This is a genomic window from Pseudomonas sp. S2_F03 (assembly GCF_054668335.1).
The window spans coordinates 6,024,688-6,082,358 of record NZ_CP162759.1 but is presented as its reverse complement, the minus strand read 5'-3'; the positions used below and the strand labels follow the sequence as shown (position 1 = coordinate 6,082,358).

The 57,671-nt window shown below is 59.2% G+C and carries 30 protein-coding genes and 22 pseudogenes (1 of these 52 running past the window's edge); 37 read left to right on the top strand and 15 right to left on the bottom strand.

Features of this window, described 5'->3' with window-relative positions:
- Positions 1–94: 94 nt before the first annotated feature.
- From AB4N76_RS28650 to ppk2, 4 genes and pseudogenes are all read left to right on the top strand, one after another.
- Positions 95–490 (top strand): DUF3302 domain-containing protein, encoded by a 396-nt coding sequence (locus AB4N76_RS28650; RefSeq protein WP_460163866.1) that lies wholly within the window; start codon positions 95–97, stop codon positions 488–490.
- Positions 469–1,428, top strand: coding sequence for an HlyD family secretion protein (locus AB4N76_RS28645; RefSeq protein WP_460163865.1), 960 nt, complete (start codon positions 469–471; stop codon positions 1,426–1,428). The genes AB4N76_RS28650 and AB4N76_RS28645 overlap by 22 nt, the downstream gene beginning before the upstream one ends.
- 237 nt (positions 1,429–1,665) lie before the next feature.
- Positions 1,666–3,306 (top strand): SulP family inorganic anion transporter, encoded by a 1,641-nt coding sequence (locus AB4N76_RS28640; RefSeq protein WP_460163864.1) that lies wholly within the window; start codon positions 1,666–1,668, stop codon positions 3,304–3,306.
- Positions 3,307–3,454: 148 nt separating this feature from the next.
- A pseudogene (gene ppk2 / locus AB4N76_RS28635) lies at positions 3,455–4,274 on the top strand (polyphosphate kinase 2).
- A gap of 22 nt (positions 4,275–4,296) precedes the next feature.
- On the opposite strand, the gene AB4N76_RS28630 reads toward ppk2, so the two are convergent.
- The gene (locus AB4N76_RS28630) at positions 4,297–4,650 is read right to left on the bottom strand and encodes a potassium channel family protein (protein ID WP_046027279.1); all 354 of its coding nucleotides are present in this window, start codon (positions 4,648–4,650) and stop codon (positions 4,297–4,299) included.
- A gap of 112 nt (positions 4,651–4,762) precedes the next feature.
- Here AB4N76_RS28630 and potE point away from each other — a divergent pair.
- The 3 genes and pseudogenes from potE (at position 4,763) to AB4N76_RS28615 (ending at position 7,289) form a co-directional block, all read left to right on the top strand.
- A pseudogene (gene potE, locus AB4N76_RS28625) lies at positions 4,763–6,104 on the top strand (putrescine-ornithine antiporter).
- A 48-nt stretch (positions 6,105–6,152) separates the two neighbouring features.
- Positions 6,153–7,058, top strand: coding sequence for an amino acid ABC transporter substrate-binding protein (locus tag AB4N76_RS28620; RefSeq protein WP_223525322.1), 906 nt, complete (start codon positions 6,153–6,155; stop codon positions 7,056–7,058).
- A 42-nt stretch (positions 7,059–7,100) separates the two neighbouring features.
- On the top strand, positions 7,101–7,289 hold the full coding sequence (locus AB4N76_RS28615) for a hypothetical protein (RefSeq protein WP_046027282.1): 189 nt from the start codon (positions 7,101–7,103) through the stop codon (positions 7,287–7,289).
- A 21-nt stretch (positions 7,290–7,310) separates the two neighbouring features.
- Here the strand turns inward: AB4N76_RS28615 and AB4N76_RS28610 are convergent, their stop codons facing one another.
- From AB4N76_RS28610 to AB4N76_RS28595, 4 genes and pseudogenes are all read right to left on the bottom strand, one after another.
- On the bottom strand, positions 7,311–7,469 hold the full coding sequence (locus AB4N76_RS28610; protein ID WP_460163863.1) for a hypothetical protein: 159 nt from the start codon (positions 7,467–7,469) through the stop codon (positions 7,311–7,313).
- A 31-nt stretch (positions 7,470–7,500) separates the two neighbouring features.
- A pseudogene (locus AB4N76_RS28605) lies at positions 7,501–9,121 on the bottom strand (mechanosensitive ion channel family protein).
- Between the two features lie 267 nt (positions 9,122–9,388).
- Entirely contained in the window at positions 9,389–9,589 is a 201-nt protein-coding gene (locus AB4N76_RS28600; RefSeq protein ID WP_460163862.1) for a YbdD/YjiX family protein, read from the bottom strand.
- Positions 9,579–11,639, bottom strand: a complete 2,061-nt coding sequence (locus tag AB4N76_RS28595; RefSeq protein WP_046027285.1) for a carbon starvation CstA family protein — start codon at positions 11,637–11,639, stop codon at positions 9,579–9,581. The genes AB4N76_RS28600 and AB4N76_RS28595 overlap by 11 nt, the downstream gene beginning before the upstream one ends.
- Positions 11,640–12,039: 400 nt before the next feature.
- Between AB4N76_RS28595 and AB4N76_RS28590 the strand changes: the two are divergent.
- The 5 pseudogenes from AB4N76_RS28590 to AB4N76_RS28570 all read left to right on the top strand — a co-directional run bounded on the left by AB4N76_RS28590 (position 12,040) and on the right by AB4N76_RS28570 (position 17,848).
- Positions 12,040–13,408: pseudogene (locus tag AB4N76_RS28590) on the top strand (cache domain-containing protein).
- A gap of 33 nt (positions 13,409–13,441) precedes the next feature.
- A pseudogene (locus AB4N76_RS28585) lies at positions 13,442–14,072 on the top strand (response regulator); the annotation flags it as partial.
- 79 nt (positions 14,073–14,151) lie between these two features.
- Positions 14,152–15,708 (top strand): annotated as a pseudogene (locus tag AB4N76_RS28580) (efflux transporter outer membrane subunit).
- A pseudogene (locus AB4N76_RS28575) lies at positions 15,701–16,825 on the top strand (HlyD family secretion protein). Before AB4N76_RS28580 ends, AB4N76_RS28575 begins: the two co-directional pseudogenes overlap by 8 nt.
- Positions 16,815–17,848: pseudogene (locus AB4N76_RS28570) on the top strand (DUF2955 domain-containing protein). The pseudogenes AB4N76_RS28575 and AB4N76_RS28570 overlap by 11 nt, the downstream one beginning before the upstream one ends.
- On the opposite strand, the pseudogene AB4N76_RS28565 reads toward AB4N76_RS28570, so the two are convergent.
- Positions 17,833–18,287, bottom strand: a pseudogene (locus AB4N76_RS28565) (hypothetical protein). The pseudogenes AB4N76_RS28570 and AB4N76_RS28565 overlap by 16 nt on opposite strands.
- 206 nt (positions 18,288–18,493) lie before the next feature.
- On the opposite strand from AB4N76_RS28565, the pseudogene AB4N76_RS28560 reads away from it, so the two are divergent.
- Positions 18,494–20,891 (top strand): annotated as a pseudogene (locus tag AB4N76_RS28560) (DUF3772 domain-containing protein).
- On the opposite strand, the pseudogene AB4N76_RS28555 reads toward AB4N76_RS28560, so the two are convergent.
- A pseudogene (locus AB4N76_RS28555) lies at positions 20,892–21,798 on the bottom strand (helix-turn-helix domain-containing protein). It abuts the pseudogene before it with no gap.
- Between the two features lie 166 nt (positions 21,799–21,964).
- Between AB4N76_RS28555 and AB4N76_RS28550 the strand changes: the two are divergent.
- The 5 genes and pseudogenes from AB4N76_RS28550 (at position 21,965) to AB4N76_RS28530 (ending at position 27,690) form a co-directional block, all read left to right on the top strand.
- A pseudogene (locus AB4N76_RS28550) lies at positions 21,965–23,322 on the top strand (glutamine synthetase family protein).
- A 154-nt stretch (positions 23,323–23,476) separates the two neighbouring features.
- A pseudogene (locus AB4N76_RS28545) lies at positions 23,477–24,563 on the top strand (polyamine ABC transporter substrate-binding protein).
- Positions 24,560–25,860 (top strand): annotated as a pseudogene (locus tag AB4N76_RS28540) (NAD(P)/FAD-dependent oxidoreductase). Before AB4N76_RS28545 ends, AB4N76_RS28540 begins: the two co-directional pseudogenes overlap by 4 nt.
- 46 nt (positions 25,861–25,906) lie before the next feature.
- A complete protein-coding gene (locus AB4N76_RS28535) occupies positions 25,907–26,860 on the top strand; it encodes an alkene reductase (RefSeq protein WP_460163861.1) in 954 nt (317 codons plus the stop codon).
- A gap of 468 nt (positions 26,861–27,328) precedes the next feature.
- A pseudogene (locus AB4N76_RS28530) lies at positions 27,329–27,690 on the top strand (DUF6124 family protein).
- Positions 27,691–27,820: 130 nt separating this feature from the next.
- Here the strand turns inward: AB4N76_RS28530 and AB4N76_RS28525 are convergent.
- The 6 genes from AB4N76_RS28525 to AB4N76_RS28500 all read right to left on the bottom strand — a co-directional run bounded on the left by AB4N76_RS28525 (position 27,821) and on the right by AB4N76_RS28500 (position 33,407).
- Positions 27,821–28,447, bottom strand: coding sequence for a dihydrofolate reductase family protein (locus AB4N76_RS28525; RefSeq protein ID WP_077430181.1), 627 nt, complete (start codon positions 28,445–28,447; stop codon positions 27,821–27,823).
- Between the two features lie 159 nt (positions 28,448–28,606).
- Positions 28,607–29,938, bottom strand: a complete 1,332-nt coding sequence (locus tag AB4N76_RS28520) for an efflux transporter outer membrane subunit (protein WP_460163860.1) — start codon at positions 29,936–29,938, stop codon at positions 28,607–28,609.
- A gap of 120 nt (positions 29,939–30,058) precedes the next feature.
- A complete protein-coding gene (locus tag AB4N76_RS28515; RefSeq protein ID WP_460163859.1) occupies positions 30,059–32,074 on the bottom strand; it encodes an FUSC family protein in 2,016 nt (671 codons plus the stop codon).
- 28 nt (positions 32,075–32,102) lie between these two features.
- Entirely contained in the window at positions 32,103–32,966 is an 864-nt protein-coding gene (locus AB4N76_RS28510) for an HlyD family efflux transporter periplasmic adaptor subunit (RefSeq protein WP_460163858.1), read from the bottom strand.
- Between the two features lie 23 nt (positions 32,967–32,989).
- Complete coding sequence (locus tag AB4N76_RS28505; protein WP_460163857.1) at positions 32,990–33,154, bottom strand: hypothetical protein; 165 nt, start codon at positions 33,152–33,154, stop codon at positions 32,990–32,992.
- Between the two features lie 16 nt (positions 33,155–33,170).
- A complete protein-coding gene (locus tag AB4N76_RS28500) occupies positions 33,171–33,407 on the bottom strand; it encodes a YtcA family lipoprotein (RefSeq protein ID WP_223525314.1) in 237 nt (78 codons plus the stop codon).
- 270 nt (positions 33,408–33,677) lie between these two features.
- Here AB4N76_RS28500 and AB4N76_RS28495 point away from each other — a divergent pair, with 270 nt between their 5' ends.
- The 4 genes and pseudogenes from AB4N76_RS28495 to AB4N76_RS28480 all read left to right on the top strand — a co-directional run bounded on the left by AB4N76_RS28495 (position 33,678) and on the right by AB4N76_RS28480 (position 37,161).
- The gene (locus AB4N76_RS28495) at positions 33,678–34,274 is read left to right on the top strand and encodes a paraquat-inducible protein A (RefSeq protein ID WP_046027302.1); all 597 of its coding nucleotides are present in this window, start codon (positions 33,678–33,680) and stop codon (positions 34,272–34,274) included.
- Positions 34,271–34,928: pseudogene (locus tag AB4N76_RS28490) on the top strand (paraquat-inducible protein A). Before AB4N76_RS28495 ends, AB4N76_RS28490 begins: the two are co-directional and overlap by 4 nt.
- Positions 34,909–36,571, top strand: a pseudogene (locus AB4N76_RS28485) (PqiB family protein). Before AB4N76_RS28490 ends, AB4N76_RS28485 begins: the two co-directional pseudogenes overlap by 20 nt.
- A 29-nt stretch (positions 36,572–36,600) precedes the next feature.
- On the top strand, positions 36,601–37,161 hold the full coding sequence (locus tag AB4N76_RS28480) for a PqiC family protein (RefSeq protein ID WP_077430185.1): 561 nt from the start codon (positions 36,601–36,603) through the stop codon (positions 37,159–37,161).
- A 6-nt stretch (positions 37,162–37,167) separates the two neighbouring features.
- On the opposite strand, the pseudogene AB4N76_RS28475 reads toward AB4N76_RS28480, so the two are convergent.
- Positions 37,168–37,347, bottom strand: a pseudogene (locus AB4N76_RS28475) (two-component sensor histidine kinase); the annotation flags it as partial.
- A gap of 299 nt (positions 37,348–37,646) precedes the next feature.
- On the opposite strand from AB4N76_RS28475, the gene pmrG reads away from it, so the two are divergent.
- The 6 genes and pseudogenes from pmrG to AB4N76_RS28445 all read left to right on the top strand — a co-directional run bounded on the left by pmrG (position 37,647) and on the right by AB4N76_RS28445 (position 45,989).
- Positions 37,647–38,321 carry a lipopolysaccharide core heptose(II)-phosphate phosphatase PmrG gene (pmrG, locus tag AB4N76_RS28470; RefSeq protein WP_046027306.1) on the top strand — a complete coding sequence of 225 codons (675 nt, stop codon included), beginning with the start codon at positions 37,647–37,649 and terminating at the stop codon, positions 38,319–38,321.
- 309 nt (positions 38,322–38,630) lie between these two features.
- Positions 38,631–40,394, top strand: a complete 1,764-nt coding sequence (gene arnT / locus AB4N76_RS28465; RefSeq protein ID WP_460163856.1) for a lipid IV(A) 4-amino-4-deoxy-L-arabinosyltransferase — start codon at positions 38,631–38,633, stop codon at positions 40,392–40,394.
- Positions 40,391–41,947, top strand: a complete 1,557-nt coding sequence (locus AB4N76_RS28460) for an ArnT family glycosyltransferase (protein WP_460163855.1) — start codon at positions 40,391–40,393, stop codon at positions 41,945–41,947. The genes arnT (AB4N76_RS28465) and AB4N76_RS28460 overlap by 4 nt, the downstream gene beginning before the upstream one ends.
- 358 nt (positions 41,948–42,305) lie before the next feature.
- The gene (locus tag AB4N76_RS28455; RefSeq protein WP_046027309.1) at positions 42,306–43,319 is read left to right on the top strand and encodes an iron ABC transporter substrate-binding protein; all 1,014 of its coding nucleotides are present in this window, start codon (positions 42,306–42,308) and stop codon (positions 43,317–43,319) included.
- A gap of 3 nt (positions 43,320–43,322) precedes the next feature.
- Positions 43,323–44,922: pseudogene (locus AB4N76_RS28450) on the top strand (ABC transporter permease).
- Complete coding sequence (locus AB4N76_RS28445; protein WP_223525310.1) at positions 44,919–45,989, top strand: ABC transporter ATP-binding protein; 1,071 nt, start codon at positions 44,919–44,921, stop codon at positions 45,987–45,989. Before AB4N76_RS28450 ends, AB4N76_RS28445 begins: the two are co-directional and overlap by 4 nt.
- 10 nt (positions 45,990–45,999) lie before the next feature.
- Here the strand turns inward: AB4N76_RS28445 and AB4N76_RS28440 are convergent, their stop codons facing one another.
- Positions 46,000–46,938, bottom strand: coding sequence for a site-specific integrase (locus tag AB4N76_RS28440; protein ID WP_046027858.1), 939 nt, complete (start codon positions 46,936–46,938; stop codon positions 46,000–46,002).
- Between the two features lie 383 nt (positions 46,939–47,321).
- Here AB4N76_RS28440 and arnB point away from each other — a divergent pair.
- From arnB to AB4N76_RS28395, 9 genes and pseudogenes are all read left to right on the top strand, one after another.
- Positions 47,322–48,469 (top strand): annotated as a pseudogene (arnB, locus tag AB4N76_RS28435) (UDP-4-amino-4-deoxy-L-arabinose aminotransferase).
- Positions 48,466–49,485 (top strand): undecaprenyl-phosphate 4-deoxy-4-formamido-L-arabinose transferase, encoded by a 1,020-nt coding sequence (arnC, locus tag AB4N76_RS28430; RefSeq protein ID WP_046027313.1) that lies wholly within the window; start codon positions 48,466–48,468, stop codon positions 49,483–49,485. The pseudogene arnB and the gene arnC overlap by 4 nt, the downstream one beginning before the upstream one ends.
- Positions 49,482–51,473, top strand: a complete 1,992-nt coding sequence (gene arnA, locus AB4N76_RS28425) for a bifunctional UDP-4-amino-4-deoxy-L-arabinose formyltransferase/UDP-glucuronic acid oxidase ArnA (protein ID WP_460163854.1) — start codon at positions 49,482–49,484, stop codon at positions 51,471–51,473. Before arnC ends, arnA begins: the two co-directional genes overlap by 4 nt.
- Positions 51,473–52,356 (top strand): annotated as a pseudogene (gene arnD, locus AB4N76_RS28420) (4-deoxy-4-formamido-L-arabinose-phosphoundecaprenol deformylase). Before arnA ends, arnD begins: the two are co-directional and overlap by 1 nt.
- Positions 52,353–53,999, top strand: a complete 1,647-nt coding sequence (arnT, locus tag AB4N76_RS28415) for a lipid IV(A) 4-amino-4-deoxy-L-arabinosyltransferase (protein WP_046027316.1) — start codon at positions 52,353–52,355, stop codon at positions 53,997–53,999. The pseudogene arnD and the gene arnT (AB4N76_RS28415) overlap by 4 nt, the downstream one beginning before the upstream one ends.
- A complete protein-coding gene (gene arnE / locus AB4N76_RS28410; RefSeq protein ID WP_046027317.1) occupies positions 53,996–54,340 on the top strand; it encodes a 4-amino-4-deoxy-L-arabinose-phosphoundecaprenol flippase subunit ArnE in 345 nt (114 codons plus the stop codon). The genes arnT (AB4N76_RS28415) and arnE overlap by 4 nt, the downstream gene beginning before the upstream one ends.
- Positions 54,337–54,738 carry a 4-amino-4-deoxy-L-arabinose-phosphoundecaprenol flippase subunit ArnF gene (arnF, locus tag AB4N76_RS28405; RefSeq protein WP_077430189.1) on the top strand — a complete coding sequence of 134 codons (402 nt, stop codon included), beginning with the start codon at positions 54,337–54,339 and terminating at the stop codon, positions 54,736–54,738. Before arnE ends, arnF begins: the two co-directional genes overlap by 4 nt.
- Entirely contained in the window at positions 54,735–56,114 is a 1,380-nt protein-coding gene (locus AB4N76_RS28400) for a UDP-glucose dehydrogenase family protein (protein WP_077430190.1), read from the top strand. Before arnF ends, AB4N76_RS28400 begins: the two co-directional genes overlap by 4 nt.
- Positions 56,111–57,671: pseudogene (locus AB4N76_RS28395) on the top strand (ArnT family glycosyltransferase) (its annotated part continues 6 nt past the right edge of the window); the annotation flags it as partial. The gene AB4N76_RS28400 and the pseudogene AB4N76_RS28395, both read left to right, overlap by 4 nt.

Genomic DNA, 57,671 nt, shown 5'->3' with positions numbered 1-57,671 from the left:
CTTTATGTACTTTCAGTTTTCAGGACTGCCCGCACTCATAAAATCCGTGACTACACTGAGCCCAATACATTGCTCGTGCCCGGAGGCGTCCGTCATGCTTGATTATTTCGCATTAGGCCTGTTGTTTTTTGTCGGGTTTGTCTTGTTTTACGGGGTCATCGCACTGCACGACATTCCTTACGAAATCGCCGTGCACCGAAATCACCCGCACCAGGATGCGATCCATGCAACCGGTTGGGTCAGCCTGTTCACCCTGCATGCCCTTTGGCCATTTCTGTGGATCTGGGCGATGGCGTACCGGGAGGATCGGGGCTGGGGATTTGGTGATGGCAAGTCGACGCAGGTTCATGTCGTTCGTCTGGAGGAACAGGTTGCTGCCCTGAACAATCGGATTGAGCAACTGGAAGCGGCGACACGTACTGCGGGCACATCCCGGCGTCGGACAATCGCGGTGAGGGAATCTAAGCCATGGATCTATTGCTCGTTTTGACCTATGCGGCCATCTGCGTGGCCATTTTCAAGATTTTCCGCATACCGCTGAACAAATGGACGGTCCCTACCGCAGTACTTGGCGGGATCCTGCTGGTTGGCGCATTGATTTTCACGATGAACTACAACCACCCCTACTCCGAGGTGGCGCGCTCGTACTTCGTTTCGGTTCCAGTGATTCCGGTAGTCACTGGCCAGGTGATCGAGGTACCCGTCAAAGGTAATGAACCTCTGGAAAAAGGTGATGTGCTGTTTCGAATCGACCTCGCCCCGTTCGAATACCGGGTCAAGTCCATCAAAGCACAGTTGCTCGCGGCAAAAGCTGATCGTGCTCGAATCACTGAGTTGATCAAGCGTAACTTCGCCACTCAACGTGAACTGGACATCGTTGTTGCTCGCTCCGACGATTTAGACGCACAACTGTCTATTGCGCAGTATGAACTGGACAACACTGTCGTTCGGGCCCCCAGCAAAGGCTTCGTGACCCATGTTTCCTTGCGCACGGGCATGATGGCCACCAAGTTCCCCTTGCGCCCTTCAATGATATTCATCCCCGAAGAAGGGCATTACTTTTCAGCATGGATGCGTCAGAACAGCCTGTTGCGCTTGTCAGTCGGCGATGAAGCGGAAGTAGCCTTCGACGGCATTCCCGGCAAAGTGTTCGAGGGGCGGGTTCAGAGCGTTATCTCCGTCATTGCAGAAGGACAAGTACAACCCTCTGGAACGCTGGTCAGCTTTACCGGCTCACCGCCAGCAGGTCGGGTACCGGTCATTATCGAAATAACCGACCCCGACTATGCTCAATACAGCAAACAAGTACCTGGCGGTGCCTATGGGCAGGCGGCGCTTTACAGCACGCACTTTCACCATGTCGCGGTGATGCGCAAAATTCTGCTGCGCATGGCTGCCTGGATGAACTACATCTTCCCATTCCATTGAGGAATTGGTGACGCCCTCTTTCAACAGGCGGCGTCACCCTCCTCCGTCTACCCCCGCACCGACAAGCTTTTTAGTTTCAGTGACTGCACGCCACTGTTTGGCCGGCGCGTGGGCGACTGAATCCGGATTTACCACTGCTTGAATTGAATGACCGTTGGAGCACTTCATGATTCAGCAACGTAGCGATCAGGATGATCGGCTTTCAGGATCCCCTTTCGGCGGGCCGCGAGCGCCCTGTTGCCGGAATGGGTTGGCAACTATCGGCCGGCCTGGTTCAAGGGTGATGTCATCGCCGGGCTGACCGCCGCGGCCGTGGTTATTCCCAAGGCCCTGGCGTACGCCACCATTGCAGGCCTGCCCGTGCAGGTCGGCCTCTATACCGTGCTGGTACCGATGGCGATCTATGCCGTACTCGGCAGTTCTCGGCCACTCAGCGTCAGTACCACCACAACCCTTGCCATCTTGGTCGCCTCCGCACTAGGGCATATCAGCCCTTCCGGCGATACCGCCACGCTGGTGGTTGCCTCCGCCACCCTGGCCCTGATGGTCGGCGCCATATTGGTCCTGGCGGGGATGTTGCGCCTGGGTTTTGTAGCCAATTTCATTTCCGACCCGGTGCTGGTGGGTTTCAAGGCGGGCATCGGGATTGTCATCGTGCTCGACCAGTTGCCCAAGCTGCTGGGCATCCACATCGAAAAAGCCGGCTTTTTGCGCAACGTACTCGCCACCTTTCAGGGGCTGGGGCACGCCTCTTTGCCGACAGCGGCAGTCGGTGTGTTCATGGTGCTGATCCTGATAGGCATGAAGCACTTTACCCCACGCTTGCCGGCGCCCCTGATTGCGGTCGCGCTCGGAATCGCCGGCATGAGCCTGCTGAACCTGGAGCATTTTGGTGTGTCGGCAGTCGGTGTGGTGCCGATCGGGTTACCGGCATTGACACTGCCCGATTGGTCGATGGTGTCCGACCTCTGGCCTTCGGCGATGGGGATTGCACTCATGAGCTTTACCGAGACCATCGCGGCAGGCCGCGCATTTGCGCGCAGTGACGAGCCCGCCTTGCAACCCAATCGAGAACTGGTAGCGACAGGTTTTGCCAACGTCGGTGGCGCGTTTCTCGGAGCGATGGCCGCCGGCGGAGGAACCACCCAAACAGCCGTCAACCGCCTCGCCGGTGCGCAATCACAACTGGCGGGCCTGATCACTGCCGGGCTGGCATTGGGGACGTGCCTGCTGCTCGCACCCTTCATTGGTTTGATGCCCAATGCCACGCTCGCCGCCGTTGTGATTGTGTATTCGATAGGCCTGATCCAGCCTTCGGAATTTCGCGACATTCTTTCGATACGCCGCACAGAATTCATCTGGGCGATTGTGGCAATGGTCGGGGTCATGTTACTCGGCACGCTGCAGGGTATCGTCGTGGCGATCATCGTTTCGTTGCTGGCGCTGGCCTATCAGCTCTCGGACCCGCCCGTACACATACTGGGGCGTAAACCCGGCACCAACATCTATCGCCCGTCATCCGCCGAGACCGAAGACGATGAACATTTTGAGGGGTTGCTGCTGCTGCGGCCTGAAGGTCGCCTCTTCTTTGCCAACGCCGAACGTCTCGGTTCGAAAATTCGCTCGTTGATCGCAGAGGCAGCGCCCAGCGTCGTGATTCTCGATCTGCGCAGCGTTTTCGACCTGGAATACACCGCCTTGAAAATGCTCACGTCAGCCGAACAGCGCTTGCGAGAAAGAGGCATCTCGTTGTGGCTGGTGGGCATGAGCCCAAGCGTATCCACGATGGTTGTCCATGCTCCGCTGGGCCAGGCATTGGGCGACTCACGGGTGTTCCTGAATCTGGAGCAGGCCGTTGCGCATTATCAGAAACAGTAATTGCACGCCTGCCCGCAGGCGTGCCTTGCATCAACGGTGTCCTTGAGAAATTGAACTACCCTTTACTCCCAAACCGTACCGGTTTAGCCGTGTATTGGCCGCCGGTGCCTAGCCGTATTCATGTGCATAAAGAGGTTGAAGTATTGCGATGAAAAAACAAAATCTTAAAGTAACCGACTCCGCAGATAAAGAAGCCGCCGGGCTGAGCCGCAAAGACTACGAGGCACAGCTGAAGACTCTGCATGTCGAACTGGTCAAATTGCAGCAGTGGGTCGTCGCCACCGGGGCCAAGGTCGTGGTGGTTTTCGAAGGTCGTGACGGCGCCGGCAAGGGCGGCACGATCAAGGCGCTGACCGAACGTGTCAGCCCTCGGGTGTTTCGTGTCGTGGCGTTGCCAGCACCGAACGAACGAGAAAAAAAGCCAGATGTACCTGCAGCGCTACATGCCGCACTTCCCGGCGGCAGGTGAAGTCGTGATCTTCGACCGCAGTTGGTACAACCGTGCGGGCGTGGAGCGGGTCATGGGTTTTTGCGACAAAAAGCAGGTGTCTGACTTTTTTGTGCTCGCGCCCATGTTCGAACGCCTGCTGGTCAATTCCGGCGTCCTGCTCTTCAAGTATTGGCTGGAAGTCAGCCCTGATGAGCAGTCCCGTCGACTCAAGGAGCGCATCACCGACGGCCGCAAAATCTGGAAGCTATCGCCGATGGACATCAAGTCCTACAACCGCTGGGACGACTACACCCGGGCACGTGACGAGATGTTCGAGGCCACCGACACCGAGTGGGCGCCTTGGCATGTTGCTCGTTCGGAAGACAAAAAATCGGTACGGCTGAACCTGCTGACTCACTTGCTGAAAAACATCCCGTACAAAAAAATCAAGCAAGAGAAAGTCACGCTGCCGAAACGCAAAATCGGCAGCTACAAGCCGATCAATTATCAATTCAAGTACATCGCAGAACCGTTCTGACGGTTCTGCGCGATGTGGCAGCCTACTCCCTGGATTGAGGTTCGGATTGGGCTGCCTCAGCCGTTGCTTCAATGGCCCGGATACTCACCGCCGCAAATATCGCCGTCATCAAAACGCCGTGGAAACCCAGCACGATGGCAAGGACACGCGAGCTCGCGAGTTTGGGGGCCAGGTCACCGTAGCCGATGGTCAGGCCGGTCACAAAGGCAAAGTAGATGCCGTCAAACGCCCCCCATCCTTCCAGGTGGCTGATGACCAGACCGAGCACTATGATCATCGTCAGCAGTATGGAAAAAATCGGCCAGACAACACGGAAGTAAAACCACACAGCTTTGTAGAACTCTCGACGAACATGCTTGGCATGACTGATGTTCATGTAATGGCTCCAGAGGTTTAACGGATTTAAAAGCGTGGCGTACCGACACCCAACAGCTTGGCACAAGCGCCAGACTTCGGGGCATTGCGTGGTGTGAAGAAAGGAGTTTTCGATGGCCGACTCAAGCAAAAAAATGAGCCTTGTGGGGCTCACCACGTTGGTGATGGTCAACATGATGGGTTCGGGCATCATCATGCTGCCCACGAGCATGGCGCAACTGGGGGGCCATTTCATTGCTGTCATGGATCGTCACGGCAGTCGGGTCCATGGCCATTGCTTACTGCTTTTCCCAATGCGGCATTTACTGTCAGCGCCCGGGCGGGTTGTCCGCGTACACCGAAGAAGCGCATGGCAAGTCAGGGTTCTTCCTCTGTTCGTATCTGTATTTTCTTTCATTGGCCATTGCCAACGTCGCCGTCGCCATTTCCGCCGTGGGTTACATGACCTCATTCTTGCCTTGGCTGGGCAGCGGCGCGATTCCCCTGTTCATCGGCACCGTGGGCTTGCTGTGGCTGACCACTTTCGCCAATTTCGGTGGCCCCGGCATCACCGGCAAGATCGGTGCGATTACCGTATGGGGGGTGATCATTCCAGTGGCGGGCTTGAGCATCATCGGCTGGTTCTGGTTCAAGCCAGAGGTACTGATTGCCGCCTGGAACCCGAACAATCTGTCCAACGCCGAGGCGATCAGCAGTGCGATTCCGTTGACCCTGTGGGCGTTTCTGGGCATGGAATCCGCGGCGCAGGCCTCCGATGCGGTGGAAAATCCCAAGCGTAACGTGCCGCTGGCCTGTCTGTTTGGCACGCTGGGCGCTGCGGTGGTCTACGTGCTGTCGACGACCGTCATCCAGGGCATCATCCCCAACGCCGAACTCGCCAACTCTTCGGCGCCCTTCGCGCTGGTCTACGCGCAGATGTTCAACCCCACGGTCGGCAACATCATCATGGCGCTGGCGGTGATGGCGTGTGTTGGCTCGCTGCTGGGCTGGCAGTTCACCCTGGCCCAAACGGCGAAAATGACCGCCGACCAAGGAATGTTCCCGAAACTGTTCAGCAAGCTCAACGCCCACAATGCGCCCCTCCTGGGCATGCTGGCGTGTGGTGTGTTGCAGACGCTGATGGCCTTGTCGACCATTTCACCCAATGCCGCCGCGCAGTTCGGCAAACTGGTCAATCTTGCCGCCGTGACCAACCTGATTCCCTACGTGACGGCGCTGACCGGATTGCTGGTCATGATGTACAAGGCGCGGGTTTCGCCTGCGGTCTACATGCGCAATACGCCCGTGCTGCTGATCGCGGTCGCCTATTCGTTGTACGCCCTGCACTCATGTGGCAAGGACGCCGTGTTCGGCGGCGCGCTGGTCCTGGTGTTTGGATATCCGCTTTATGGCGTGCTTGCCAAGCGCTTTGCCAGGCTGTCCGCATCCGCTCAAACCGGGGTCGATAATCCTTAGTCCTGATTTTCTGCACGGAACTGACATCTGAACACGGGGAATCGGGACATGAACGTACAACGAATCAAAACCACAGCACTGCGGTTCGCCTGCCTGCTGATGCTCGTGCCGCCACTGGCCGGTGCCAACACCCTGGAGCGCGTACGTTCAAGCAATACGTTAACCCTCGGCTATCTGCCCGACTTCGCCCCTTTCAGCGTTAAGGTGGGCGACAAGGCCCAGGGGTATGCCATCGAGCTTTGCGACAAGATCGCCAACAAGGTCAAGGCTGAACTGGGTTTGCCCGAATTGCAGGTGCGCTACCTACCCGTCACCGTCGCCGACGAGACCAGTGCCGTCAGCTCGGGCAATGTCGATATCCTCTGCACGCCCACACCACCCACACTTGAGCGCCGCAAAACGGTCAGTTATTCGGTGCCGATCTACACAGCAGGCCTCTCGGCGGTGGTGCATCAGGATGCACCGGCGACGCTGCTGGAGGTGCTCGACGGTCGGGTCGCGCATACCGGGCCGACCTGGCGAGCCACCGTCAACCGTGGCCTGGCCAACCAGACCTACGTCACCCTGGCGGGAGGCGTCACCGAGGCGTGGATTCGTCAGCAGATGCGCATGCTCGGCGTGGTCGCCAAATTGATCACGGTCGACTCCGCCGCTGCGGGCCTCGAATTGATTGCCGAAGGCAAGGCCGATGCGATGTTCTCCGAACGGATGATGCTTAAGAACCTCATCGACAACCAATACCCCACTGGCAATCTGGTCCTGCTGGAACGCATTTTCGAGTACGCCCCGACGGCCATGACCGTGGAGCGTGGCGATGAGGACTTCCGCCTGCTGGTCGATACCACGCTGAGCGAAATGTACCGATCCGGGGAGATTGAACAGGCGTACGATAAGCACTTGGGAGGCGCCAGCGACACGCACAGAAAGTTGTTCAAGATCTATGCCCTGCCCTAGCGCCCGGCAATACATACGGTCTCATGTTATTGGAGAACGGCTGTGATCAAGCACTTCATCCCTCCTGTCATGGTCGCCCTCCTCATCGCGATCAGTGGCGCCTCCTGCCATGACCATGAAAAAGACGACACCGTAAACGCGGAGCAACATCCGCCGTTTACCGATGGCAACGGCAAGTACATCCCGCGCGAGCAACTCCAGCCCTCGACGATGCCTCGGCCTCGAATGTAAAAGGGCTACCGCCCATCCAAATTAATGCCAACTGGCCATCAGGGGCAACTCTTCGTCGCGCTCAATAATCCGCCCCGCTCGCACCACGCGTTTCACGCTCAGTGATTCATGTGATCGTTTAACGTCCACGATGCGCAGACCATTGGCCGGGGTGTTCGCCGCCACTTGATGGGTCCGCACGACAATCCTGCCAACTCCCTTTCAGACGGTATCAAGGTTCCTTCGGTTCTTGCGCGGGCGCCGTAAACCACTTGTCTCTGGGCACCCATTTTTCATCTTTTGGATCGCCCAGATAATGCGGCGACATGATCTGTACGCCGTGTTCGTTGAACACATCCTGAATATTGGCGTGCAGCATGCTGAGCAACACCGCGCGAGGTCGGGGCTGACTGGGAATGGCCTGGGCCACCAGGCGATACTCGGGATAAAAGTCCGACAGCGCGGTTTGAAACACCTGCGCCGGCGGCACTTCAAGGACACCGGGGGTGCGTCTGGCGGCTTCCAGCAACATGGCCTCGACTTGCCGCCATGGCGTGTCGTACCCAATGGTGACGACGGTATCGACCACATAACCCGGACCTTGCACGGTGCGCGAATAGTTCTTGGTAACCGTGCCGGTGATCATCGAATTGGGCACGGTCAGCACTTCGCCCAGACCGGTGCGAATGCGTGTGGTGAACATGCCCAGCTCCGTCACCGTGCCTTCATATTCGCCGATGCGCACGAACTCACCGGGGCGCAGCGTGCGCGTGTAGGTCAGGATCAACCCCCCCCCCCCCCGCCGCCGCCTGGCCAACCACGCTGGAAGCCCCCAGCGAAATCATCAGGCCGATCAGCACCGACAAGCCTTTGAAGGCATCGGTGCCAGCGCCCGGCAGATAGGGATAGGCCATGGCCAGGGCGAACAGCCAGATGGCCAGTGATGTGAGGCGCTGGGTCGGTTGCAGGGTCTCGGCGTTCAACCAACTGAGGGTGCCGGGGGCGGCCATGCGACGCAGAACCCGGCGACTGAATGCGGTTGCACCCCGAGCGATAAAGTAGATGGCCAGCGCCACACCCAGACCGGGTATGGCACCGACGATCCCTTGCAGCAGGTACTCGGCGACTTCCAGCAGATAGTTGTTGAGGCTTTCGCCCCATGGCCGGGTGTAGGGGAAACGCGACAGGACAAACCCCAGCCATTCATACGTGAGCAGCAACACGACTGCCCAGCGCAACACCTCCAGCAAACGGGTGACCAGCGGATACAGGTAATTGGCGTCAACCAGTTGGACGCGCCCTACTTTCAATGCCTGGGTATGCCGGTCCATCAGCTCGGGCAGTTTCATCATCATGCGCCGGCGCAGAGATGCCATGCCCCAGAGCAGCACAACATAGATGACCGTGGCCAAAGCCCCCACGGCCGCGGACCGGAGTATCAACTGCAAGCTGCGTGCTTCCTGGGTTTCGGCCACCACCAGACGCAGCTTTGCCGCCGCACTGTCGGCAGCCTCCTGGACCGAGGTGAATTCCACGTTGTCGACATCGTGAGGAGCAACGATAAACGCCCGCCGGGCCCCTAATAACACCAGGTAACTGTTCTGGATCGGGCTGACGGTAACGCTCAGATCACCGGTCTCATCCAGCGCTTCGCTGATCACCGCTTTGGCGCGCTTGACCCGTGTCGCCGGGGCCTCACCCAGAATCGTCGCGCGAAACACCATGATGCTGCGGTTGGCCACTTTAAGTTCAGCGGGGGGATCTACCACGTTGGGCGCGTCTTCAGCCCACAAGAGCACCGACCAGAACATCCCGAATACAGCCATCAAAATCGCGAGCGAACTGCTGCGCATGTGTCACTTCCTTACGTCACAACATTCAGGACTGAGGTTCGTATGGCAGCGTAGTTCAGCGATGAACGGTTGTCAGATTTGGGCTCAGGGCGGTTGTTGTGCTTGCCAGTTGCGCGGCGAGAGCCCGGTCCATTGTTTGAAATGACGGCTGAACACCGAAACATCGGCGTAACCCGGATTCAGCGTGAACGGTGCAATGGATGTTTATCCGTGACCATTAAAAAACCCGACCTCATCGGCCGGGTTTTTTATGTACTCACGTCGCTATCAACAGCAGCGCGTCTGTCCGTTCCCCTCCCCGTAACGGGCTTCCTGGCGTTCCCTGAAGAACACTTCGTAGCTCATCACCGGTTTATCCGGGTGTTTGTTCTGCATGTGCTCGACGTAGGTGTCGTAATCCGGCATGCCGACCATCAGGCGTGCGGCCTGACCAAGGTATTTACCGAGGCGACTCAGGTCATTGAACATGCGGGATGGCCTGGAATGGCGCTTCTTTATCCGTGCGTTCCTTGGTGCCCCAGGCGGCAATACCCACCTTGAGTGCAAAGAACAGAATGCTGAAGACCACGAACAGGAACAGCGCCGTCAGCGTTGCGTTGGTGTAGGCGTTGTAGATCACATGTTGCATCTGATCAATGCTCTTGGCCGGGGCCAGTACCTGACCGTTGGCCAGTGCATCGCTGTATTTCTTGGCCAGCGCCAGGAAACCGATGGCCGGGTTGGCATCGAACAGCTTGATGAAGCCCGCCGTCACCGTACAGATCAACAGCCAGACCGCCGGCAACATGGTGACCCAGACATAACGCTGACGCTTCATTTTGATCAGCACAACGGTGGCCAACATCAGCGCAATACCGGCCAGCATCTGGTTCGAGATACCGAACAACGGCCACAACGTGTTGATGCCGCCCAGTGGATCGATCACGCCTTGGTAGAGCAAGTAACCCCACATCGCCACACAACCGGCGGTGGCGATCAGGTTGGCGGTCCAGGAATCCGTGCGTTTGAGCGCCGGAACGAAGGAGCCGAGCAAGTCCTGGAGCATGAAGCGACCGGCACGAGTCCCGGCGTCTACCGCGGTCAGGATGAACAGCGCTTCAAACAGGATCGCGAAGTGGTACCAGAACGCCATGGTGTTTTCACCCGGCAGAACATGGTGCAGGATCTGCGCAATACCGACCGCCAGGGTCGGCGCACCACCGGCACGGGCCAGGATGGTGGTTTCGCCGATGTCCTTGGCCACCGCTTGCAGCGCATCAGGGGTAATGGCAAAACCCCAGCTGCTGACGGTTTGAGCGACTGAGACAACATCTGCGCCGACCAATGCCGCTGGGCTGTTCATCGCAAAGTACACACCCGGCTCGATCACCGAAGCCGCAACCATGGCCATGATCGCCACGAAGGACTCCATCAACATGCCGCCGTAACCGATGTAACGGGCATGCCCTTCACTGGCCAACAACTTCGGCGTGGTGCCGGAAGCAATCAGCGCATGGAATCCCGAGACCGCGCCACAAGCGATGGTGATGAACAGGAACGGGAACAGACCGCCCTTCCATACCGGGCCGGTGCCGTCGATGAACTGGGTCAGCGCGGGCATTTTCAGCTCGGGCATGGTCACCAGAATGCCGATCGCGAGGGCGACGATGGTGCCGATTTTCAGGAAGGTCGACAGGTAGTCACGTGGGGCCAGAATCAGCCACACCGGCAACACCGCGGCCACAAAACCGTAGCCGATCAACATCCAGGTGATCTGGATGCCGGTAAAGGTAAAGGCCTTGGCCCAGACCGGGTCGGCGGCAATCTGCCCGCCCAGCCAGATCGAACCCAGCAGCAGCAACACGCCGACCACGGAGATTTCACCGATGCGACCCGGGCGGATGTAGCGCATGTAGATGCCCATGAACATCGCGATCGGGATGGTCGCCATCACCGTGAAAATGCCCCACGGGCTCTCGGCCAGGGCCTTCACGACGATCAGCGCCAGCACCGCGAGGATGATGATCATGATCAGGAAGCAGCCAAACAGCGCGATGGTGCCGGGGATGCGACCCATTTCTTCACGGACCATATCGCCCAGGGACCGACCGTTGCGGCGGGTCGACATGAACAACACCATGAAGTCCTGAACGGCACCGGCAAACACCACGCCGGCGATCAGCCAGAGTGTACCGGGCAGGTAACCCATCTGTGCCGCCAGTACCGGCCCGACCAGAGGCCCCGCGCCGGCAATGGCCGCGAAGTGGTGACCGAACAACACGTGTTTATTGGTCGGCACGTAATCCAGGCCATCATTATTGATGACCGCAGGCGTGGCACGATTGGGGTCCAGTTGCATCACTTTGGTCGCGATGAACAGGCTGTAATAGCGGTAGGCAACAAGGTAGATAGCGACGGCTGCGACTACGATCCAGAGGGCGTTGATCGCTTCGCCGCGGCGCAGGGCCACGACACTTAGCGCAATCGCTCCCAGAACAGCCACGGCAAACCAGGCGAGGTGTTTAGCCAGACGGGGCATAGCGTGTCTCCTGCCGACAGTCAGTGGACTGCGGCGGTAATTTTTATAATTGTGTCCGCGGTGCGGAGCTGGCCCAATATCCCCGCATGCCGTCTACAAATAAATCCGCGTTACTACGTATGTGGTTTCTACGTAGTTCTACGTAGATGCCACTGATCTATCTGTCGAAACGCAAAACCCTGTGGGAGCGAGCTTGCTCGCGAAAGAGGTGTGTCAGTCAACATCAAAGCCAACTGACGGATCGCTTTCGCGAGCAAGCCCGCTCCCACAGGGGGGTTTGCATTTCAACCGACTGACACCTCGGTCGGTGGTCATTCCGTCCAGCAGCGCTACTGGCCCAGCGTATCTTTGGCCTATGATGCCGGGCCTTCGCCTTCCCTCGGTCCGGTCAGGAGCCAAGATGCAGCTCAAACACAAAATCGTCGCGCTCGGGATTCTGCCGCTGGTATTGGCCATCGCGGTGATCTGCGCGCTGCTGATTTCGATGAACCGCCAACTTGGCGATCAACAGGCGCAGTTGATCGAAGACAGCATTCTGGCCAGCAAACGGGCCGAACTTAAAAACTACGTGGAAATGGCGCAAAGCCTGATCGCGCCGCTGTACGACGACGGCCACGGTGACGCGAACGCCCAGCAACAAGTGCTGGCAGAACTGCGCAAGCTCAGCTTCGGCATCAATGGCTATTTTTTCGTCTACGACCGCGAAGGTCGCAGCCTGATGCACGCGCGCCAGACCGAACTGGTGGGCAAATACCTGTGGGACATGAAAGACCCGCACGGTTTGCCGGTGATTCAGGCGCTGCTGAAAAGTGCCCAATCGGGCGAAGGTTTTCAGCGCTACGCCTGGAACAAACCGTCCTCCGGCCAAGTGACCGACAAGCTCGCATACGTGGTGATGCTGGACCGTTGGGGCTGGATGATCGGCACCGGCATTTACCTTGAGGACGTGGAGCGCGCCACGCAGCAGGCCCGCGACGAAGTGGCCATGGGTATTCGCAAAACCATGCTGGCGATTGCCGTCGTGGCACTGGTGGCGGTGCTGTTTGTGTTCGCCAGCGGCATGACACTGAACGTCAGTGAACATCGCCTGGCGGATAAAAAGTTGCAGCGCCTGACCCAGCGTATCGTCAGCCTGCAGGAAGATGAGCGGTCTCGGGTGTCCCGTGAGCTGCACGACGGTATCAGCCAGTTGCTGGTTTCAATCAAGTTTCGTTTCGAGCTGGCCAGCCATCTGCTGGAAAATGAACAGGGACATGACAAGGGTTTGAGCACGTTAAAGGACGCCACCGAACGCCTGGGCGAAGCCATCGGTGAGGTCCGCAGCCTCTCGCACGACTTGCGCTCTTCCTTGCTCGACACCTTGGGCCTGCGCGCGGCCATCGGCCAGCTCGCCGCCGAATTCGAGCAACGCAGCGGTCTCAAAGTGACTTACGACGACAATGAGTTCGATTGTCACCTGGTCGATGGCGCGGCGGTTGCGCTGTTCCGGATCGTGCAAGAAGGCCTGACCAATATCGAACGCCACGCCCAGGCGAAAAACGTGTCCATTACCCTGCTCGGCGCGGGAGAATCGGTACGACTGAGCGTGGTGGATGACGGCATCGGTTTCAACGTCGCCCGGGTCGAACGTCGCCACGCGGGCATCGGCTTGCGTAACATCCGTGAACGTGTCGAGCATTTTGGCGGTCGTTTCGAACTGGATATCGATGCCCGGAAGAAGTGAGCTGGACGTGCTGCTGCCAATGAAAGCGCCCGCAACGAAACGCTGACTCACCCCCAGACAACAAGAGTGAATACCCGCGATGAACCTGCCCTACCCGATCCGCGTTGCCCTGGTCGACGATCACGCCCTGGTCCGAGACGGAATCAAAGCGCTGCTGGCGGTCATGGCGCCCCTGGAAGTGGTCGGCGAAGCCGAGAGTGGCGCGCAGGCCATCGAGATGGTCGGGCGCTGCCAGCCGGACTTGTTGCTGGTCGACATCAGCTTGCGCGACATGAACGGGCTGGAGCTGACGCGTGTGTTGCGCAGCCAGTACCCGTCACTGAAGGTGCTGGTGCTGAGCATGTACGACAATAACGAATACGTGAGCGAATCCGTTCGTGCCGGTGCCAGCGGCTATGTCCTGGAAAAACTCACCGTCGCGGGAAATCATTGCGGCCATCGAAGCCATTGCCAGCGGCGGCACGTTCTACAGCGCCGAAATCGCGCAGCGGCTGATCGCCGATAAAAGCTCGGACAACGAGCTGACGCCGCGCGAAAGCCAGGTGTTGTACAAAATGGCTCAGGGGCTGAACAACAAGGAAATGGCCCGCGAACTGGACATCAGCGTGCGCACGGTCGAAACCCATCGCTTGAGCATCCGCCGCAAACTCAACATCGACAAACCTGCGGCGCTGGTCAAGTACGCGATCGATCACGGGATTATTTCCCGCAAGAAAAAGCCAACGCCGGCCTCGACAATGCGCTCGGGCGTCTATGCTCCAGAGAACTTTCTTGGCTGGACTCTGGACAATGCCTCCAAGCCGATCCCCTTCGACACGCCCGGCCCACCTCATCCTCCTGGCAGCTCTGGGCCTGAGCGGCTGCATTCGTCTGGGACCGGACTTCCAGCCGCCGGCTGAGGAGTGGAGCAAAACATGGGACTCCCCTGCCCTTGAGCAATCCAGCCAACGTGGCGCCAATCCGGATCTGCGACAGTGGTGGCACATTTTCCGCGACCCGGTGCTCGATAAACTGATTACGCAAGCGGATGCCTACAACTCCAGCCTTAGAATCGCCGGGTTGAACGTCATGGAATCCCGCGCCCAACTGGGCATTGCGCAAAGCGGGCTGTACCCGCAACTGCAGCAAGCGAGCGCCGACAGCTTGTACGTCAAGCGTCACCAATACGGTGGCAACAACCCCAAGGACAATAATTTCTGGCAACACAGTGCCGCGTTTGACATCGGCTGGGAGCTCGACTTCTGGGGGCGTTTCAGTCGCGCCATCGAGTCGGCCGATGCCAGTTATTTTGCCGCCCAGGCCAACTACGAAGACGTTCTGGTATTGGTGCGCGCCCAGGTGGCGGATGCCTACTTTTCATTGCGCACCACGGACGCCCGTTTGCGCGTCGCGCGTGAAAACGCCAAGCAGCAAAAACGCAATTTCGAGATCACCGAAAAGCTGTTCAACAGCGGCCAGGACGCTGAACTCGATCTGCAACAGGCCAAAACCCAGTACTTGGGCACGCTGGCCACTATTCCCGGCCTGCTGGACCAATTGCAACGTACGCGCAACGCCTTGGCGGTGCTGATCGGGCAACCGCCGGGCACGTTGCCACAGGTGGTCGACAACGAAAGCCTGATCCCGCTGGTTGATCGCGCCGTGCTGCAAGATGTGCCCGCCACCCTGCTGCTGCGTCGACCGGATGTACGAGCGGCTGAACTGAACGTCGCGGCGCAAGGGGCGCTGATTGGCGTGGCCGAAGCGATTTCTATCCGTCGCTGACGCTGCTCGGCAGCATTGTCTGGTCGACCGATACGCTCCATGGCACGTCCAGCAGCCTGGACCTGGTCGGTGGCCCCAGTCTGCGCTGGAATGTGTTCGATCACGGGCAGATCGCCAACAACGTGCGCGTCCAGGACGCGCGGTTGCAGCAGTTGATCGAAGCCTACCGCGACAAGGTACGCCGGGCCGCACGCGAGGCCGATGATGCGGCCAACGGCCTGATCCAGTCACTGGAGAGCGAACGCATCCTGCGCGACGCCGGAGGGGCTGCCGAACGTTCGCTGGTGCTGGCCAGCGTCCAATTCCCGCGAAGGTTACGCTGACTTTCAGCGGGTGCTGGACGCTCAACGCGCGTTGCTCCAACAACAGGACAATTACCTGCTCGCACGCGGTAATGCAGTCAGCAATGTCATCGCCCTGTACAAGGCCTTGGGCGGCGGTTGGTACTCCGCCCTGCCCCGTGTGGACCCGGCCACCCGCCAGCTGATGGAAAAACGCACTGATTGGGGCAACATGCTGGATGAGCCCAACGCCGCGCTGCCCGCTTACCCGCTGCCTGACAAGGAAACTAGCCATGAGTGAAGCCTCGCAGCCCTCCCCCGACACCGCCGAACCGGTGGCGGCCGACCCGGTTAAAAAGGCATCAAGTGGGTGTTGATACTGATCATCCTGAGCCTGGTCTGGTACTTGCTGGCCGACCGTTTCACGCCGTATACGCAACAAGCGCGCTGGGCGCGCTGGTGATTCCGGTGGCATCGGAGGTCGCGGGTCGGGTGATCCGCGTGAACGTCCACAACAATCAGACCGTCAAGGCCGGCGACGTACTCTTCGAGGTGGACCCGGCCCCCTTCAAGATTGCCGTCGACCGTGCCCGCGCCGACCTGAAACAACACGCCGGCAATTAGGCGCCAGTACTGCGGGGATTGCCTCGGCGCAAGCGACTCTGCGCACCGCACAGGCCAATGAAACCAAGGCACGTCAGGAGAATCAGCGCCTTGAAGGGTTGTACCGTGAAGACCCGGGGACCATCTCCGTACGCGTGCTCGAAATGTCACGCACCACCCGCGACGCGGCAGTCAGTCAAACCGCCGCTGCTCGCGCTGAAGTAGAACGAGCCAAAGAAACGGAAGGCGGCGGCGAAGACGTCAACGCAAAATTGCGCAGCGCCGCTACGACCCTGTCAAAAGCCGAACTGGACCTGTCCAACACGCAGACACGCGCGCGTTCGGCAGGATTGATCACCGACCTGCGTACCGATGTCGGGCAATTCGCCTCGGCGGGCGGCCCGGTCATGACCCTGATCACCATTCAGGACATCTGGATCACGGCCGACATGACCGAGAACAACCTTGGTCATGTCGGGCCCGACACGCCGGTGTCCATTGTGCTCGATTCGATGCCGAGGCGACGTTTACTCGGGCCACGTACGTAGCGTCGGTTATGGCATCAGCGTCGGACAGCCAACCCCGCCCGGCACCTGCCCGGCATTCAAAACAGCCGGGACTGGCTACGCCCCGCACAACGGTTCCCAGTGATTATCGAGTTTTCCCAGGAGTCTATGAGCGCGCTGCTTGGCAGCGGTGGCATTCGTGCCGGTGGGCAGGCTGAAGTCATGGCCTTTACTAGCGAAGGCAGTCTGCTCAACCCGCTTGGCCGGCTCTATTTACGCCTGATGAGCTGGCTGTCTTATGCCTACTAAACGTACCCCACGGGAGCAGCGTGCCTTACGGCTGGCCACTGGCACGGCATTGTGCCTGGCGGTCAGTTTCGGCCTGGCGTTGCCCATTCCGTTTCTTGCGCCTGTGCTGTGCCTGTTGCTCCTGGCCTCGGTCAATCGACCGTTACCCTTCAAGGCCGCGATCGTTCTGGCACTGGTCGCGATGCTGACCACCGGCATCGGCCTGCTGCTCATCCCGATCCTGCGCTATTACCCGCTAAGCGGCGTGCTGCTGGTCGCGGTCAGCCTGTTTTTGGTGTTCCGCTGGGGACTCAGTGGCGGCAATAACCTGATCGTGACGTTGCTGGTGATGGGCCTGACCATGATCTCGTCGGCAGGCGTCGCCGAGTTCGACGCGGCGGCAATGGTCATTGGCGCGCTGGTCAAGGGTTTGTTAATGGCGGTGATGGTGATTGCGATCAGTCATTGGATGTTCCCGAACCTGCCAATGCGCCATCGCCCCCGGCCGCCCCACTACCGGTAGGTGAAGAAGCCAGTCGGATTGCGTTGCGAGCAACCTTGATTGTCTTGCCAACATTTCTACTGGCAATGATCGACCCGGCGAGCTACCTGCCGATCATTTTGAAAGCGGTCGGCCTGGGTCAGCAATGCAACACGACCAGCGCCCGCAATGCCGGTCGCGAACTGGTCGGCGCGACCTTGCTCGGCGGTTTGTTGGCCATCCTGTTTTGGTGCGCACTGAGCCTGTTTGTGCACCTGTGGATGTTCTTCCTGTGGACCCTGCTGTTCGGCCTGATACTGGCGCGCAAGCTGTATGCCCTGAGCCCGAGCCGGTTTGGCCCGGGATTGTGGCTCAACACCTTTATCACGTTGATTATCCTGCTGGGCCAATCAGTGCAGGACAGCGCCTTGGGCAAAGACGTCTACACCGCCTTCGCCGTGCGCATGGGGCTGTTCATGGCCGTCACGTTGTACGCGTACCTGATGGTTCGGTTGCTTGACCGTCCAGTACAAACACAAGCTCAAGCTCAAGGGTTGACCTGATAGCCCTTGCCTTGCAGGCACCTGGTATAGGCCGTCGACGTGGTGGCGGCGCTCGTTTTCTCATTTTCCCGACGCTCCTGACGCTGACGCGAACCACCCACCACGACGCCCGCCGCTGCGGCCCCTTTGGCCTGGTTTTGGCGATATTCCTGCTTCACCTCGCTGTTGGCATTGTCATAAAACTCGTCATGCTGACGTCCACGTACATCTGCCCCGGCGGCCCCGGCGGCCGCACCCACTGCCGCCCCTTGACCCTGCCCCCGGAAGAGGATGTATTAGTGGACGCCGTCTGACTGGCAGCCACGCTATGGCACTCGTTAATGTCCAACTGGGTTTGTTGCGAACTCTGGCCTTTGGTCGGCACTACGGTTTCAGCCCAGCCCTGGGCAGACGAAACCGACAATGCGACACACAGGCTGATGGAAGACAACGTATGCATGATCACCTCCCAGTGTGGCACCGAGCAGACCGTTGACCACGGGCCCCGCACTTTATTGAGCAACTTGAAGTGTAGTTCAGCCATCACACCCGCCTGAGGGTCATTGAGAGTCGGTCGCGGCCGGCCAACATGAAACTTTTCGATCGTTTTGGCCTGATGACCTAACCTCAAGGGTTGAGTGAGCCACAACGGGGCCGGGCACGCCTATGCGTCATGCATTGATGTCAGCGATTTTCGTCGCGCTTACGCTGCTGCTGCAAAGTGGCGCTCGCGCTGTCCGCCACCGATCCTCCGGCGTCTGCAGTCATTACACCAGACCCTGCGGCGTCAGAGGTGTCACCCCTCCGCATTGCAAGACCTGCAAATGCGCCTGGACCAGATTAAACAGCAGGTTTCCTTGGCCAATAACGTCATCATCGATGTTCGGCCTGCAGGATTCCGTTCAGTTGTTTATCAATGACGTGGACAGGCTGCAATCAGCGCTGCTTCCCGAACAAAAGCAATTGCAAGCCCAGCTGGATGTATTGAGCGGCCCCGTCTCGCTCGGCGGTGTCGCAGTAGAGAAATCGGATATCACCACGCAAAGAACCGATCTGACCGAGCAGAAGAAAAAAGTCGATTTCAGCCTGCAAACCCTGGCAGCACTCAGAGCCAGCGCCCTCGATCTGATGACTCAAATTGCCGGCATTCGGCGCAGTCTGCTGGAAAGCGAAGTCACCCTTCGCAGCGGCAGCATCCTGGGGCTGGAGTTCTGGCAGCCGTTGATTCACCCCAACAGGGAAGATCGCCTGCGACTCAGGGGATTCATTCAACAGGTCAGCGACACCCTCGCGGCCGCCTGGCAACCCGGCGAACGCCTGTCGGCTGTCCTGCTAATCATGCTCGCCCTGGCCATCTGGTCCTTGGGGGCGCAAAGTGGCTGATCGCGGGCTGACCTGGATTTGCATCCATCGCATACCGGGCCGGGCGATTGCGTCGAAGCACGCTGGCACTGGCGTCGGTCGTGGCAACATTGTTGACCGCCATCTGTGCAGTGCAATTGTTGTTTTATGCCGCTCACGCGACAACTGCCACTGTCGCCGATGATCCAGAACTTTGCCGAGGAACTCGAAAGGCTCATTTACACCCGCGTCCTGATCACCGGTTTAAGCCGGGCATTGCTGGCGAACCAGCATCCCTCCTGGCGGCTGCCCGCTATCTCCGACTCCGTTGCAGAGGCCATCAAACCCTATCCCAGGGTGTTGGCCGCAGCCTTGCTCGGGCTGGTATCGGCGGCCCAGATCACCAACGTAACCGGCATGAGCTCCTCCGCAATACTCTTTGGGCGAGGCCTGATCGCGTTGGTGGTCACGTTGATTCTTATCCTCTTGTTCCGTCGTGCCAGCCATGCGCGCAGGCTTGCGGTGGCCTCAGGAGACACCACTGAAATCGGGCACCGCCGTTGCCGGCCTGATTTATACCTGCACCATTGTTGCGTTGGTGGTTTCGATGTTCGCCCTGCTGATCGGCTATGTCTCGCTGGCACGGTTCATCACTTATGAGCTGGTCTGGGGGTTCGTCATCCTGTCAGGCTTTTACATGTTGATTCAGTTGCTCAGGGACAGCTGCGAGTACCTGTTTTCGCCCAAGACGCCCAGTGGAAAGTCGATCAAGCAATTGCTTGGAGTTGGCGATGTTCGCCTTGAGCAAATGTCGATTATCTTGTCCGGGGTCGGTCGTGCAGGTTTGCTGCTGTTGGCGGTCATTTCGCTGTTTGTCGGCGGGGTTGGCACCACACTCGAGCAACTGGTGACCCAAATGCTGTCCATTCTTGGCGGCGATGGTTTGCGCAAGCTGAACATCATCCCCGGCCATTTGCTCAACGCAATCCTGGCGCTGATGGTCGGTGTGTACCTGATTCGAGCCTTTCGCCGCTGGCTGGATGACGAGTTCCTGCCCAAAACCGCCATGGACCCCGGTATGTGCGCCTCGTTGAGCACACTGTTCGCCAACATCGGTTATGCGTTGGTGATACTGCTGACGTTGTCGTCACTGGGCATCAAGTGGACCAACCTGGCCTGGATTGTCAGTGCCCTGTCGGTGGGGATCGGTTTTGGCTTGCAGGAAATCGTCAAGAATTTCGTCTCCGGCCTGATCCTGTTGACCGAGCGTCCGGTCAAGGTCGGCGATCTGATCAGCATCAGCGGCGTCGAAGGTGACATCCGCCGAATCAACGTCAGGGCCACCGAAATCCAACTCAGCGACCGCTCGATTGTCATCGTGCCCAATTCCCAATTGATCTCGCAAAACCTGCGCAACGTCACGCTGGGCGGCAGTGCGCAAGGGGTGGCGAGCCTCGAGATGATGTTCCCGCTGGATATCGACCCGGAGCAGGTACAAAACCTGCTGTACGACTGTTATCGCGAGAACGAAACCATCCTCGAAAAACCGGCGGTCTATGTGCGATTCAGCAAACTGTCGCCCGACGGCATCACCTTGACCGTGACCGGTTACGTCGCCAGCCCGAGAATTGTCGGCATCACCAAAAGCGACTTGCTGTTCGAGATTCTGAAACGTTTGGGTGCGGCGGGCATTGAACTGGCCAAACCGTCGTCCCCGGCTTGATCAACGCAGGCTGCCGCGCTTGAGTGTTTCGCTCGGAGCTCTTTGAACAGCGCCCGGTAACTCGCTGGAAAAACGCCCCAGATGCCAGAACGACCAATTCATCGCGACTTCGGCGACGGTGGTGTCGTTGGGCGTGCTGACCAGCAATTCACGGTGTGCACTGTTGAGCCGGCGCAGGCGCAACCAGTGAGTCGGCGTCATCCCGGTAAAGGCCTTGAAGGCATGTTGCAATTGGCGCAACGGAACCCCCGCGACCTGGGATAGCTCGAGCAGGTTGAGGGTTTCTTCCGGGGCGTCGGCCGCCCACTCGCCGATGCGTTTCATGATCGTGCGTTCTTCGGTGCGACGCTGCAAACCACCCCGGTCAAGACAAACACAGGCGTTGTCGAGGATGTACAAACAGTCCTCCAGCAACTGCTGCGTCAGGGCTTCCTTGCTCGGCGGGTCGAGGGTTGCTGCCAGTCGGGTCAGCGTGCCGCTCAACCAGCGGCTGAACAACGCGTTCTGTCCCAGTTCAGCGGCGACATGAACAACCCTTCCAGCCGCGCCACGTTCAAACCGTGTCGCTGAACGAAGTCGGGACCGAACACCACGGCGATTTCCTGGTAGTTCTCCGGGGTGATCCAGATGTTGCGGCTTTCGCCATTGAGCACGTACAGCGCGTTGTCACTGCGATCGAAACAGAACGCCAGTGAACCTTCGGGCGCGCTGAAATTCTGCTCGACCCGGGTGTTCATCTGCTCTTCGTAAATCTCCACCCCGTGCAAGTCGAGATAGCGCACTCGCCCGGCGAAATGCCTGGGGACATCTGCTGATAGTGCTGGACCCAACCCGGTGTAGCGCGGATTTGCTCGGCGACATCTTCGGTGTTGAACGCTTGAACCTGTATCGGACTGGACGCTGACATGGGTGACCTTACGCACTCGTTTGGTGCGTTTTGGTGCTGCTTAAAGTGGATAGATGGAACTGCAAGGCTCGCCCAAGATAGTCGTCAACGCGTCACAGGGGAAGAGTCCGGAGGATGAAACCGCTCTCCCCGACGTTAATAAAACCAATAATGAGGTCTTTATGAGATGCCCGCTTTCGATCAGCTGTTCACTTGGCTGAAAGATCACAAGATTACCGAAGTCGAATGTGTGGTCAGCGACTTGACCGGCATTGCACGCGGCAAAATTGCACCCACCAACAAGTTCCTGCATGAGCGAGGCATGCGCCTGCCGGAAAGTGTGCTTTTGCAAACGGTAACCGGGGACTTTGTCGACGACGACATTTACTACGACCTGCTCGACCCGGCCGACATCGACATGGTTTGCCAAGCCGGTGGCCGACGCGGTTTACGTGATCCCATGGGCCATCGAGCCCACCGCGATCGTCATCCATGACACTTTCGACAAGTTCGGCAACCCGATCGAATTGTCGCCGCGCAACGTGCTGAAGAAAGTGTTGCAGCTGTACACCGACAAAGGCTGGAAGCCAATTGTCGCACCGGAAATGGAGTTCTACCTGACCCAGCGCTGCGAAGATCCGGACTTGCCGCTCAAAGCACCGATGGGCCGTTCGGGCCGAGCTGAAAGTGGTCGTCAGTCTTTTTCGATCGACGCCGCCAACGAATTCGACCCGCTGTTCGAAGACGTCTACGACTGGTGTGAACTGCAAGGCCTGGACCTCGACACGCTGATCCACGAAGACGGCCCGGCGCAGATGGAAATCAACTTCCGTCACGGCGACGCGCTGAGACCTGGCCGACCAGATCACCGTGTTCAAGCGCACCATGCGTGAGGCCGCACTCAAGCACAACGTCGCGGCGACCTTCATGGCCAAGCCGATTGGCGACGAGCCCGGCAGCGCCATGCACATTCACCAGAGCGTGGTCGACATCGCCACCGGCAAGCCGATCTTCGCCGATGCCGACGGCACCATGAGCGAGCTGTTCCTGCACCACATCGGCGGCTTGCAAAAGTACATCCCTAAAGTGCTGCCGATGTTCGCGCCCAACGTGAACTCGTTCCGCCGCTTCCTGCCTGACACCTCGGCACCGGTCAACGTCGAGTGGGGCGAAGAAAACCGCACTGTCGGCCTGCGTGTGCCGACTTCGTCACCCGATGCCATGCGCGTGGAAAACCGCTTGCCGGGCGCCGACGCCAACCCTTATCTGGCGATTGCCGCCAGCCTGTTGTGCGGTTATTTGGGAATGGTCGAGCGCATCGAACCAAGTGCTGCGGTGCAAGGGCGCGCCTATGAACGTCGCAACCTGCGCCTGCCGATCACCATTGAAGACGCCCTGACCCAGATGGAAGAGTGCGAAACCATCGAACGTTACCTGGGCAACAAGTTTGTCCGCGGATACGTCGCGGTGAAGCGTGCGGAACACGAGAACTTCAAACGGGTGATCAGTTCCTGGGAGCGCGAGTTCCTGCTGCTTAGCGTCTAACCACTTGCTCCTGTGGGAGCGGGCTTGCCCGCGATGGCATTCTGTCAGTCAACGATGATGTTGAATGTGCCGTCCTCTTCGCGGGCAAGCCCGCTCCCACAGAGAACCGATCAAGAATCTCTGGAAGAATCCAACAATTAGAAGAGGTGTCGATATGCGTCTATTGAAATCCGTGGTCCCGGTCGCGCTGGCCGTCCTGTTCAGCGCCGTTGCGCAGGCTCAGCCACAGGTCAGCGTCTATAACTGGACCGATTACATCGGCGAAACCACCCTCGCCGACTTCCAGGCCAAAACCGGAATCAAGGTGATCTACGACGTTTTCGACTCCAACGAAACCCTGGAAGGCAAATTGCTCGCAGGCCGCACTGGCTATGACGTGGTGGTGCCGTCCAACCACTTTCTGGCACGCCAGGTCAAAGCCGGCGCGTTCCTGAAGCTGGACCGAGAACAACTGCCGAATTTCAAGAACCTCGACCCGAAACTGTTGGCGTTGCTTGAGAAAACGACCCTGGAAACGCGCACTCTGTACCGTACCTGTGGGGCACCAACGGCATCGGCTACAACGTCGACAAGGTCAAGCAAGTGCTGGGCATCGATCACATCGATTCCTGGGAGGTCCTGTTCGAACCGGAAAACATCAAGAAACTCAGCCAGTGTGGCGTGTCGATGATGGACTCGGCCGACGAAGTGTTCCCGGCCGTCCTCAATTACATGGGCATGGACCCTCGCAGCGAAAACCCTGAAGACTTCAAAAAGGCCGAAGCCAAGCTGCTGAGCATCCGCCCTTACATCACCTACTTCCATTCTTCCAAGTACGTTTCGGACCTGGCCAACGGTGATATTTGCGTGGCCTTCGGCTACTCCGGTGATGTGTTCCAGGCGGCCAACCGGGCCAAGGAAGCCAAGAATGGCGTGAACATCGCCTACGCCATTCCCAAGGAGGCAGCAACCTGTGGTTCGACTTGCTGGCTGTTCCTGCCGACGCGAGCAATCCAAAAGAAGCCCATGCGTTCATCAACAACCTGCTGGACCCGCAAGTGATTGCCAAGGTCAGCGCTTCGGTCGGTTACGCCAACCCGAACCCGGCCGCCAAGCCGTTCATGGACCCGGAGCTGGTGAACAATCCCGAGGTGTACCCGCCACAGGAAGTCCTCGACAAGCTCTATATTTCCACCACTCCACCCCAGTCGATCATGCGTCTGATGACCCGTTCGTGGAGCAAAGTGAAGTCCAACAAATGAATCAGTACACCAACGAACACGCCCATTCCTACTACGCCGCATCGGCTATGTAGCCTGACGCCGCGCCCGGCGCTGGCCGAGGCGCTGACCGCCGATGTCTGCGTGATCGGCGGCGGTTTTACCGGCGTCAATACTGCCATCGAACTGGCCCAGCGCGGGCTCTCGGTGATCCTGCTGGAGGCCCGGCGAATTGGCTGGGGCGCCAGTGGACGCAATGGCGGCCAGTTGATTGCGGCATCGGCCACGACGTCAGCGGGTTCGCCCGGCATGTCGGCGCCGAAGGTGTACGTTATCTGGAACGCGCCGGAGTTGAATCGGTACAGGTCGTGGGCAATCGGATTCGCGAACACGGCATCGATTGCGACCTGCGCTGGGGCTTCTGCGAACTGGCCAACACCCCGGCGCAGTTCGCCGGGCTGAAGGCCGAACACGCGCAACTGATCGAATCGGGTTACGCCCATGAAACCCGCCTGGTCGAACCCGGGCAGATCCGCGAGCACGTCGTCAATTCCGGCGTATATGCCGGCGGCCTGGTGGACATGGGGTCGGGGCACTTGCACCCGTTGAACCTGGTCCTGGGCGAAGCGAAACTGGCGGAGTCGCTGGTGTACGGATCTTTGAACAGAGCCCGGTGCTGGAGTTGATCCATGGCAGCACCGTGCAGGTTCGGTGTGCCGGCGGCACGGTACGCGCCGCCAGCCTGGTGCTGGCCTGCAACGCGCACCTGGAGGAACTCGAACCCAAGCTCAGCGGCAAGGTGCTGCCGGCGGGCAGTTACATCATCGCCACCGAGCCCCTGTCGAAGGACGCTGCCGCCCAACTGATCCCGCATAACGTCGCCCTGTGCGATCAGAAGGTCGGCCTGGATTATTACCGGCTCTCGGCGGACCGGCGCTTGCTGTTCGGCGGTGCCTGCCACTATTCCGGGGCGCGATCCGGCAGACATTGCCGCCTACATGCGCCCGCAAATGCTGAAGGTATTTCCGCAATTGGCCAATGTGCGGATCGATTACCAATGGGGCGGCATGATCGGCATCTCGGCCAATCGCTTCCCCCAGGTCGGACGCTTGAGCCAGCACCCGAACGTGTTCTACGCCCAGGGCTACTCCGGCCATGGCCTGAACGTCACGCACTGGTGCGCCAAGCTCTGGGCGAAGCCATCCACGCGGGCCACAGCCAAGGCTTCGACGTATTCAGCGCCGTGCCGCACATGACTTTCCCCGGCGGCCGCGCCCTGCGTTCGCCACTGCTGGCGCTGGGCATGCTGTGGTACCGGATGCGCGAAATGTTGGGTTAACGGCGTATGGCGAGGGGCTTGCCCCCTCCCGTCTTCCGAAGGCGGTTTGCTTATCGGTGAAGCCACCATCGCCGCACCAAACGGCAACGGCTATCTCGGCGCACCTGGCCTGTTCGACGACAGCCAGATAGCGGGTTGGAAACACATCACTTACGCCGTGCACACCAAAGGCGGCAAGATCTTCCTGCAGCTTTATCATGCAGGTCGCCAATCCAATGTCGACGTGCAGCCTGAAGACAGCATCCCGGTCGGCCCATCGGAAGTCCTGCACGGCGGCGTGGCTCACACCACCGAAGGTTGGGTGCCCAATACCCCGAACCGCGACCTGACCATCGAAGAGATCGCAGAGCAGGTAGAAAACTTCCGCACCGCAGCTGAACGCGGCGTGAAAGCCGGTTTTGACGGCGTGGATCTGCATGGCGCCAACGGTTATCTGGTCGACCAGTTCCTGCAAGACAACAGCAACAAACGCACCGACATTTACGGTGGCTCATTTGAAAACCGCGCACGTTTTCTGCTGGAAGTCACCAATGCGCTGATTTCGGTCTGGGGTAGCGAACGTGTTGCCGTGCGCATCGGCCCAGGCGGCACCTGGGGTGACATGGGTGGCAGCAATCCAGAAGCCCTGTTTACCTACGTAGCGCAACAACTGGCGCCGCTGTACCTGGCTTACCTGCACCTGATCGACCCGCGCATCCTGGGCAACATCGAGGACGAAAATGCCAGCCCTGCCCCCGTAGCTGCCCAGATGATTCGCCAGCATTACAACGGCGTGATCATCGCTGCCGGTGGCTTCAACGGTGAATACGCAGAAGCCATTCTTCAAGCGGGTGACGCCGATCTGGTTGCCTTCGGTCGCCACTTCATCGCCAACCCGGACTTGCCGGAGCGCCTGCGCCACAATCTGCCGCTGAACGCTTATGACCGCCCAACCTTCTTTGGCGGTACCGAAGTGGGCTACACCGACTACGCGTTCTATAAAGAAGAAGCGACGGCGTAACGTCTCACTTCGAGCGCGAGCTGCTGTCGCGCAAAGACCCAATGAAGCCTCCTTGCGGGGGCTTTTTGCTTTGGGCGCGCAATCAACGGATCAGGCGCTGCGAACGGACGCTTAAACAACGAAATTCCCGCCTGTTTAAACGAAGCCTCCTGTTACCACCCGAAGGCTACAATGCCTTGCGTCATCGCCTACGGGTAAGACAGAATCCGCCGGCTTTGTGCGTCTAGGGCACGGGTTCTATCGTGGCTGGGTCACTGAAAAACAGTGATCGGGTTTGGTAGCCCGGTATAACTAGTCGCATAGCGCACCGTTTGCAGAACTGTTCAAGTCTCTGCTTTATGGTGGCCATGCGCAGGGCTCCCATGGGAGCGCCGGGTTCCTAGTTACCGGTCTACCAACCCGCGTATGGCCGCCACCCATCGTTTGGTAGCGTGGGTGAAGGCTCCGTTTTCAATTAGGAGTTTCACTATGATCAAACCAACACCCAACCCACCGGACACCGATCCGGCATCGCCCTACGAATCCCTCGATTCGAAAAACTCCACGAAGCGGCCGAACGCGCCCTCGACCACTACCTCAACCCGGCTGCCCAGATCATGGCCAGCACCCACGAACCCGAACCGATGTTCCTCGCCAACCCCAAGTACGACACCGAATCCCTGCTGGCCAACGCCAGCGAACTCATTAGCTCTGCGGCCACCATGCTCAGTAATTTGGCGGCGTTATTGGAGAATTCACACCGCAGGACGCTACTGGGAATTACCCAAGTGATCATGTTGGGGGAATTGGCGGTGAATCAGGCGCTGGATAAGGTTGAACTGAAGGAATAAGCACGATCCTCTGTGGCGAAGAACCGGTTCGTCGCCACAGAGAGAGATGTAGCCTGTTCTGGCGGCTATCGGCCAGAAGTGGTTACCCAGCGGGAGGAACAAAGACCGCGAACCCGCAAGCATGGCCACTCTATTCACCTTCATCAAACGTTCCAGTGCGGACCTCCCCGTCGCGCACGTAGCGGTTGATCAACACACCGTTCGGTGTACTTATCGAGTTCACCAATGTGAAGGCCTCAGGTTGCGCCGTGTCGTCGAACAAGCGCTTGCCGCGTCCCAGAACCACGGGAAACGTCATCAGCCGAAGTTCGTCGACCAACCCGGCGGCGAGCAATTGATGCACCAGATTGCCGCTGCCCTGCGTCAACAGGTCGGCGCCGTCGCGGTGCTTGAGCGTGCGGATCGCGTCGACAAGGTTTCCTTGCAATGCATGACTGTTGTGCCAATCCAGCGTCTCGGGGCGATGCGTGGCTACATGCTTGGGGACGCTGTTGAACAGGCTGGCGATGTCATGACTGTTGGAGTCGGCAGGTCTGTGGGGCCAGTACGCCGCGAATATGTCGTAAGTGCGCCGCCCCAGCAGCAACTCGAACGGCTGCGAAAACAGATCCTGTATCGCCTGGCCGGAGACTTTGTCGGCGTAAGGCACGATCCAGCCACCGAAGCGGAATTCGCCGCTGGTGTCTTCTTCCGGCCCGCCCGGCGCTTGCATAACGCCATCCAGACTCATGAATGCGGCAACGGTGAGCTTGCGCATGGTCTTCTCCCGGTGAGTTCTCGTACAGGGAATGCCTGAGATCGGTGCGATGCGACAGATTCATTCCCTGTTTGTTAGTCGAACAAGGCGCGGTGAAATCGACAGCGCTATATCCGGATGACTGGCCGGGTTCGACGAATTCGCTACATCCGCTTCGTTTCACTCACTGCTGTCGACAAATTGGAGTGGTAGCCACCGCCTAATGCCTTGATCAGCGTTACCTCGCTTTCCAGGCGTTGCCCTTGCAAAAGGGCCAGGCTGCTCTGTTCGGCTCAACAGCGGCAGGTTTGCTTCCAATGCCACTACCCGACCTAACAAGCCACGCTGGTAATGCGCCTCGGCGCTGTCACGGTTGAAACGAAAATTACCGATTCGAGCCTGCTGCAACCTCTCCTCCGCGTCCAGCCCTTGCAACTTGCTACCGGCTACGGCGACGTCACGCACGGCGTCAAGCACCGCCTGATTGTATTGCTGCACGAGGGTGTTGCTCAGGCTGCGGGTGTTTGCCAATTCGGCATTGAGGCGCCCCCCATCAAAGATCGGCAGGGTCACGCCAGGGATCAGATTGATTTGCCGACTACCGTGGTCCCACAGGTCCCCCATGTGCAGCGCGTCGGCACCGAAGAATGCCTTGATGTCGAAACTCGGATAAAAGGCTGCCTTGGCCGCATCGATATTGGAGTAAGACGACTGCACCAGCCACCTCATTGCCTGCAAATCCGGGCGTCTCGCCAGTAACTCATAGCCCAGGCTTTGCGGCACGCCATAGGCGTGTTCTGGCAGGGTTCGCGGCTTCAATGGCAGCGAGACTTCGGCACCGACGCCGATCAACGCTCGCATGGCCTCGCGCAGTTGCTGCGTCTGGCTGCGCAAGGCCGCTATCTGACGATTGATCAATGCCTGATTGCTCAGTGCCAGTTGATTCTGTGGCTGTGCCTCCAGACCACGTTCGATGAGCGCCTGATGCGCGGCCACCGCTTCGGCGGCAATGGCCGACATTTGTTCCAGGTTGGCGAGCAATTGTTGCGCCGTCTGGATCTGGAAATACAACAGGGAAACGCCACTGGATACTTCCAGCTCGACCCAGGCCGCTTCAGCCTGGCGCGCGTTGCGCACGCCCAAGGCTGCATCGACTTGCGCACGCTGGCGCCCCCAGAGATCGAGTTGGTACGTGCCGCCGAGGCCCACAATGCCCTCGGTGTACCAGGGGCCGGTGAGGCCGATTTCCGGTTCGTTTTGCGCGAAAGGGCCGAGAAAGCCGTTGGCGGAGACGTGCTGGCGATTGACCAACCCGACCAGATCGACTTGCACGCCAGTCAGTGATTTCACCGAGGCAGCCTGTGCGCGGGCCTGATCGATATGACTGCGAGCGATGGCGATGCCCGGAGCCTGAGCGACTGCCATGTCGATCAACTGGTCCAGTTGTGGGTCCTGATAGCGTGCCCACCAACGCGCCTCGGGCCATCCCTCTCGGGCCAGGGTGCAAGTCATCCGAGAGACGGATGCTGGCCGGATCGCGCTGCGGCACCAGGTCGCCCTCCTCGCGGATCAGTGCGCATCCGCCGAAAGCCAGGCACAGGCCAAGAAACGCGCACAGTCGAGTACCGGCATTCATGAACGCAGCTCCGTCAGTGTCCCCAACTCGATTGAGCGCCAATCCGGTAGCGAATCAAACTGCCGACGTAGCTCATGCAGCGCCTGTAACAGCGCGTCAACGGCCGGTCCACCGGCTGCTGGCGGATTGAAGGGTGGCAAGGTATCCAACGCAACCGCCGGATTTTGCAGCCGTGTCGCGTAGCTGACCAGCCACGCCGCCAGTTGCGCCTGATGTTCGTCCAGCCAGGTCTGCAGCGACCTCGGCAACTCGACATTGAGTGCCGTTCGGTAGCGTTGTAGTTGGTCGGTCAACAGGAGGATCTCTCGGGCCTTGGCCAACAGCGTCTGCGTGAACAGTGTCAGCGATTCATGCTCACTCTGCTGCCAACCAGGCTCCAGTGCGACCCGCGCGAGCATGGCCTCGCATTCGGCGAGCTGACCCCAACTGCGCACACTCGGTTCGTAGAGGCGATCGCTCGATACACTGGACATGGGTGAACGCAATAATCCGGCGATGCTCTGCAACAGTGTGCCCAGACGCCGGAGCAAGCTGTCACCCTCACGTTCCGGCCACAGCAGCCCCTGCACCAGTGTGCCGACCAGAACGCCGAGCATGATGCCGACCAGCCGGTCGCGGATCTCCGTGAGATCAGTCGTCGGGCCAAACTGTTCAAGCAAGGCGAGAGCAAAACAGAACATGATCTGCAGACCGGCATAGCTGATGCGCTCGGAACCCGCCGCAACCCAGGCACCCAGTCCGATCACCGGCAGACTCATGATCAACAAGCCGACCAACGTTTCGATGCCCGGAATGACAAAGACTGTGCACAGCAGTGCCAATGCACTCCCCAGCAGGCAACCGCCAATACGTAACACGCCTTTTTGTGTCGAAGCGCCGAGACTGGGCAAAGCGATGATCACACAGGTCAGCATCACGGTGTGGATACCCGGCCAGTCCACTGCGTTGTAGAACACATAACACAGCATCGTCGCCAGCCAGGTTTTGAAGGCAAAAAACAGGTAATCGGGATTGCTGAAGGCATCGTTTGCCAACAGTGGCTCCTTCACCGCAGCGTTGCTGGCCGGGATCGCACGTTCATTTACGGCCAGGCTGCGCAACGCGTCACGCATTTCTTCCAGAGCTGGAGGTATCAGCGGCCGCGTCAACGCTGCGCTGTACAACGACAGCAACGGCGCCTTGAAGTCCTCGTCGATGGCTTTGGCCAGTGCTGCGCAATCCTGACGTAACGCCGTCAGTGCCTCGGTGTCAGAGACAGCGGCATTCAAGGTGGCCACTGCGGCATACAACCGGCTAACGCCGGTAATCAACGCCAGATTCCGGACTTCATGGTCGCGATTGCCGGTGTCGCGCATGCTGGAAAATTTCAGCAGTTTTTGCAGGCCCAGGACGCCCTGCTGGACATCAGTCGCGCTGATTAACGGATTGTTCGTCCGCCCCGCCTCCAACGCAACAAGGCACGCCTGCATCTGCACCAACTGTCGCTGCATGGCCTCGCGCAATAGCTGCTGCGGTTCTTGCGGCAACAGCAACGTGTTTACCAGCAGGGTGATAAGCGTCGGGTAGACCACCGCCATCCATACCCACAGGCAGGCACGTAACAGCAGCTCAGGCTGCGTAATGGTATCCACCAGGCTCTGCACGTAGATGGTGACGATAGCGACTACAAAAAACAGCGGGCCGAGGCGCGTCGCACGCATGCCAAACAGGCTCACGAGAAACACCACGCTGGCAAGAAGGATGCGCAGCAGCGGGTAGCCGTAGGTGTACTTGAGCAGAACAATTGCAATGCCGATGGCAAGCGTCGCGCTGACGATGAACAGGATGCCGGCCATTCTCGTCAGTACCACGTTGGTCTGACTGACGAAAAACACCATGATCAACGAAAGCGCCAACAGCGGCACTTCAAGACTCATAGAGAGGATGATGACCAGCGTGCACGCCACCAGATTGCGCAGTACGGCGTTGCTGCGCCCGGAAACGCCGCCAGCTCTGCGACGAGGAAACGCCACAGCCGCTCAGACCCGCCATTCACGACATTCATTGCCGCTTGCCTTCGCCGCTATCGGTATGGATCACGGCTACGGCCGATGCACCGATCCGGAACAGCTGCGGGTCGGGTTGATCGACACGAATGCGCACCGGGAAACGTTGTGCCACCCGCACCCAATTGATGGTTCTGGCAACCTTGGGCAATCCACTGACCTGGGCGCCGCCGTCGTCAGGGAAAACGCCAAAGCCAATGGAGTCTACGGTACCGCTGAAAGCACGCCGGCTATCGCTCATCAGATAGAGCGTGCTGCGGTTACCGGTTTGAATATTGTCCAGTTCGGTCTCGCGAAAGTTCGCCACCACGTACCAGTGCCGAGTATCGATCAGGCTGAACAGCGGATGGCCGGCGGCAGCAAACTGGCCGTCGGACGTGGTCAAGCCAACGACTCGTCCGTCGAACGGTGCGAGCACAACACTGTGTTCCATATCCAGTTCGGCTCGGGCTATTTGCGCCTGAATCACTGCGCGCCTGGCCACTAACGCATCAACCCCACTGACGGCAGCTGCGGCTTGCTTGACCTGTAACTGTGCGGCGTTCAATTCGGCACGGGCACTCTTGGCAGCGGTGCGCGCCTGGTCCACCTGTTCCTCGGAGACATAGCCGCGCGACAACAGCGGTTCCATGCGCCGCAGGGTGTCCGCCGTCTGGTTAGCCGTCGCCTTGGCCCGTTCGATACTGGCTTGTACGGCGTCAGAGTTGAATTGCTGGGCATCAACCTGACGCTGGCTGAGGATGATTTCCTGGTTCAACGCATACATTGACGCACGTGTCTGATCAAGGACGTCCTGATAGGGCCGCGCATCGATGCGCAACAGCACGTCCCCTTGCTTTACCTGTTGGTTTTCGTGCACCGGTAGCTCGACGATGCTGCCGCTCACCTCGGGGTGACACTAATGGTGTCAGCGTAGGCATAGGCGTCATCGGTGCGCGGCGCATTGTCGAGCCGCCAGACCACCGCCAACAGCAGCGCCACTGTCAGCCCCAGCAACACCAGGATCAACACCCGCCGGGGCAACGGCTTCACAGCATTTTCGCTCATGGTGGGTGACTCCCGGTCAGGACTGGAAAAACAGAAGCCAGGCACTCAAGGCGAAGAGCGCGGTGAGCATGGGATAAGCCAGTGTCGGTGGCGCCAGCCAGGCGCTTAAACCGCGCCGGGCCAACAAGCGATGGACGAGCAAGACCAGCAGTGCGGCGCCGAGGATGCAGAACAACCAGTCAGGAAAAAACGCTCCCAGCACAGGCACCGATGACGCATTGGAACAGGCCGAGAGCGCCAGGGTCAGCAGCACAACGGCGCCGTGCCTGGTTCTCGCGTTCTTCCCCTCATGGCACATCAAGACTCCCCCATCAACGGTATGCCCGAGTCCCCACTATAGAGGTGTATCTGACTCAGTCATTTGGACTTCGTGTCTGGGCCACAGATTTTATTTATAACCCACAAAGATGGGAGTTTTACAGCCGCTGACCTCCATCGTATCGACTTTCGATTTGCTCAATTGCGAGTCACTTCTATATTGAGGAGGTGCTCTGAACTTCCTGCCCTTTGTTGAGCCTGGCCCATGGCAACTACTGATCAGCTGATCATCTGCGAGCACTGCGACTGTGTGTATGAAAAAGTCACGCTCGCCAAACACCAGAAAACCCTGTGTACGTGCTGCGGCGGCGTGCTCCAGCGCTATAACGGTCTGACAGTGGAGCAACGCCTGGCGTTGACCTTCGCCGCGTTGATGCTGTGGGTTTTCGCCAATTTTTATCCGGTCATGAGCATCAGCCTCAAGGGCTTGAAAAACAGTGCAACGCTCTGGGATTCAGTCCTGGCCCTGAGCATGGGACCGATCACCTTCATTGCGATGGTCGCGGCGATTGCGATGATCATCGCACCGATTTTCCAGCTGTTGTTGCTCATCTGGGTCCTGGGTTTTGCCCTCTCACACCGTCGTTCACCCGGTTTTAAATTCTGCATGCGCTGGCTGGAGGCCCTCAGGCCCTGGAGCATGCTGGAAGTCTGCCTGCTGGGTGCAATGGTGGCGGTCATCAAACTCGCCGGATTGCTGGACGTACTGCCCGGCATCGGCCTGTTTGCGCTTGCCGTGCTGAGCCTGATGATGATCCGCATCGCCGGGCGCGATATCCGTGAATTATGGGACATTCCATGAACAGCCCACCGGTCGCCAGCGAACTCAACCTGTGTCTGTGTCACAGCTGCGGCCTGGCCTGCGACATGACCGGCGAGCCGCACGAATGTGAGCGCTGCGGTGCGCCCCTGCATCGGCGCAAAACCAACTCGCTGAACCGCACATGGGCCTACATGTTCACCGCCCTGGCGTTTTACGTCCCGGCCAATCTGTTGCCGGTGATGAACACCAAGATGGTCGGTAACGGCGCCGACAGTACGATCATGAGCGGCGTACTGGAATTCTGGGAGGCCGGCGCGTGGGACATCGCCCTGATCATTTTCATCGCCAGCATCGCGGTGCCGGGCATCAAGTTTTTGGCCCTGACGTTCCTGCTGTTGTCCGTACACCGCGACAGCCAGTGGGCGCTCAAGGAGCGGTCGCAGCTGTACCGTTTTGTGGAGGTTATCGGTTACTGGTCAATGCTGGATGTGATCGTCGTGGCACTGGTGGCCTCCCTGGTGAAGTTTCAAGCCCTGGCCGACATCGAACCGCGCCCGGGCATCCTGTTTTTTGGTTTGGTGGTGGTGTTCACCATGCTGTCGGCGATGAGTTTCGACCCGCGCCTGATCTGGGATTCAACGCGGGAAAACCCACAATAACGAGGAGGTCATGGATGAAGTCGCAAGCCACTGAAGGGCCACAGGCCCCCGGACAGGCCCCAATCAAGACTGGCCGCAGCGTTTCACTGGTCTGGATCGTTCCGATTGTACGCGGTATTGGTGGGCATTTCCCTGGTCGTCCACAGCATCTTGCAGGAAGGCCCGACTATCACGGTCACGTTCAAGACCGGTGATGGCCTGACGGCCAACAAGACCGAGGTCAAATACCGCAACGTGATCATCGGCCAAGTCTCGGACGTAGAACTGAGCAACGACCAGAAGAGTGTCAACGCCACGATCAAACTGGCCAAGCAGGCCGAAAGTTTCACCCGTGAAGACTCGCAATTCTGGGTCGTGCGTCCGCGCATCGGTGCCGGCGGTGTCTCAGGGATCGATACATTGCTGTCCGGTGATTACATCGGCGCCGACATCGGCCAGGCCAATGGCCGCGCGAAAAACTTCAAAGGCCTGGAAAACCCGCCGGCGATCACCTATGGCGAACCCGGCAAGCGTTTCACCTTGCACACCCAGGACCTGGGCTCGCTGGACATTGGCTCGCCGGTTTACTACCGCAAGATTCCGGTTGGCCAAGTGGTGGCCTATGGGTTGGACCCGGATGGCAAAGGGGTGAACATCGACTTGTTCATCCATGCACCCAATGACCAGTACGTCACCGAAAACACCCGTTTCTGGAACGCCAGCGGTATCGACGTGAGCGTCGGTGCCAACGGTTTTGCGGTCAAGACCGAATCCTTGTCCTCGATGTTGGTAGGCGGTATTGCCTTTCGCGCGCCGGAATACAGCCCCAACGATAAACCTGCCGCCGAAGAATATGCCTACGAACTGTTCGAGGACCAGCAAAGTGCCCTCGCGCCACCGAATGGCAAGCCGCAATTCCTGGCCCTGCGTTTCGATCAGGCCATGCGCGGGCTCAAGGTCGATGCGCCGGTGGAATTCCTGGGCATGGAGATCGGCAAGGTGGTATCGGTCAATCTGGACTTCGACGCGCAAAAGCGCACGTTCCCGGTCAATGTCGGCATCGTGATCTATCCGCAGCGTCTGGGGCAGGCCCACACCAAAATGATCAAGGCGCTCAATCATGACCCCAATGACGAAGCGGCCAGCGTTCGGATGATTGGCTCGTTTATCGAAAACGGCCTGCGCGCCCAGGCCCGTACCGGCAATCTGTTGACCGGTCAGTTGTACATTTCCCTGGACTTCTACCCTAAAACCGAAAAAGTGGCCTTCGATCCAAACGCACGCCCGGTCATGATTCCGACGTTGCCGGGTAGCCTTGAGCAATTGCAGGAAAAACTGGAGGCCATGGTCGACAAACTCAACAAACTGCCAATCGATCGTATTGCCGGCAACCTCGACAGCAACCTCGTGGAACTGCGCAAAGGCTTGGCGCAATTCAATACCAAGACCCTGCCCGGTGTGAGCACCACCCTGTCGGACGTCAGCACAACCCTGCAATCGGCCAATACGACGATAAAGTCGGCCGGTTCCACCATCGCCGAAGACTCGCCGCAACGGGTACAACTGGGAGAAACACTGGATGAACTGGGGCGCGCGGCAAGAGCGTTGCGTCAGCTGGCGGATTATTTGAGCCGGCATCCAGAATCGCTGATTCGTGGTCGACCCGAAAATGCCTCGGCTAAGGACCTGAAACAATGACCGCGCCGCAGAACAAAGGAGCACGACGTATGGGTTTTTCGCCGAAGATCACCTTGATCACTGCGCTGATGCTGCTGGCGGCCTGCCGCAGTGAACCGGTTCATTACCACACGCTGATGCCGCAGCAAACCGGGGGCGCGGCGCACAGTAACGGGATGTACATCGAGTTTGATGCTGTCAGTGTGCCGGCGCAGGTCGACCGGACGCAGATAGTCATTCGCCAGGGAAACAGTGGCCTGGTCCTGCTGGAAACCGACTGGTGGGGCGCATCACTGTCTGAGGAATTACAAAGCGCACTGGCGGCTCAACTGATCAACGCCAACCCCCCACGCAAATTGTCGTTGCGAGTGGAGGTGCAGCGCTTTGATTCTGTTCCCGGCCAGTACGGGCTGATCGAGGCGACCTGGCGCTTGCGGGGCATCGGTGAAGGCAATGTTTCATCACTCACCTGCCACAGCACTTTGCAAACGCCTTCGGCGACAAGTATCGAAGATCTGGTTGCCGCCCAGCAGAACAATGTCAAACGCCTGGCGGCCGTGATCGGCCAGGCGGCCAGGGGGTCGCAACAGAGTTGCCCGTCCTCCGGTTGAAACCGATTACGCCGGCTTAAGCTCAACGGTGAAACAGCAGCCGTTGGGCTCAAGGCTGCCGAGCGCCACTTGCCATTGCTGTCGGCTACAGATCCGCTGCACCCGCGAAAGCCCTGATCCCAAGCCCGTTCCCCGACTTTCATCGTCGGGTATGAAAGGCTGGAACATCGCATGACGTTTTTCTTCCTCGGCAAAGCAACTGCGGCACTTCTGTAATAAGTTTCACACCGTATTTGATATTGACTTTCAAATACTCCGCGCAACTAGTTAGTTTGTAATAATGTTGTAGATCATCACACTAGAAGCATTTGACCTTCGATCATCTGCGCAAAATTTTCACATCCGTTTCACCACGTTCACACGCCTCAGCCTTTAACGTACCGCTCATCATCCAGGTTTAGTAAAACTTGATTTGAAACTCGTCAGTTTTTTCTGCGGCCAAGGCCGCTTTATGTCCGGTGTTGCGAACAGTCAAGGGTAAGAACATGCTCAAAACGGTATCACCTGCCACCTCAGCGCCACGCCAGGGTTCGCGCCTCACCCGAATGGTTGCGATCTCGGGCTCACTGTTGGTGGCTGCTCTCGTGACCGGTTTTGTCATGTGGCACACCTCGCCAACAAACCTGGGAAGCGCCGATGCTCAGACCCATGCCGAACTGTTCAAGCATTGGCAGGCCGGAGAAGTGGTTGTGTTGGTGCGACACGCCGAGCGCTGTGACCGTTCAAGCAATCCGTGCCTGGGCCCTGCCGACGGCATTACCCGCCTTGGCAGTGAAACGGCTACGGCAGTAGGCCAAGGCTTTATGGGCCTGGGCATGGCGCAGACCGACGTATTCACAAGCCCGGTGACCCGCACCCAACAAACAGCGCACGCCATGTTCGGCAAGGATGCGGTCGCACAAGAATGGCTGGCCAGTTGTGGCACCACACTGCGTAACGACGTGGTTGCGCACAAGGTTGCCCATCGCAACAGCGTGCTGGTGACGCACAGTGGCTGTATCAGCGACTTTGAAAAAGAGACGGGTTTCAAACACGCCGCCGACAGTGAATACACCAGTTCATTGTTCGTCAGCATCGATGCACAAGGGCAACTCAAGGTGTTGGGCATCCTTCAACCTGAAGACTGGCCCTCGCTGGCGACTGCAGCAACACGCAAGTAACGACTCGCCAGCCGGCAGTAACAATGGAAGGTGAGCGGTGCATTTTAAGTGCACCCATGGAACCTTCCTTAGTTAAGTGCCCGACAGTGAAAGTTAATCTTTCTCAATGGACAGCTGAACACTAGTTCACCTTTATTTTCGATTTTGTCAGGAACCATTCAACCAAGGAGGCTGATAGTTCCAGATCAAAGAAATCACTTACTCCGGCTGTATCTGTGCCTTCGGGCAATTTATTCCAGTGCTGTGCTTTCGCAGGATTGCGCCGAGCCCTGCACTGAATTCGGTAACGTCTCTAAGTCAGGTCGAGTCATGACGTCCCAAAACAATCCGTTGCGACACCCGGTCGGGGCACAGTCCTACCGTTATACCGGCACTTCAAACGCCGCCAATCGCTGGATTGTGCCCGGTCTGGTTCTCGCCTTTGTGGTGTTCTACCTGCTGCCCTTGATGACCCACGGCCTGTGGATCCCAGACGAACCTCGCTATGGTCAGATCAGCCAGGAAATGCTCCTGAGCGGCAACTGGGTCGCGCCGCACTTCATGGGCGTTCGCTACTTCGAAAAACCCATCGCCGGTTACTGGATGATCGCCCTCGGCCAGGCAGTTTTTGGTGACAACCTGTTTGGTGTGCGTATTGCTTCGGCGCTCAGTACCGGGCTGAGTGTCTGGTTGACGTATCTGATCGCCCGCAGGCTTTGGAGCGACCCGCGCAAAAGCGCGGCCTGCGCGTTGCTGTACATGAGTTTCGGGCTGATTGCCGGCCAGGCCGGTTACGCCAACCTCGATCCGCAATTCACCTTCTGGGTCAACCTGAGCCTGGTTGCGCTGTGGTTTGCCCTCGACGGTCAAACCCCACGAATCAAGGTGGGTGCCTGGGCGATGCTGGGGTTCGCCTGTGGCATGGGCTTCATGACCAAGGGCTTTCTGGCCTGGTTGTTACCCGTGTTGATCGCCCTGCCCTACATGCTTTGGCAACGGCGCATGGGTGAACTGGTGCGTTACGGTTCGTTGGCCGTGCTGGTGGCGGTGGTGGTGTGCTTGCCTTGGGTGCTCGCCATTCACCACCGGGAGCCGGACTTCTGGCGCTTTTTCTTCTGGAACGAACACGTGCGCCGGTTCGCCGCCGATGATGCACAGCATGCGCGGCCATGGTGGTTCTATCTGCCCTTGCTGGTGGTGTCGAGCCTGCCATGGGCGGCGTTGCTTCCGACCACGTTCATCAACGCCTGGAAGCACAAACGCCAGCCTGTCATCGGTTTTCTGCTGCTTTGGCTGCTGTTGCCACTGGCTTTCTTCAGTTTGAGCAGCGGCAAACTGCCGACCTACATCATGCCGTGCCTATTGCCGCTGGCCCTGCTGATGGGGCACACGGTCATGGAGCTCCTGAACCAAGGGCGAGGCCACTTGCTTCGCATTAATGGTGCGATCAACGTCACCGTGGGCACGATTGCCCTGATCGCTCTGCTCTATTTTCAGGTTTCCAGGGAAATCTACGAAAACACCGAGATGTTCAGCCTGTCCCTGGTGTTCATCGTGTTGCTCGGCTGGATCATCAGCAATTCATTACAAGCCCTGCGTCCACTGACATTTTGGGCGATGCCGGCGATCGGCATCTGGATATTGATTGCGTTGTTGCCAGCCGCCATGCCGGCACAGGTCGTCAACAGCAAGATGCCGGACCAGTTCATTGCCGAACACCTCGATGCGTTGGGCGAAACCAGTTCTTTACTCAGTAACGATCTCGGTGCGGCCTCCGCGTTGTCATGGCGTTTGAAGCGCCCGCAAGTCGATCTGTTCAATACCATCGGCGAGCTGAAGTACGGTCTCGGCGACCCGGCCATGGCTTCGCGCAAAGTGACCCTGGACAACGTCGATGAGTGGATGACCGAGGCGCGTAAAAAAGGCTCGGTCGGTGTGGTGATGCGGGTCAACAATGTCGCGGAAATCCAAGAAGTCGAGCGGTTGCCTGTCGATGGCAAACGCTATCAGCGTGGCAATCTGCAGATCCTGATTTTTCCGCAAACCAGCCCTGACAGCGTTTCGCCAACAGCACCGACTGGAAACCCGCCATGAAATTCTGGGCCAGTGACAGGGGCAGGTTAACGCTGCTGCTGGCCACGGCAGCGCTGATGCTGTTGTTGGGGTTGGGCAGCCGGGAGTTGTGGGGCGCGGAAACACGCTGGGCCAACATCGCCTTACAGATGCTGCAAAGCGGTGACTATTTTGATCCCTACCTCAAGGGCGGGGCCTACTACGACAAACCCCTGCCCTCCTATTGGTTGATTACCGCCTCCGCCTGGTTGACGGGTGGCCTGGACCCTTGGTCGTTGCGCCTCTCGTCGGTGATTGCGGCGTGGCTGAGCGTGTGGCTGGTGTACCTGATCGGCGAACGGCTGTATCGCAAAGGTACCGGTTTGATTGCCGGCTGGATGCTGGCGACCACCTTCTATTTTATCTTCTGGGCACGGGTTGCCACGGCTGACATTCTCACGGTGTGCGGCGTACTGGCGGCGGTGTGGTGGTACTGGCGGGGGCCCGACGACACACGGTTCAGCCGCTACCTGGTGTTTTGCCTGCTGCTGTCCCTGACCTCACTGTTCAAAGGTTTGATCGGCTTCATCCTGCCAGGGTTGTTGTTATTGCCTCATCTGTTGCAGGAGGGTCGCTGGAAACGCCACCTCAATTGGTGGCTGTGTGCAGCCCTGTCGATTGCCGGCGTTTTCTACATGTCACCGTTCATGTTGTCGCATGTGTATGGCACACCGACCTATGGCGAAAGTGGCTTGGGCTTGGTGTTGCGCGAAAATGTCGTCCGGTTCTTCCAGCCGTTCGATAACATCGGGCCGATTTACACCTACCTGCTTTACCTTCCCGTCTACACCTTGCCATGGGCGCCGTTCTGGTTGTTGGCGCTGTGGGTCGCTGCACGCAACTGGCGCAGTGTCGAACCCAATACACGTTGGCTGATCTGGGGGCTGGGGCTGCTGATGCTGTTTTTCACCGCCAGCGGCAGTCGGCGCAGCTACTACGTATTGCCCCTCGTGCCCTTCGCCCAGTTACTGGGGGCCTGGTGGATCACCCGGCGCATGGCCGAACGCAACGCCGACAGTGCGTTTGGCAGTCGCGGGTTGAAGATCGGTCTCGGGGTGAGCGCAGTCGTATTGATGACTGTGCTCGGCGTGCTGTACCCCTGGACTAACAGCGGTGGCGGCGTGGTGGATTTCGGTGAGACGGTCAAGTTTGAAGCCAGCAAGCGGGCGCCGTTGGAGCACTGGCGCATGGTAATGATCGACGTCGACAACAAAGTGCCGATGTACCTGCAAACCGGTGGCGCACCGTTCTATTACGTGCAGGAAACCGAGGACTTCCCTCGCTCCGGCAACACCGCGACACTGATGGCCTGGCTGGATAACGCCAGCGGCCAACACTGGAATCCGCAGCGCACCATTGTGGTCGCGCAGTACCACAAGGGAGATGCGCTGCCGCTGAACTACCTGAGTGCCGACCACCAGGTCATCACCACCACGCCCACCAACGGCGAGCGGATGTTCCACGCCCGAGAGGACCAGAGCGTGGCGTTTATTCCCGAGTCGTCCACGACGAAAACCGAAACGACCGGCCCCTAGGCGTCCGCCGGGCCACTGAGCTATCCTTTCGCCACCTTCTGGTGTGGAGCGGCCGCCCGTCACAATCGGGGCGATTGCTCAAATCCCGATACGGCTGGTGCCCCCCCAACATCGCGCTTGATCTGCCTGCCCTTGATCGATGACATCGTTTGACATCGTTTGACATCGATCAAGGGCAAGGGGCCAAAGGAATGCTAACCTGAATGGAAATGACATGTATTAACGGTTTCTTTGACGTTTTTTTCTCATTTAGCGCTCTACATTCCCTGCCGACTCAAAGCATGCAAATGATTCGCATTGATTGACAGGTGAATCGGCGTGCATGACTTCTAAAAAAGAACAGGAGCAGCCCCCCAGAATGACACCCTCGATCCCTTCGTTCCTCAAATCCGCACTGCTGAGCACTGCACTGCTGGCCGCCGGGCACGTGTATGCCGCTGATACCGCCGGTATCGTGGTCTACAACGCCCAACACGAAAGCCTGACCAAGGCCTGGGTCGAGGGTTTCACTCAGGAAACAGGGATCCCGGTCACCTTGCGCAACGGCGACGACACCGAGATGGGCAACCAGATCGTACAGGAAGGCGCCGCCTCCCCGGCCGATGTGTTCCTGACCGAAAACTCCCCGGCCATGGTGCTGGTCGACAAGGCCGGGCTCCTTGCTCCGGTAGCGCCGACCACGCTGGAACAAGTCGAATCAGCTTATCGTCCGGCGCATGGCAAATGGATCGGGATCGCCGCGCGCTCCACGGTGTTCGTGTACAACCCGAGCAAGCTGCCTGAAGCCGATTTGCCCAAGTCGCTGATGGACCTCGCCGGGCCAAACTGGAAAGGCCGTTGGGGCGCGTCGCCGGCCGGCGCCGACTTCCAGGCCATCGTCGCCGCCGTGCTCGAACTCAAGGGCGAAGCAGCTACCCTCGAATGGCTTAAAGGGTTGAAAGCCAACGCCACGATTTATCGCGGCAACAGCGCCGTACTCAAGGCAGTCAATGCCGGCCAGGTCGACAGCGGCGTGATCTACCACTATTACAGCTACGGCGATCAGGCCAAGACCGGCGAAAACAGCAAGAACACCGCCCTGTACTACTTCAAACATAAAGACCCGGGTGCCTTTGTCAGTGTTTCCGGTGGCGGCGTTCTGGCCTCCAGCAAACACAAGGAAGAAGCACAGGCGTTCCTGAAATGGATCACCGGTAAAGAAGGCCAGAAAGTCCTCGAAACCGGTAAGTCGTTCGAGTACGCCGTGGGTAAAAACGCACCCTCCAACCCTAAACTGGTGCCTTTGCAGCAGCTGGACGCGCCAGCAGTCGATGCCTCAAAACTCGACAGCAAAAAAGCCGTGGAGCTGATGACTCAGGCGGGATTGCTCTAATTGATGCCAGAAACCCTGCCAGGGGGTGTCGCCACGGCGATGCCCTCGAACTTGCGACGACGCGCCCGTGGTGTCTTCGCAGGTCGCGGCGGCGCGTGGGTGATCAGTTTGTCCATACTGGTCTCGCTCCTGTCGCTGTTACCGATTGCCTTCGTGCTCGGTGTGTCGATCCAGACAGGCTGGGCGGCCATCGTGCCGCTGGTCTTTCGACCTCGGGTCGCTGAATTACTGTTCAACACCGTGCTGCTGGTGCTGATCACTATTCCTTTATGCATCATGCTGGGCCTGGCGCTGGCCTGGTTGACAGAACGCACCAACCTGCCGGGTCGACGCGGGTGGTCGCTGCTGGCGACGGCGCCGCTGGCCGTACCGGCGTTCGTACACAGCTATGCGTGGGTGAGCCTGGTGCCACCGATACATGGGCTGTTTGCCGGCGTCCTGGTCTCGGTCATCGCCTACTTCCCGTTCCTGTACCTGCCAATCGCCGCCACCTTGCGCCGGCTCGACCCGGCCATCGAAGACGTCGCCGAATCGCTGGGGCTCAAGCCCTGGGCGGTGTTCTTTCGTGTGGTGCTGCCGCAACTGCGTCTGGCCATTTGTGGCGGAGCGTTGTTGGTGGGCCTGCACTTGCTGGCCGAATATGGCCTGTACGCGATGATTCGCTTCGACACCTTCACCACCGCGATCTTCGACCAGTTCAAATCCACCTTCAACGGCCCGGCCGCCAACATGCTGGCCAGTGTGCTGGCCCTGTGTTGCCTGGCGATGCTGACCGCCGAATCCGCCGCTCGCGGAACGGCGCGTTATGCCCGGGTGGGGGTCGGGAAGCGCGCGCGCACAGCGGGTTGTGCGCTTGGGTTCGCTAGCCAAAACACTTGGCCTGCTTCTGCAAATCTTCACCTGCACGCTGGCACTGGGTGTGCCGTTGATCACGCTGGGCAAGTGGCTGATGGCGGGCGGCACACAGGTCTGGGAACTGGACGAATTGATGCCGGCACTGCAACAGACATTGCAGCTTGGCGCGGCGGGCGCGGTTCTGACGACCTGCGCTGCGATTCCGATTGCCTGGCTGTCAATTCGCTCGCCGGGACGGTTGCAACGGGTACTGGAAAGTTGCAACTACATCACCAGTTCGTTGCCGGGGATTGTCGTCGCGCTGGCCCTGGTGACCGTCACCATCCACTTTGCGCGGCCGATTTACCAGACCACGATCACCGTGCTGCTGGCGTATTTGCTGATGTTCTTGCCTCGGGCGCTGGTGAGTTTGCGCGCGGGTATTGCCCAGGCGCCGGTAGAGCTGGAAAACATCGCGCGCAGCCTCGGCCGCTCGCCCGGTCGGGCCTTGTGGCTGATCACCTTGCGCCTGGCCGCACCGGGTGCCGCCGCTGGAGCAGCGCTGGTGTTTCTGGCGATTACCAATGAACTCACCGCCACCCTGTTGCTCGCCCCCAATGGGACGCGCACCCTGGCCACCGGTTTCTGGGCCATGACCAGCGAAATCGACTATGCCGCGGCTGCCCCCTATGCGCTGTTGATGATCCTGCTGTCACTTCCGTTGACCGGACTTCTTTATCACCAATCCAAACGAACGGCTGGCCGATGAACGCACTTGAACTGCATGCCATTTCCAAGTCCTATGGCGACCAAAAGGCGCTGGAGAGCATCAACCTGTCGGTGCCCAACGGCAGCCGAACGGTGATTGTCGGCCCGTCCGGTTCAGGCAAAACCACCCTGCTGCGGATGATTGCCGGCTTCGAGTTCCCGGACACGGGCCGTCTTTCAATCAATGGCCAGACGCTTGTCGACGACACCCACGAGGTGCCGGCCCATCAGCGCCTGATCGGCTACGTCCCCCAGGACGGTGCCCTGTTCCCGCACATGACCGTGGCCGCCAATATCGGTTTCGGCCTGTCGAAAAAGGGGCACGAAAAAAACGAACGCATCGCTGAACTGATGGACAGTGTGGCGCTGGACAAGAGCATGGCCAACCGTTGGCCCCACGAACTCTCCGGCGGCCAGCAGCAACGTGTGGCCCTGGCGCGGGCGTTAGCCCAGCAGCCACGCTTGATGCTGCTCGATGAGCCTTTTTCCGCCCTCGATACCGGTCTTCGAAGCGCCATGCGCAAGATGGTCGCCCGACTGTTGTCCGATGCCGGTGTCACCACCATCCTGGTCACTCATGACCAGAGCGAAGCGTTGTCGTTTGCCGATCAACTGGCCGTGATGCGAGATGGCCGGCTCGTGCAGTCAGGCCACCCGCTGGATCTCTATCGCTACCCCGACGATGAGCAAACCGCGCTGTTTCTCGGGGATGCCGTGGTCATGCCTGCCAGAATCGAAGCCGGCTGGGCCCATTGCGACCTCGGCCGGATACCGGTGAACAACCACCGCAACAACAAATCGGCGCAAATCATGCTGCGCCCCGAGCAACTGCAACTCGTCAGCATCCATCCCAGCCCCGACGAAGTGGCCGGGTGCCGCGCCGTGGTCACCGACCGGGACTTCAGTGGCAATACCTGCACATTAACCGTGGAATTGCAGACCCCGGCCTTGGGGGAACAGTCAGGTCGGTCATTAACGGTACGCAGTTCAGGCATGTACGCGCCGCCTGCCGGCAGCGCGGTGCATGTCTCGACCATCGGCCATGCCCACGTGTTCAGCGAGTCGTAACCGGCCTGTTTTAAAGATCAAAGCGATCCACTGCGCGTCGCCGCTCGTTGTCGTCGCGCACATCGTAATTGGCGGTTGTCTGGATATTGCTGTGATGCGCCAGTTTCTGGGCAATGGACAAATCGTGCTCCTCGATCACGCGAGTGATGAATGAGCGCCGAAAATCATGCGGCATGATCTTCACACCCACCTCGGCACCGCGCTGGCGCGCAATGTAATAGATCGCATGCTTGGTCACGCGCTCGCGGGTGATATGGCTGCCACGCCGGATCCGATTGAACAGAAACGGGTCGTCCACTTCGCCCTCCTTGAGCTGTGAACGACGAAACGCCAGCCAGGCCTCCAGTTTGGTGAAGGCCCAGGCGGGTGCGTACTTGATCAATTGCTTGTTGCCCTTGGCGGTGACCCGCAGGCTGCGCTCGGCAAAATCAACCTGTGACAGGTCCAGGTTCACCGACTCCGACTTGCGCATGCCCGAACCGTACAAAATCCCGATGATCGCTGCGTCCCGCAACCCTTGTGGCCGGGGATCGGCGGCACACACCGCCATCAACTCCTGGATCAGCGTGCGCCGCAAGTTACGCCCCTGGGACAACCGGGTGCCGGCAATCCCTTTGACCGAGCGCATTTTCAGCAGATGCTCCTGACTGATCAGGCTCATACGCCACGCCTCGTTCATCACCCCGCGCACCGCGTTGACGTACAGCGATGATGTATTGGGGGCGTAGCCGTCTTCGCGCAACGCAGCCACTAGCGCAATGACATTTTCCGGCTGCAGCTGATGCCAGGGAATATCCTCGATGTTCACGTCTTCGAAACCCAGGCGATCCGCGGCATCCTGCAAAACATAACGCATGGTCAACTGACTGGAGGGCGCGAGCCGGGCCAGGTACAGGGTCAACGGATTGGTCTTTGTAGCAACAGGATGGGTAACAGGTAAGTCAATCAAACGAAACGGCCTTGTGAAAACGATGCAGTAAAGCAACTAAGGGTTGAAATATCCTTCATCTAAAATGGAGACTTCCGTAGGACTTTCCCTCTAAAAACCGCGATGAACGGCACGAGTCTGAACAGTGCCTGTATGACGCTCAGATAAACGATTTGCCGACCGGGTTTTCATGTTCCTTTCACGAAAATGCGCATACCCTCAACGAGTCGCGACTGTCCCTCACAGGGCTCCAACGTGCCGACCGGAACAGAAAAAGTCAATTGATGCGGTTTATCACGCAGTTTCGGTAACTGATTGAAGCAGCTTATTTTTTATCGACTACGCTTGCCTTGGATCCAACACATCCGGTATCAATGTTCGTCCAATTCCAGCCCGAGGTGCCCATGAGTCAGGCGTTTCTCCCCTTCTCCCGCCCGAGTATCGGCGATGAAGAAATTGCAGCCGTAGAGCAAGTATTGCGCTCCGGCTGGATCACTACCGGGCCAAAAACCAGCAACTGGAAGAGCAATTCGCCAACTATGTTGGCTGCCGGCATGCCGTTGCACTTTCTTCGGCCACCGGTGGCATGCACATCACCTTGCTGGCATTGGGCATTGGTCCGGGCGACGAAGTCATTACCCCGTCCCAGACATGGGTGTCCACCGCCAACATGATCTGCCTGCTGGGCGCCACGCCAGTGTTCGTCGACGTTGACCGCGACACACTGATGAGTGATACCGCCAGCATCGAGGCGGCCATCACCCCGCGCACCAAGGCCATCATTCCGGTGCACTACGCCGGCGCTGCCTTCGATCTCGACCCGCTCTATGCGTTGGCCGACAAACACGGTATCGCCGTCATCGAAGATGCCGCCCACGCCGCCGGCACCTTCTACAGAGGTCGACACGTCGGCTCGACAGGCACGGCCATCTTCTCGTTCCACGCCATCAAGAACATGACCTGCGCCGAGGGTGCGATGTTCGTCACCGACGACGAAGCGCTGGCCAGCCGGGTGCGCATGCTCAAGTTTCATGGCCTCGGCGTCGATGCCTACGACCGCATGACTCACGGCCGCAAACCTCAGGCACAGGTGATGGAGCCGGGTTTCAAATACAACCTGGCCGACATCAATGCCGCCATCGCACTGGTACAGCTGGAGCGCCTGGACGACATCAACGCCAAGCGCACCGAACTGGCGCGCACGTACCTGCAACGCCTGGAAGGCAGCGCCGTGCAGCCGCTGGCGGTGCCGACCTACCCGCAACAACACGCCTGGCACCTGTTCATCCTGCGCATCGATCCCGAGCGCTGCGGGCTGGACCGTGAGGCGTTCATGAAGGGTTTGCAGGAGCAAAACATCGGCACTGGCATCCACTTTATAGCCACGCACCTGCACACGTATTATCGTCAGCGTTTCCCGAACATTTACTTGCCCAACACCGAATGGAACTCGGCGCGGCTATGTTCGATTCCCTTGTTCCCGGACATGACCAACGATGATGTCAATCGTGTGGTCGATGCCATTGAAAACGTTATGGACAGAGCTCAGTGAAACCTTACCCAATCAATTGCGTATCGGTTGTTATCCCGGTCTACAACGAGCAAGACAGCCTGCCCGAGCTGCTTCGGCGTACTGAAGCGGCATGTGAGCAGTTGCACCATGAATACGAAATCGTGTTGGTGGATGACGGCAGCCGCGACGATTCGGCGCAAATTCTTGAGGACGCCGCCAATCGCGAGGGCAGCAAGGTGGTCGCGGTCATTCTCAACCGCAACTACGGCCAGCACGCGGCGATCATGGCGGGCTTCGAGCACTGCAAAGGTGATGTCGTCATCACCCTTGATGCCGACCTGCAAAACCCGCCTGAAGAAATTCCGCGACTGGTGGCCCAGGCCGAACTCGGTTACGACGTGGTCGCCACGGTGCGCAACAACCGTCAGGACTCGGCCCTGCGCCGCTGGCCTTCGAAGCTGATCAACCTCGCCGTCCAGCGCTCGACCGGCGTTGCCATGACCGATTACGGCTGCATGCTGCGTGCCTACCGCCGCACCATCGTCGACGCGATGCTGGCCTGCCGCGAACGCAGCACCTTCATCCCGATCCTGGCCAACAGCTTTGCCCGGCACACCACGGAAATCCTGGTGATGCATGCCGAACGTGAACACGGCGAATCCAAATACAGCCCCATGCGCCTGGTCAACCTGATGTTCGACCTGATCACCTGCATGACCACCACGCCATTGCGCCTGCTGAGCATCATCGGCTTCGCCATGGCCGGTCTGGGTGTGTTGTTTGCCATGACGTTGATCTTCTTGCGCCTGGTGTTTGGCGCTGAATGGGCCGGCGACGGTTCGTTTGTACTGTTTGCCGTACTGTTCGTGTTCACCGGTGGGCAATTCATCGGCATGGGACTGTTGGGCGAGTACCTGGGACGCATGTACAGCGACGTCCGTGCCCGCCCTCGTTTCTTTGTCGAAAAAGTCTTGCGCAGCCAACCCGCCGCGCCCGCCCCCGTTGTCACCGTTGACGGTCTCACTTCCACCTCTTCAGATCAGGTTCTCTCATGAGTGCAAAAGCTGTTGTCTTCGCCTACCACGATATTGGCTGTGCCGGTATCGAATCCCTGCTTGCGTCCGGCATTGAAATTGCCGCCGTGTTTACTCATGCCGATGATCCCAAAGAAAACGCCTTCTACGGTTCCGTTGCCCAGTTGTGTGCGCGAAAAGGCATCCCGGTTCATGCCCCTGAAGACGCCAACCATCCGCTGTGGATCGAGCGCATCGCCAAACTCGACCCTGATTACCTGTTCTCGTTCTACTACCGCAACCTGCTGACCGAACCGCTGCTGGCCACCGCCCGCAAAGGTGCATTCAACCTGCACGGCTCGTTGCTGCCACGCTACCGTGGCCGCGCGCCGGCCAACTGGGTGCTGGTGAACGGTGAGACCGAAACCGGCGTGACCCTGCACCGCATGGTCAAACGTGCCGACGCTGGCGCGATCATCGCCCAGCAACCGGTTGCCATCGAACGCCGCGACACCGCGCTGACCCTGCACGGCAAACTGCGCCTGGCCGCCACCGACCTGCTGCGCGACACCCTGCCGGCCCTGCTGCAAGGCAAAGTCACCGAGACGGCTCAGGACGAATCCAAAGCCACCGTGTTTGGTCGCCGCACACCTGCCGATGGCAAGTTGTTCTGGAAAAAGCCGGCAGAAGAACTGTTCAACCTGGTCCGCGCCGTGACCCAACCTTACCCGGGCGCTTTCTGCGACGTGGGCGAGCACAAGCTGATCGTCTGGAATGCTGAAGTCGCCAAGGGCAATGAAGGCCTGGCGCCGGGTCGCGTCATCAGCGTCGACCCTCTGCGCATCGCTTGCGGCGAAGACTCGCTGGTGATCACCGCCGGTCAGCGCAATGACAACGGTCTTTACCTGAGCGGCCCGCAACTGGCCAACGAATTGGGCCTGGTCGACGGCTCCGTACTGCGCGGTGCCGAATCCGGTCGTGCACCACGCCGTACCCGCGTGCTGATCCTCGGCGTCAACGGTTTCATCGGCAATCACTTGTCCGAGCGCCTGCTGCGTGACGACCGCTATGAGGTTTATGGCCTGGACATCGGTTCGGACGCTATCGAGCGCCTGCGCAGCCACCCGAACTTCCACTTCGTCGAAGGCGATATCAGCATTCACTCCGAGTGGATCGAGTATCACATCAAGAAGTGCGACGTGGTCCTGCCGTTGGTGGCGATTGCCACGCCAATCGAATACACGCGCAACCCGCTGCGGGTATTCGAACTGGACTTCGAAGAAAACCTGAAACTGGTTCGCTACTGCGTCAAATACAACAAGCGCGTGATCTTCCCGTCGACCTCGGAAGTCTATGGCATGTGCCAGGACCCGAACTTCGACGAAGACACCTCCAACCTCATCGTCGGCCCGATCAACAAGCAACGCTGGATCTATTCGATCTCCAAGCAATTGCTCGACCGGGTCATCTGGGCCTATGGCCAGAAAGGCCTGAACTTCACCCTGTTCCGTCCATTCAACTGGATGGGTCCACGTCTGGACCGTCTGGACTCGGCACGTATCGGCAGCTCCCGCGCCATTACCCAGCTGATTCTGAACCTGGTGGAAGGCACGCCGATTCGCCTGTTCGATGGCGGCGAGCAAAAACGCTGCTTCACCGACATTGCCGACGGCGTAGAAGCCCTGGCGCGGATCATCGACAACGATAACGACGCCTGCAACGGTCAGATCATCAACATCGGCAACCCGGAAAACGAGGCCAGCATTCGCCAGTTGGGCGAAGAACTGCTGCGTCAGTTCGAAGCTCACCCGCTGCGTGACAACTTCCCGCCGTTCGCCGGCTTCCGCGACGTAGAAAGCAAGGCGTTCTACGGCACCGGTTACCAGGACGTGTCCCACCGCAAACCGAGCATCGCCAACGCCAAGCGTCTGCTGGACTGGACGCCAACGGTGGAAATGAGCGAGACCATCGGCAACACGCTGGACTTCTTCCTGCGTGAAGCCATGCTCGAAATCGCGGACAAGCGTTAATGCAGGCAGGCCTTCGGATCGATGTCGACACCTACCGAGGCACCCGTGAGGGGGTGCCCCGGTTGCTGGAACTCCTCGATGAGGCGCAGGTCAAGGCGACGTTTTTCTTCAGTGTCGGGCCGGACAACATGGGGCGCCACTTGTGGCGCCTGATCCGCCCGCAGTTCCTCTGGAAAATGCTCCGTTCCAATGCGGCCGGGCTATACGGCTGGGACATTTTGCTGGCCGGCACCGCCTGGCCTGGCAAACCGATCGGTCGGGACCTGGGGCATTTGATGCGCCAGGCCCAGGCCGCCGGGCATGAAGTCGGCCTGCACGCCTGGGATCACCATGGCTGGCAGGCCAACGCCGGACGCTGGAGCGACGCGCAACTGATCGAGCAGATCCGCCGGGGCGTCGACACGCTCAGCGACATTCTTGGGCAAAAGGTCGACTGTTCAGCCGCTGCCGGTTGGCGCGCGGACGAGCGTGTGATCGAAGCCAAAGAGGCGTTCGGCTTTCGCTATAACAGCGATTGTCGCGGGCTGAGCCTGTTTCAGCCGATCCTTGCCGGCGGCGGTTTAGGTGCACCGCAGATACCGGTGGACTTGCCGACCTTCGACGAGGTGGTCGGCCCGACGGTCGCCGCCAATGACTTCAACGCCTTCATTCTTGATCGCTTTACCCCTGAACAACTCAATGTCTACACCATTCATGCAGAAGTAGAAGGGATTCTGATGGCCAACGATTTCCGTCAGCTGCTGGCCGATGCACGCCAGCGTGACATTCATTTCCAGCCTTTGGGCGATCTGCTGCCAGACGCCCTCAACACCTGCCCACAGGACGTGTGGTACGTGGCGCCCTTGACGGCCGCGAAGGCTGGCTGGGAGTGCAAGGCGCATGAGCAAACGCTGGGCTCTTCCCCTATTGCTGGTCCTTTTCGCCTTGGCGTATCTGCTGCCACTGGGCACCCATGGCTTGTGGATTCCAGACGAAACCCGCTACGCGCAGATCAGTCAGGACATGCTCCTGAGCGGCAATTGGGTATCGCCGCATTTCATGAGCGTGCGCTATTTCGAAAAACCGGCGGCAGGTTACTGGATGATCGCTGCCAGCCAGGCGCTGTTTGGTCAGAACCTGTTTGGCGTTCGGTTTGCCTCGGCCCTGAGCATGGGCCTGAGCGTATTGCTGTGTTTCCTGATCGCCCGCCGACTGTGGAACGACCCGCGCAAGAGTTTTGCCTGCGCATTGCTGTACATGAGTTTCAGCGTCATCGCCGGTCATGCCGGGTATGCCAACCTTGATCCGCAGTTCACCTTTTGGGTCAACCTGAGCGTGGTCGGGTTGTGGTTTGCCCTGGACAGCGTCGGCCGCCAGCGACTTTTCGGCTGGGCGGTACTGGGACTGGCCTGCGGCATGGGTTTCATGACCAAGGGGTTCCTCGCCTGGTTGCTGCCGGTGTTGGTCGCCCTGCCCTACATGATCTGGCAAAAACGCTGGAAGGAACTGCTGATCTACGGCCCGGTTGCGATTGTCGTGGCCATCGCGGTGAGCCTGCCGTGGGCGTTGGCGGTTCACTCGCAGGAGCCCGATTACTGGCGGTTCTTCTTCTGGCACGAGCACATTCGCCGCTTTGCCGGCGACGACGCTCAACATAGCGAGCCGTGGTGGTACTACCTGCCGCTGTTGGTCGCCTTCAGCTTGCCGTGGGTGGCGCTGTTGCCATCGGCGCTGAAACAGGCCTGGCAAACCCGTCGCCAGGCCAGCATCGGCTTCCTGTTGCTGTGGATGGTCATGCCACTGGTGTTCTTCAGCATCAGCAAAGGCAAATTGCCGAGTTACATACTGCCGTGCCTGCTGCCCCTGGCCTTGTTGCTGGGGAACGCGCTGGCTGACCGACTGAAGCTGGAACAGGGTCGGGTGCTGGGGATCAACGGCTTGCTGAACCTGGTGCTGGGTCTGGTCACCCTGATTGCGCTGGTCTACCTGCAACTGAAAAAGCCGCTGTATGACCATGAACTGCACAACCTGGTGCTGGTGTTCATCGGTTTGATCGGCTGGATCATGGCCAACCTGCTGCAAGCCTTCAGGCCGTTGCAATGCTGGGCAGCACCGGCATTCGGCAGTCTGTTGCTGATGGGTTTGATTCCGGCCGGCTTGCCCAATTCGGTGGTCGCCAACAAGACGCCCGACCAATTCATCCTCCATCACATGGATGAGCTGGCGCAGACAAGCAATCTGCTGAGCAACGATCTCGGTGCCGCATCGGCGCTGGCCTGGCGCATGAAGCACCCGGACGTGGCGTTGTACAACACGATAGGCGAACTGAAATATGGTCTTGCCTATCCTGACTCGGTGCACAAACTGGTCAGTGTCGGCCAGGTTGAGCAATGGATGCTCAACGCGCGCCGTAGCGGCTCGGTGGGTGTGGTCATGCGGGTCAAGGGTGAAGGCGAGCTGGAGGAAATCGAACGGCTGCCCAAGGACGGCAAACGCTATGAACAAGGCAACCTCGTTATTCTGATTTTCCCTCAGGTGACACCGTGAGCCTGCTGTTGGTACTGGTGGCGTGCCTGCTGACGTGCCTGGGCCAGATAGCTCAGAAATACGCTGTAGAGAGCTGGCGTGGACAGGCGTCGGGATGGGGCGAAAAACTGCGCTCGCCCTGGTTGTGGCTGGCGCTCGTCGCGCTGGGGTTGGGCTTGCTGGTCTGGCTGTTGGTGTTGCAGCGCCTTGAAGTCGGCATTGCCTACCCGATGCTCAGCCTCAACTTTGTGTTGGTCACGCTGGTTGCCCGTTTTGTCTTCCATGAAACGATCGACCGCCAGCACTGGTTCGGGGTGGCACTGGTGATCGGTGGCGTGGTTTTGCTGGGGCAGCACGCATGAGCCTGCGTCGCGGGATCACCTTCGCCATGGGCAGCGTGCTGCTGGTCAGCGCCGCGCAATTGGGCATGCGCTGGAGCATGACGCGCCTGCCGTCTCCCGAATACCTGTTGTCTTCCAGCATCGACCTGGTCGCGGTGGGAGTCGTGCTGAGCGCGATTGTGGCGTACGCCCTCTCGATGCTCTGCTGGCTGGTCGCCCTGCGTGACGTGCCGCTGGGCCGGGCCTATTCGCTGCTGAGCATCAGCTACGCGCTGGTGTACTTGCTGGCCGCCAGCCTGCCAGTGTTCAACGAATCATTCAGTCTTTCAAAGACCGTCGGGGTGGCTTTGGTCATGCTCGGGGTCATCGTCATTAACTCTCGTTCAGTTCGCGCGCCGGAAATCAGGAGTGCTTCATGAAAATCAGTGTATTTGGTAGTGGTTACGTTGGCCTGGTGCAAGCGGCCGTCCTGGCTGAAGTCGGCCACGACGTGGTCTGCATGGACATTGACGAGAAAAAAGTCGAATTGCTGCAACAAGGCCATGTCAGCATTTTCGAACCGGGGCTGGCCAGCCTGGTGCGCGAAAGCCTGGACGCCAAACGCCTGCAATTCACCTGCGATGAAAAATTCGCCGTGCAACATGGCCAGGTCCTGTTCATTGCGGTGGGTACACCGTCCCGGGACGATGGCTCGGCGGACCTGAGCTACGTGATGTCCGTGGGCGATGCGGTAGCACGACATCGCGAACAGCCGGCGATTCTGGTGGAGAAATCCACGGTGCCGGTGGGCACCGGCGATGCGTTGCGCGCACATATCGATAAATGCCTGGCGAAGATCGGCCGCGTGTTGCAGTTCGATATCGTCTCCAACCCCGAGTTTCTCAAAGAAGGCTCGGCCGTGGCCGACTGCCGGCGCCCGGACCGGATCATCATTGGCTGTGAACGTGACGAAGTCCGCGAAGTCATGCGCGACCTCTACGCACCGTTCAACCGCAACCACGACCGTGTCATGTTCATGGACCTGCGCAGCGCCGAGCTGACCAAATACGCCGCCAACTGCATGCTGGCGACCAAGATCAGCTTCATCAACCAGATCGCCGAGTTGGCCGAGCACTTGGGCGCCGACATCGAATCGGTGCGCCTGGGCATCGGCGCCGACTCGCGTATCGGTTACCACTTCATCTACCCCGGCTGCGGTTATGGCGGTTCGTGTTTCCCCAAAGACATGCGCGCGCTGATTCACAGCGCCCAGGAAGCGCACTGCTCCAGCGACCTGCTGCAAGCGGTGGAAGCCATCAACGAGCGCCAGAAGCACAAGCTGTTCGAACGGATCAAGGCGTTCTACCGCGGTGATCTGCGCGGCAAGACCTTTGCCGTATGGGGCCTGGCGTTCAAACCCAACACCGATGACATGCGCGATGCGCCGAGCCGGGTACTGCTGGAATCGCTGTGGGCTGCGGGCGCCAATGTGCGTGCTTTCGATCCGGAAGCCATGCAGGAAACTCAAAAGCTCTATCCGAATGAATCGAAGCTGATGCTCATGGGCACGCCGGAATCGGTACTGACCGGTGCCGACGCACTGATCGTCTGCACCGAATGGCAACAGTTCAAGGCGCCAGACTTCGACCTGATCCAGCAGCGCCTGAATGCACCGGTGATTTTCGACGGGCGCAATCTGTACGACGCCGAACGTCTTGAACAGTTCGGCTTCAAGTACTTCCCGATGGGGCGTGGCGAATCGCGCAACCTGCCGATTCCGCACCAACAATGGTCCGCTGATTCGGTCGTCGCGTGACCGGATCTTCACCGACCCGACAGCACTCACTGGGCATCGGGTTACTGGCACTGATTCTGTTCAGTGCCGGGGTTTCCCACCAGGCGGCCATCGGTTTCGATTCGCGCTTTGTGCTGTTCGCCCAGGAGATGCTGCGCAACGGGCCGTCATTTTTTCCGACGACCTATGGCCAGCCCTATGCCGATTACTCGGGGCTGTCGACCGTGTTTATCTGGCTGCTTTCCTTGCCTTTCGGGCAGGTCAACAGCCTGAGCGCATGGCTCCCTGAGCGCTATCGCCGCAGCGGTCATCGTGACATTGATGTACCGGCCTGCTGGCGCCCTATTCCACACGCTGGGCGGTGTTGAGCATCGCCATGATGCTGCAGACCTTCACCTTCATTACCGAAGCCCGGGCCGTGTCCCTGGACTTGATGCTCGCAGCGGTAGCGTTTGCGGTGTTTTATCTGGGCTACGCCGCCGATCATTTTGGCGCGCCGCGTCGATGGGTACTGATCTTTGCCTTGCTGGTGCTGGGTTTCTGGATTCGCGGGCCTATCGGCCTGGTGATTCCCACCGGCGTACTCAGCAGCTATTTCCTGCTCGATCGGCAATGGCGCCGACTGTTTGTCTTTGGTCTGTTGGCATCGGTCCTGCTGGTGGGCTGCATTGGCGTGTTGCTATGGCTGGCGGATGTCAGTGGTGGCCCGGCGTTTTTGCAGGAAGTGATTCGTATGCAGTTCATGGGACGCATGGACGGCACTGAAGGATCCAACGACGCGCTGTATTACTTCACCAGCTCGGTGGGCAACTATGCCCTGGCGTGGCCCTTGGCCGTACTCGTGCTGATTACCGTCGCGCTGTCACGCCCGAGGGAGGCTGGACCGGCATGGCGCCTGATGCAGTACTGCGTCGCGGCCGGGTTGATAGTGATGATCGGTCTTTCCGTGCCTCAGGCAAAAAGGCCCGCTACCTGCTGCCGATGCTGCCCATGGCGGCGATTGTGGCCGCGTATCCGTTTCAGGTCGCTCAGGGCCGGTTGTTCCATTGGTTGCGGGGTTTGATCCAGAGTCTCTGGTTGCTGATGCCTGGCCTTCTGATTATTGGCTTGATTGTCTTGCAGCGAAAATTCCCTGACCAGGTTGCGCATCACCCTTCGCTGTTTGTCGTTCTTGGCTTGCTGCAAGTGGTTGCCCTGACGGCACTCAAGCGCCCGCAATGGCGAGCGCAGACATTGGCCATTTGCGCCGTTCTGGCACTGTGGTCGTTTTATATCCTGCAATTCGAGCCTGTCCAGCGACAGCTCTACGACACCCGGACCTTCAGTCGCGAGGTGTTTGAACAGGTGCAGAAGGATCCGGCGCCGCTGGTTATGCACGGCATGGGTAAAGACGCTAAGGCCATCAAGTTCATGGTCAACATCAAACAGGACCTGCATCCGGTTTTCACTGAGTCGCCTCAGGAACTGGAAAGCCTCAAGGGTCCTGCGTGGTTGATGATGGACCTGAACGTCTATAAATCGCTGCAAGGCACTGCATTCGGTGCGTTGCCACCGGTGCTGAGCGGTCGATTCGACAAG

Bases quoted from the DNA above. Each gene is read 5' to 3' on its own strand.
- AB4N76_RS28650 (WP_460163866.1), top strand. From the start codon at position 95: ATGCTTGATTATTTCGCATTAGGCCTGTTGTTTTTTGTCGGGTTTGTC.
- AB4N76_RS28645 (WP_460163865.1), top strand. From the start codon at position 469: ATGGATCTATTGCTCGTTTTGACCTATGCGGCCATCTGCGTGGCCATT.
- AB4N76_RS28630 (WP_046027279.1), bottom strand. From the start codon at position 4,650: ATGAACATCAGTCATGCCAAGCATGTTCGTCGAGAGTTCTACAAAGCT.
- AB4N76_RS28620 (WP_223525322.1), top strand. From the start codon at position 6,153: ATGAACGTACAACGAATCAAAACCACAGCACTGCGGTTCGCCTGCCTG.
- AB4N76_RS28600 (WP_460163862.1), bottom strand. From the start codon at position 9,589: ATGTTCAATGACCTGAGTCGCCTCGGTAAATACCTTGGTCAGGCCGCA.
- AB4N76_RS28595 (WP_046027285.1), bottom strand. From the start codon at position 11,639: ATGCCCCGTCTGGCTAAACACCTCGCCTGGTTTGCCGTGGCTGTTCTG.
- AB4N76_RS28525 (WP_077430181.1), bottom strand. From the start codon at position 28,447: ATGCGCAAGCTCACCGTTGCCGCATTCATGAGTCTGGATGGCGTTATG.
- AB4N76_RS28520 (WP_460163860.1), bottom strand. From the start codon at position 29,938: ATGACTTGCACCCTGGCCCGAGAGGGATGGCCCGAGGCGCGTTGGTGG.
- AB4N76_RS28505 (WP_460163857.1), bottom strand. From the start codon at position 33,154: ATGAGCGAAAATGCTGTGAAGCCGTTGCCCCGGCGGGTGTTGATCCTG.
- AB4N76_RS28495 (WP_046027302.1), top strand. From the start codon at position 33,678: ATGGCAACTACTGATCAGCTGATCATCTGCGAGCACTGCGACTGTGTG.
- AB4N76_RS28480 (WP_077430185.1), top strand. From the start codon at position 36,601: ATGGGTTTTTCGCCGAAGATCACCTTGATCACTGCGCTGATGCTGCTG.
- pmrG (WP_046027306.1), top strand. From the start codon at position 37,647: ATGCTCAAAACGGTATCACCTGCCACCTCAGCGCCACGCCAGGGTTCG.
- arnT (WP_460163856.1), top strand. From the start codon at position 38,631: ATGACGTCCCAAAACAATCCGTTGCGACACCCGGTCGGGGCACAGTCC.
- AB4N76_RS28460 (WP_460163855.1), top strand. From the start codon at position 40,391: ATGAAATTCTGGGCCAGTGACAGGGGCAGGTTAACGCTGCTGCTGGCC.
- AB4N76_RS28455 (WP_046027309.1), top strand. From the start codon at position 42,306: ATGACACCCTCGATCCCTTCGTTCCTCAAATCCGCACTGCTGAGCACT.
- AB4N76_RS28445 (WP_223525310.1), top strand. From the start codon at position 44,919: ATGAACGCACTTGAACTGCATGCCATTTCCAAGTCCTATGGCGACCAA.
- arnA (WP_460163854.1), top strand. From the start codon at position 49,482: ATGAGTGCAAAAGCTGTTGTCTTCGCCTACCACGATATTGGCTGTGCC.
- arnT (WP_046027316.1), top strand. From the start codon at position 52,353: ATGAGCAAACGCTGGGCTCTTCCCCTATTGCTGGTCCTTTTCGCCTTG.
- arnF (WP_077430189.1), top strand. From the start codon at position 54,337: ATGAGCCTGCGTCGCGGGATCACCTTCGCCATGGGCAGCGTGCTGCTG.
- AB4N76_RS28400 (WP_077430190.1), top strand. From the start codon at position 54,735: ATGAAAATCAGTGTATTTGGTAGTGGTTACGTTGGCCTGGTGCAAGCG.